The sequence below is a fragment of the Arthrobacter sp. IK3 genome, from assembly GCF_051337705.1.
Lineage (GTDB): Bacteria > Actinomycetota > Actinomycetes > Actinomycetales > Micrococcaceae > Arthrobacter_B > Arthrobacter_B koreensis.
Genome location: NZ_JBPPSW010000004.1, coordinates 225,459 through 281,035, shown reverse-complemented (window position 1 = coordinate 281,035; position 55,577 = coordinate 225,459). Strand labels below are relative to the sequence as shown.

Annotated in this window: 53 protein-coding genes and 1 tRNA gene (2 of these 54 cut by a window edge); 17 read left to right on the top strand and 37 right to left on the bottom strand. The window is 66.2% G+C overall.

All coding sequences use genetic code 11. From position 1 onward, the window contains the following. The 14 genes from ACSLGO_RS07680 to flgB all read right to left on the bottom strand — a co-directional run. Window positions 1-436: the 5' portion of a motility protein A gene (locus ACSLGO_RS07680; RefSeq protein WP_091608071.1), read on the bottom strand. Its footprint begins 350 nt before the window's first position; 436 of the gene's 786 nt are visible here — the first part of the coding sequence; it begins with the start codon at window positions 434-436; its stop codon lies beyond the left edge, outside the window. Continuing rightward, entirely contained in the window at window positions 436-747 is a 312-nt protein-coding gene (locus ACSLGO_RS07675; protein ID WP_091608073.1) for a flagellar FlbD family protein, read from the bottom strand. The genes ACSLGO_RS07680 and ACSLGO_RS07675 overlap by 1 nt, the downstream gene beginning before the upstream one ends. A 199-nt stretch (window positions 748-946) precedes the next feature. Continuing rightward, window positions 947-2,176 carry a flagellar hook protein FlgE gene (locus ACSLGO_RS07670; protein ID WP_325786652.1) on the bottom strand — a complete coding sequence of 410 codons (1,230 nt, stop codon included), beginning with the start codon at window positions 2,174-2,176 and terminating at the stop codon, window positions 947-949. A 79-nt stretch (window positions 2,177-2,255) separates the two neighbouring features. Continuing rightward, window positions 2,256-2,726 (bottom strand): flagellar hook assembly protein FlgD, encoded by a 471-nt coding sequence (locus tag ACSLGO_RS07665; protein ID WP_419243338.1) that lies wholly within the window; start codon window positions 2,724-2,726, stop codon window positions 2,256-2,258. Window positions 2,727-2,741: 15 nt separating this feature from the next. Continuing rightward, complete coding sequence (locus ACSLGO_RS07660; RefSeq protein WP_436400810.1) at window positions 2,742-4,091, bottom strand: flagellar hook-length control protein FliK; 1,350 nt, start codon at window positions 4,089-4,091, stop codon at window positions 2,742-2,744. After that, complete coding sequence (locus ACSLGO_RS07655) at window positions 4,088-4,750, bottom strand: C40 family peptidase (RefSeq protein WP_436400808.1); 663 nt, start codon at window positions 4,748-4,750, stop codon at window positions 4,088-4,090. The genes ACSLGO_RS07660 and ACSLGO_RS07655 overlap by 4 nt, the downstream gene beginning before the upstream one ends. After that, the gene (locus ACSLGO_RS07650) at window positions 4,747-5,181 is read right to left on the bottom strand and encodes a flagellar FliJ family protein (RefSeq protein ID WP_436400806.1); all 435 of its coding nucleotides are present in this window, start codon (window positions 5,179-5,181) and stop codon (window positions 4,747-4,749) included. The genes ACSLGO_RS07655 and ACSLGO_RS07650 overlap by 4 nt, the downstream gene beginning before the upstream one ends. A gap of 2 nt (window positions 5,182-5,183) precedes the next feature. Then, entirely contained in the window at window positions 5,184-6,599 is a 1,416-nt protein-coding gene (locus ACSLGO_RS07645) for a FliI/YscN family ATPase (RefSeq protein WP_325786655.1), read from the bottom strand. Next, window positions 6,596-7,213: a FliH/SctL family protein gene (locus ACSLGO_RS07640; protein ID WP_436400804.1), complete on the bottom strand. Its 618-nt coding sequence runs from the start codon at window positions 7,211-7,213 to the stop codon at window positions 6,596-6,598. The genes ACSLGO_RS07645 and ACSLGO_RS07640 overlap by 4 nt, the downstream gene beginning before the upstream one ends. After that, complete coding sequence (gene fliG / locus ACSLGO_RS07635; RefSeq protein WP_386887924.1) at window positions 7,203-8,327, bottom strand: flagellar motor switch protein FliG; 1,125 nt, start codon at window positions 8,325-8,327, stop codon at window positions 7,203-7,205. Before fliG ends, ACSLGO_RS07640 begins: the two co-directional genes overlap by 11 nt. Next, complete coding sequence (gene fliF, locus ACSLGO_RS07630; RefSeq protein WP_419243333.1) at window positions 8,324-9,937, bottom strand: flagellar basal-body MS-ring/collar protein FliF; 1,614 nt, start codon at window positions 9,935-9,937, stop codon at window positions 8,324-8,326. Before fliF ends, fliG begins: the two co-directional genes overlap by 4 nt. Next, the gene (gene fliE, locus ACSLGO_RS07625) at window positions 9,937-10,245 is read right to left on the bottom strand and encodes a flagellar hook-basal body complex protein FliE (protein WP_091608091.1); all 309 of its coding nucleotides are present in this window, start codon (window positions 10,243-10,245) and stop codon (window positions 9,937-9,939) included. The genes fliF and fliE overlap by 1 nt, the downstream gene beginning before the upstream one ends. After that, window positions 10,245-10,637 carry a flagellar basal body rod protein FlgC gene (locus ACSLGO_RS07620; protein ID WP_091608093.1) on the bottom strand — a complete coding sequence of 131 codons (393 nt, stop codon included), beginning with the start codon at window positions 10,635-10,637 and terminating at the stop codon, window positions 10,245-10,247. The genes fliE and ACSLGO_RS07620 overlap by 1 nt, the downstream gene beginning before the upstream one ends. Beyond that, window positions 10,637-10,981, bottom strand: a complete 345-nt coding sequence (gene flgB / locus ACSLGO_RS07615; RefSeq protein WP_263128223.1) for a flagellar basal body rod protein FlgB — start codon at window positions 10,979-10,981, stop codon at window positions 10,637-10,639. Before flgB ends, ACSLGO_RS07620 begins: the two co-directional genes overlap by 1 nt. A 236-nt stretch (window positions 10,982-11,217) precedes the next feature. Here flgB and ACSLGO_RS07610 point away from each other — a divergent pair, with 236 nt between their 5' ends. Then, window positions 11,218-13,608, top strand: a complete 2,391-nt coding sequence (locus tag ACSLGO_RS07610) for an ATP-binding cassette domain-containing protein (protein WP_436400802.1) — start codon at window positions 11,218-11,220, stop codon at window positions 13,606-13,608. A 14-nt stretch (window positions 13,609-13,622) separates the two neighbouring features. Here ACSLGO_RS07610 and ACSLGO_RS07605 read toward each other — a convergent pair whose 3' ends face one another. The 5 genes from ACSLGO_RS07605 to ACSLGO_RS07585 all read right to left on the bottom strand — a co-directional run bounded on the left by ACSLGO_RS07605 (window position 13,623) and on the right by ACSLGO_RS07585 (window position 17,856). Beyond that, window positions 13,623-13,967, bottom strand: a complete 345-nt coding sequence (locus ACSLGO_RS07605) for a hypothetical protein (protein WP_091608099.1) — start codon at window positions 13,965-13,967, stop codon at window positions 13,623-13,625. Beyond that, window positions 13,957-14,397: a flagellar export chaperone FliS gene (gene fliS, locus ACSLGO_RS07600; RefSeq protein WP_436400799.1), complete on the bottom strand. Its 441-nt coding sequence runs from the start codon at window positions 14,395-14,397 to the stop codon at window positions 13,957-13,959. The genes ACSLGO_RS07605 and fliS overlap by 11 nt, the downstream gene beginning before the upstream one ends. Next, on the bottom strand, window positions 14,394-15,734 hold the full coding sequence (gene fliD, locus ACSLGO_RS07595; RefSeq protein WP_436400798.1) for a flagellar filament capping protein FliD: 1,341 nt from the start codon (window positions 15,732-15,734) through the stop codon (window positions 14,394-14,396). The genes fliS and fliD overlap by 4 nt, the downstream gene beginning before the upstream one ends. Before the next feature lie 247 nt (window positions 15,735-15,981). Beyond that, window positions 15,982-16,893 (bottom strand): flagellin, encoded by a 912-nt coding sequence (locus tag ACSLGO_RS07590; protein WP_436400796.1) that lies wholly within the window; start codon window positions 16,891-16,893, stop codon window positions 15,982-15,984. A gap of 123 nt (window positions 16,894-17,016) precedes the next feature. Further along, window positions 17,017-17,856 (bottom strand): sigma-70 family RNA polymerase sigma factor, encoded by an 840-nt coding sequence (locus ACSLGO_RS07585; RefSeq protein WP_411800953.1) that lies wholly within the window; start codon window positions 17,854-17,856, stop codon window positions 17,017-17,019. 262 nt (window positions 17,857-18,118) lie between these two features. Here ACSLGO_RS07585 and ACSLGO_RS07580 point away from each other — a divergent pair, with 262 nt between their 5' ends. The 4 genes from ACSLGO_RS07580 to ACSLGO_RS07565 are packed head-to-tail and all read left to right on the top strand — an operon-like array spanning window position 18,119 to window position 21,332. After that, window positions 18,119-18,604, top strand: a complete 486-nt coding sequence (locus ACSLGO_RS07580) for a flagellar protein FlgN (protein WP_263128217.1) — start codon at window positions 18,119-18,121, stop codon at window positions 18,602-18,604. Window positions 18,605-18,632: 28 nt separating this feature from the next. After that, a complete protein-coding gene (flgK, locus tag ACSLGO_RS07575; protein ID WP_436400794.1) occupies window positions 18,633-20,033 on the top strand; it encodes a flagellar hook-associated protein FlgK in 1,401 nt (466 codons plus the stop codon). 4 nt (window positions 20,034-20,037) lie between these two features. After that, window positions 20,038-20,937, top strand: coding sequence for a flagellar hook-associated protein FlgL (flgL, locus tag ACSLGO_RS07570; protein WP_436400792.1), 900 nt, complete (start codon window positions 20,038-20,040; stop codon window positions 20,935-20,937). Further along, window positions 20,934-21,332: a flagellar assembly protein FliW gene (locus ACSLGO_RS07565; RefSeq protein WP_091608112.1), complete on the top strand. Its 399-nt coding sequence runs from the start codon at window positions 20,934-20,936 to the stop codon at window positions 21,330-21,332. The genes flgL and ACSLGO_RS07565 overlap by 4 nt, the downstream gene beginning before the upstream one ends. A gap of 99 nt (window positions 21,333-21,431) precedes the next feature. Here ACSLGO_RS07565 and ACSLGO_RS07560 read toward each other — a convergent pair whose 3' ends face one another. The 7 genes from ACSLGO_RS07560 to ACSLGO_RS07530 all read right to left on the bottom strand — a co-directional run bounded on the left by ACSLGO_RS07560 (window position 21,432) and on the right by ACSLGO_RS07530 (window position 27,719). Continuing rightward, window positions 21,432-22,268 (bottom strand): aldo/keto reductase, encoded by an 837-nt coding sequence (locus ACSLGO_RS07560; protein WP_091608115.1) that lies wholly within the window; start codon window positions 22,266-22,268, stop codon window positions 21,432-21,434. Between the two features lie 98 nt (window positions 22,269-22,366). Then, complete coding sequence (locus ACSLGO_RS07555) at window positions 22,367-22,825, bottom strand: hypothetical protein (protein ID WP_091608117.1); 459 nt, start codon at window positions 22,823-22,825, stop codon at window positions 22,367-22,369. 26 nt (window positions 22,826-22,851) lie between these two features. Beyond that, entirely contained in the window at window positions 22,852-23,586 is a 735-nt protein-coding gene (locus ACSLGO_RS07550) for a bacterial proteasome activator family protein (protein ID WP_436400791.1), read from the bottom strand. A gap of 40 nt (window positions 23,587-23,626) precedes the next feature. Beyond that, the gene (locus ACSLGO_RS07545) at window positions 23,627-23,878 is read right to left on the bottom strand and encodes a hypothetical protein (RefSeq protein ID WP_091608120.1); all 252 of its coding nucleotides are present in this window, start codon (window positions 23,876-23,878) and stop codon (window positions 23,627-23,629) included. 133 nt (window positions 23,879-24,011) lie between these two features. Beyond that, a complete protein-coding gene (locus tag ACSLGO_RS07540; protein WP_436400790.1) occupies window positions 24,012-24,203 on the bottom strand; it encodes a YbdD/YjiX family protein in 192 nt (63 codons plus the stop codon). Then, window positions 24,203-26,500 carry a carbon starvation CstA family protein gene (locus ACSLGO_RS07535; protein WP_263128213.1) on the bottom strand — a complete coding sequence of 766 codons (2,298 nt, stop codon included), beginning with the start codon at window positions 26,498-26,500 and terminating at the stop codon, window positions 24,203-24,205. The genes ACSLGO_RS07540 and ACSLGO_RS07535 overlap by 1 nt, the downstream gene beginning before the upstream one ends. A 241-nt stretch (window positions 26,501-26,741) precedes the next feature. Further along, window positions 26,742-27,719 carry an NAD(P)H-quinone oxidoreductase gene (locus tag ACSLGO_RS07530; RefSeq protein ID WP_436400789.1) on the bottom strand — a complete coding sequence of 326 codons (978 nt, stop codon included), beginning with the start codon at window positions 27,717-27,719 and terminating at the stop codon, window positions 26,742-26,744. A 66-nt stretch (window positions 27,720-27,785) separates the two neighbouring features. Between ACSLGO_RS07530 and ACSLGO_RS07525 the strand changes: the two genes are divergently transcribed. The 5 genes from ACSLGO_RS07525 to ACSLGO_RS07505 all read left to right on the top strand — a co-directional run bounded on the left by ACSLGO_RS07525 (window position 27,786) and on the right by ACSLGO_RS07505 (window position 35,675). Continuing rightward, a tRNA-Ser gene (locus ACSLGO_RS07525) sits at window positions 27,786-27,873 on the top strand. A gap of 190 nt (window positions 27,874-28,063) precedes the next feature. After that, window positions 28,064-28,624 carry a septum formation family protein gene (locus ACSLGO_RS07520; protein ID WP_152275002.1) on the top strand — a complete coding sequence of 187 codons (561 nt, stop codon included), beginning with the start codon at window positions 28,064-28,066 and terminating at the stop codon, window positions 28,622-28,624. A 219-nt stretch (window positions 28,625-28,843) separates the two neighbouring features. Continuing rightward, window positions 28,844-33,295: an ExeM/NucH family extracellular endonuclease gene (locus ACSLGO_RS07515; protein ID WP_436400788.1), complete on the top strand. Its 4,452-nt coding sequence runs from the start codon at window positions 28,844-28,846 to the stop codon at window positions 33,293-33,295. A 331-nt stretch (window positions 33,296-33,626) separates the two neighbouring features. Next, on the top strand, window positions 33,627-34,454 hold the full coding sequence (locus tag ACSLGO_RS07510; protein ID WP_436400787.1) for a hypothetical protein: 828 nt from the start codon (window positions 33,627-33,629) through the stop codon (window positions 34,452-34,454). Window positions 34,455-34,538: 84 nt separating this feature from the next. Further along, a complete protein-coding gene (locus ACSLGO_RS07505; protein WP_436400786.1) occupies window positions 34,539-35,675 on the top strand; it encodes a chaplin family protein in 1,137 nt (378 codons plus the stop codon). 123 nt (window positions 35,676-35,798) lie between these two features. On the opposite strand, the gene ctaD is transcribed toward ACSLGO_RS07505, so the two are convergent. The 6 genes from ctaD to ACSLGO_RS07475 form a co-directional block, all read right to left on the bottom strand. Continuing rightward, on the bottom strand, window positions 35,799-37,550 hold the full coding sequence (gene ctaD / locus ACSLGO_RS07500; RefSeq protein WP_091608139.1) for an aa3-type cytochrome oxidase subunit I: 1,752 nt from the start codon (window positions 37,548-37,550) through the stop codon (window positions 35,799-35,801). 148 nt (window positions 37,551-37,698) lie between these two features. Beyond that, the gene (locus ACSLGO_RS07495; protein WP_386887970.1) at window positions 37,699-38,886 is read right to left on the bottom strand and encodes an amidohydrolase family protein; all 1,188 of its coding nucleotides are present in this window, start codon (window positions 38,884-38,886) and stop codon (window positions 37,699-37,701) included. 41 nt (window positions 38,887-38,927) lie between these two features. After that, the gene (locus ACSLGO_RS07490; RefSeq protein ID WP_436400785.1) at window positions 38,928-40,301 is read right to left on the bottom strand and encodes a formimidoylglutamate deiminase; all 1,374 of its coding nucleotides are present in this window, start codon (window positions 40,299-40,301) and stop codon (window positions 38,928-38,930) included. Beyond that, window positions 40,298-41,497 (bottom strand): allantoate amidohydrolase, encoded by a 1,200-nt coding sequence (locus ACSLGO_RS07485; RefSeq protein WP_419243217.1) that lies wholly within the window; start codon window positions 41,495-41,497, stop codon window positions 40,298-40,300. The genes ACSLGO_RS07490 and ACSLGO_RS07485 overlap by 4 nt, the downstream gene beginning before the upstream one ends. A gap of 25 nt (window positions 41,498-41,522) precedes the next feature. After that, window positions 41,523-43,199 carry a urocanate hydratase gene (hutU, locus tag ACSLGO_RS07480; protein WP_436400784.1) on the bottom strand — a complete coding sequence of 559 codons (1,677 nt, stop codon included), beginning with the start codon at window positions 43,197-43,199 and terminating at the stop codon, window positions 41,523-41,525. Between the two features lie 24 nt (window positions 43,200-43,223). After that, a complete protein-coding gene (locus tag ACSLGO_RS07475) occupies window positions 43,224-43,874 on the bottom strand; it encodes an IclR family transcriptional regulator (RefSeq protein ID WP_152275009.1) in 651 nt (216 codons plus the stop codon). Between the two features lie 227 nt (window positions 43,875-44,101). Between ACSLGO_RS07475 and ACSLGO_RS07470 the strand changes: the two genes are divergently transcribed. Then, window positions 44,102-44,746, top strand: coding sequence for an NADPH-dependent F420 reductase (locus tag ACSLGO_RS07470; protein WP_091608152.1), 645 nt, complete (start codon window positions 44,102-44,104; stop codon window positions 44,744-44,746). A 109-nt stretch (window positions 44,747-44,855) separates the two neighbouring features. Here the strand turns inward: ACSLGO_RS07470 and ACSLGO_RS07465 are convergent, their stop codons facing one another. From ACSLGO_RS07465 to ACSLGO_RS07455, 3 genes are read right to left on the bottom strand one after another with little or no spacing between them, the layout of a single operon-like run. Beyond that, window positions 44,856-45,383, bottom strand: a complete 528-nt coding sequence (locus ACSLGO_RS07465; protein ID WP_436400783.1) for a hypothetical protein — start codon at window positions 45,381-45,383, stop codon at window positions 44,856-44,858. Further along, window positions 45,380-45,580, bottom strand: coding sequence for a hypothetical protein (locus ACSLGO_RS07460; RefSeq protein ID WP_091608157.1), 201 nt, complete (start codon window positions 45,578-45,580; stop codon window positions 45,380-45,382). The genes ACSLGO_RS07465 and ACSLGO_RS07460 overlap by 4 nt, the downstream gene beginning before the upstream one ends. Continuing rightward, the gene (locus ACSLGO_RS07455) at window positions 45,577-45,750 is read right to left on the bottom strand and encodes a hypothetical protein (protein WP_176697657.1); all 174 of its coding nucleotides are present in this window, start codon (window positions 45,748-45,750) and stop codon (window positions 45,577-45,579) included. The genes ACSLGO_RS07460 and ACSLGO_RS07455 overlap by 4 nt, the downstream gene beginning before the upstream one ends. A gap of 809 nt (window positions 45,751-46,559) precedes the next feature. Between ACSLGO_RS07455 and ACSLGO_RS07450 the strand changes: the two genes are divergently transcribed. Further along, complete coding sequence (locus ACSLGO_RS07450) at window positions 46,560-48,041, top strand: aldehyde dehydrogenase family protein (protein ID WP_436400782.1); 1,482 nt, start codon at window positions 46,560-46,562, stop codon at window positions 48,039-48,041. Here ACSLGO_RS07450 and ACSLGO_RS07445 read toward each other — a convergent pair. Both ACSLGO_RS07445 and ACSLGO_RS07440 read right to left on the bottom strand, forming a co-directional pair. Further along, window positions 48,004-50,013, bottom strand: a complete 2,010-nt coding sequence (locus ACSLGO_RS07445) for an FAD/NAD(P)-binding protein (protein WP_436400781.1) — start codon at window positions 50,011-50,013, stop codon at window positions 48,004-48,006. The two genes, ACSLGO_RS07450 and ACSLGO_RS07445, sit on opposite strands and share 38 nt — an antisense overlap. Before the next feature lie 60 nt (window positions 50,014-50,073). Continuing rightward, a complete protein-coding gene (locus ACSLGO_RS07440) occupies window positions 50,074-50,259 on the bottom strand; it encodes a hypothetical protein (RefSeq protein ID WP_325786675.1) in 186 nt (61 codons plus the stop codon). Between the two features lie 333 nt (window positions 50,260-50,592). Here ACSLGO_RS07440 and ACSLGO_RS07435 point away from each other — a divergent pair, with 333 nt between their 5' ends. The 5 genes in view from ACSLGO_RS07435 to ACSLGO_RS07415 are tightly spaced (at most 16 nt apart) and all read left to right on the top strand, a layout consistent with a single transcriptional unit that may run on beyond the window. Continuing rightward, the gene (locus ACSLGO_RS07435; protein WP_436400780.1) at window positions 50,593-50,682 is read left to right on the top strand and encodes a potassium-transporting ATPase subunit F; all 90 of its coding nucleotides are present in this window, start codon (window positions 50,593-50,595) and stop codon (window positions 50,680-50,682) included. Next, window positions 50,682-52,343 carry a potassium-transporting ATPase subunit KdpA gene (gene kdpA, locus ACSLGO_RS07430; protein ID WP_436400779.1) on the top strand — a complete coding sequence of 554 codons (1,662 nt, stop codon included), beginning with the start codon at window positions 50,682-50,684 and terminating at the stop codon, window positions 52,341-52,343. Before ACSLGO_RS07435 ends, kdpA begins: the two co-directional genes overlap by 1 nt. A gap of 1 nt (window position 52,344) precedes the next feature. Continuing rightward, window positions 52,345-54,504 carry a potassium-transporting ATPase subunit KdpB gene (gene kdpB, locus ACSLGO_RS07425; RefSeq protein WP_436400777.1) on the top strand — a complete coding sequence of 720 codons (2,160 nt, stop codon included), beginning with the start codon at window positions 52,345-52,347 and terminating at the stop codon, window positions 54,502-54,504. Between the two features lie 16 nt (window positions 54,505-54,520). Beyond that, entirely contained in the window at window positions 54,521-55,129 is a 609-nt protein-coding gene (locus ACSLGO_RS07420; protein ID WP_263128196.1) for a potassium-transporting ATPase subunit C, read from the top strand. Window positions 55,130-55,132: 3 nt separating this feature from the next. Beyond that, window positions 55,133-55,577, top strand: the 5' end (the start) of a protein-coding gene (locus tag ACSLGO_RS07415) for an ATP-binding protein (RefSeq protein ID WP_436400776.1). The gene runs 2,057 nt beyond the window's last position; 445 of the gene's 2,502 nt are visible here — the first part of the coding sequence; it begins with the start codon at window positions 55,133-55,135; its stop codon lies beyond the right edge, outside the window.

Below are 55,577 nucleotides of genomic sequence, written 5' to 3'. Positions count from 1 at the left end.
AGAACTTGATGGCGACCTTGTCGCTGGAGGCCTTGGTGTTGATCTCGTCTTCGAGCAGGATCCGCAGGTCTTCGCCGTCGGTGCCGTCGGCAATGTTCTGCAGCGCCACTTTCAGGAAGGGGTCATCGACTTCAGCGGCGTTTTGTTCAAGGGACAGCAGGCCCTCGGAACGTGCCTTTTCGGCCAGCTCCACCACATTGTCGATGGTTTCCTGCGGATTGGGTTTCTTGCCCATGAACGCCCGGGGCAGTGCCTTGAAGGAAAAGATGAAGTCCTTCAGCGTGCCCCCGGCCAGGCCGACGGCGATGGTGGCTCCAAAGACCAGGATCATGGGGGCGGGCAGCAGCAGGGCGCTGAGGTGGGCACCTTCGAGGGTGATCATTGCATACAGCGACCCGAAGGCCAGCACTAGGCCGATGATTGTTGCCGGATCCATTATTTGTTCCTCGGACGAAGGGGCACGGTCTTGGTACTGCTCGCTTCCGGCGTCCCCCCGGCGCCCGCATCGGGAACCAGCCCAAGCCCTGTTCCCGGCCGCAGCGGTATCTGCGGGATGTCGCGTGCCATGGAGATCACCCTTGCCCGGAACTGGGCTATGAGGGCGATCACTTCATCCATGGACTCCGTGACGATGTACTTGGCTCCGTCCACCATCACCAAGGTGGTGTCCGGATTGGCGTGGATGCGTTCAATCAGGTCAGGGTTGATCGCAAACTGAGCGTCGTTCAGTCGCGTAAGAACAATCATGTGCCCGTCCCGGTTGCAGCGTCCGGCTTGGCTAAGCCGTCACCCTTACTTTCGGCAGACGGGCGGTATCGGTAAGGAAGCCGGGTTCGGGGCACCGGGCGGTCGCCTCCGGCGCCCCCGCGGCGCGAATGCGGCAGGCCCCCGCACCACGGTGCGGGGGCCTGCCGAAGCGTCCTGCCGGAGTGTCCAGGCGGACGGACTAGCGCTTGAGGTTCGTCAGTTCCTGGAGCACTTCGTCCGAGGTGGTGATGATGCGGGCGTTCGCCTGGAAGCCGCGCTGGGCGACGATCAGGTTGGTGAATTCCTGGGACAGGTCAACGTTGGACATTTCCAGCGAACCGGCGATTGCGTTGCCCATACCCGGATCGCCCGGGCCGCCCAGGACGGGGTTGCCGGAGTTCACGGTGGCGGTGTAACCGGAGTTGCCGGCCTTTTCCAGGCCTGCGGGGTTGGTGAAGGTGGCGACGGCGATGCGGGCCAGGGACTGCTTGGCTCCGTTGGTGAAGGAACCGATGATGGTGCCGTCCTTGGAGATGGAGAAGGATTCCAGGGTTCCGGCGGCGCGGCCGTTCTGCCCGGTCACGGACGCGGTGCTGACCCCGGCGTAGCTGGTCAGGGCGGTGAGATCCACGCTGACGGTGCTCCCCGCAGCGGTGGTAACGGTCAGTGCACCGGGGTTGCCCGTATCCTGCCTGCCGTCGGTGAACGTCAGCTGCACCGTAGCCGCACCGGGAGCGGAAACACTCCAGCCGTTGGCTACACCCGAAGCGTCCGCTGTGCGGGTGAAGGTAAGCGGGACAACGGTTGCGTTGCCATTGGCGTCGTAGACGTCCATGTCACGGACGAACGTTCCTGCGGCCCTGGGCGGCGTTGCGGCCGGGTCCGCAGGCAGCGTCTCCGACGGCAGGTTGCCGCCCACGGTAGCCTGCGAGGTGGCGACGGCCGGCGCGATGGCGCCGTCGGGCAGCTGCACGTTGCCCACGGCGCCGCCGGTGTTGATGACACCGTTGACGCCGGTCCAGCCCTGGACAATCTTGCCGTCCGTGGTGACCAGGCGGCCCTCCGCGTCGAGGTCGAAGGCACCTGCGCGGGTGTAGGTGGTCTGGGTGCCCTGCTTCGTCACGAAGTAGCCGTCACCGGAAATCATCATGTCCGTGGCACGGCCGGTGGACTGCGCGGAGCCCTGGGTGAAGTTGGTGGTGATACCGGAGACCAGCACACCCAGGCCAACCTGGGCCGGGTTTCCACCGCCGTTGTTTGCGCCGGGAGCGGTGGCGCCCTGGGTCAGCTGGGACAGGGTGTCCTGGAACTGCACGGCGGTCGCCTTGTAGCCGGTGGTGTTGACGTTGGCGATGTTGTTGCCGGTGACATCCAGCATGGTCTGGTGGGAACGGAGTCCGGAAATTCCGGAGTACAGGGAGCGGAGCATTGGATACGCCTTTCAGCTGATGGGTCTGGAAGCTTGTAAAACCTGATTGGCCGGGAGTGCAGGCTCGGCAGCGCCCGGGCTACGCCGTCGTACCCGGGTTGCCTGATCCGGCGCCTTCGCCGGGGGCGGGCGCCGGGACACCTGCAGCCACTACTCCGGAGATCGCGTCCAGGAGGACGTCCACACCGTCAACGCTCACTGTCGGCACCCCGTAAAGATATGAAACCGATTTGGCCGTCCCGGTTACGGATTCTCCGGCTTCATTGGTGTAGCTGACTGTCTGGCCAATGAGGCCTGCCGCGGCCATGCGCATCTGCAGGGAGAAGTTCTCCTCGCTCATGGTGGCCATGTTGGTGAGCTGTTCCATGGTGGCCAGCTGGGTGGTCTGGCCGATCATCTCATTGGTGTCCATGGGCGAGCTGGGGTCCTGGTTGCGCAGCTGGGTGACCAGCAGGGTCAGGAACAGTTCGCTGTCCATGACCTGTTTGGGTGCGCGCACGGGCTGCGTGGCGGTGGCCCCGCTGGTTGGTGCTACTGCTTCTACCGGCATGGGTGGTTCTCCTTCTCAGGCCAGGATGTCGAGGGTTGTGTACGGGCCGTGTTCCACGGACCGGAAGATCTGCTGGACCGGCAGGGGTGACGCGTCGGGTTCTGTCCCGTGGCGTCCGGTACCGGAGTCCGCAGCTTCGCCGCGCCTGCCTGTTTCCGAACCCGGCTGGTCCTGCGCCGAAAGGGACAGCGACGTGTTCATTCCCGCGCCGGAAAGGTCGCGGCGGAGGTCCGTCAGGATACTCCGGAGCGCTTCGCGTCCCGCGTCATTCGGGGCAAAGAGCTCCACCCGGATGCCGTCCGGGCTGACGTGGGCGCGGACCGTGACCGGGCCGAGGTTCTCCGGCGTCACGCTCAGCGTCATCACGTGCTCCCCGGTGGACGCGGTGCTGAGGCTGAACAGGGGCTGGGTGACCTGGGTGAGCAGGGGGGCCGGCTGGGCCGGGGCGGGTGCCTGGACCGGAGCCGTTGCGGACACAGCGGGAACGGCGACGGCGGGAACGGCCATCACCGGCGCGGCCGGCTGCGCAGGTGCCGGGCCTGCCTTACCCGGCTCGACGGCGGCGTTCCCATCGGTCTCCGTTGCTGCCGGTGCAGGCGGGTTCCCGGCCGCGCTTCCCGCAGCGGGGACCGCAGCCGGAGCCGACGGCGGAGCCTGGTCTGTGCGTACGGCACCCGCCGCGGGGGAAGCGGGCACCGGTGCTGCCGCCGGAACCGCGGTTGCGGGAGCGGTCGCGGGAACGGTCGCCGGAACGGTCGCCGTGGGCTGGCCGGGAGCCGCCGGTGTGGGAGCCGGGCCTGGCCCCTCCTCCGGAGCGGCGGCCGGGACCGGGGTCTCGGCAATGCCTACGTTGGCCTGAACCGTTACCGCGGCAGCAGCTGCTGCGGATGCGGCTGCGACCGCCGGAACCGTAGCCGCTGCCGCAGCTCCCGGCGCGCCTTCGGTTGCGGTGCTAAGCGCCCCGCCAGCGCCGGGCAGGTGGCCCGGGAATGCCTCAGGCCCCGCCGGCCCCCCGGCCACGCCTTCAGCTTCCGCAGGAACGGCGCCTGGCCCGGGTAGCGGCGACAAGTGCAGTTCAGGGACGGCGGGAAGGACGGACCCGTCCAGCACGGGAGCAGCCGCGTAAGGAAGACCGGCGGCAGCAGCGGCGCCGCCCGCAGTGTTACCAGCCTCATTGGAGGTACCGGAGCCGTTCCCCGTGCCGCCGTCTGCGTTGCCGGACTGGCCCTGAAGACCGGGCAGTGCATCGGCTGCGGCCTCGAGTGCCGTGCCGAACCCGGCCCCGCCGTCAGTGCTCGCGGAGGTTGCGCTGCCGGAGGAGGCCGCAGCGGGCCGTGCGGTCAGGAACGCTGCGGGTACGCTCATGCGCCCGCTCCCATCAGGGAAGCCTGCATGGCACGCGCCGAAGCAACCATGTCAGTGATGGCCGCAGCGGCGGCCGGTGAGCCGGTGCCGGAGGCGGTGCTTTCGGCCGGCAGGATCCGCCGGATCGTGGTGATGTTGGCGTCAGTTTCCCAGGCGTCGCGGATCTGGATGGTCTGGCCCGGCTGCGGGGCGTCCACCACTTTGCCGTTGCCCAGGTAAATGGAGACGTGCCCGCCGTCGTGCGTGAAGAGCAGGTCGCCCGGCTGGGCCTGCGCCATGGAGTCCACCTTGGTTCCGGCGTTCATCTGGTCCCAGGTGACCCGGGGAAGGGTGTACCCGAGGTCCTTGAACACGTTCTGCACGAAGGAGGAGCAGTCCAGTCCAACAGCCGGGTCGTTTCCGCCCCAGATGTAGGGAAGGCCCAGGTACTTTTCGACCGATCCCATCAGCGCTTCGTTCGTTGCGCCGTCGGACAGGCTGGACGTGGTGCCGGTCAGCGCGGACAGGGTCGCTGCGAAGCCGGCTCCGCCGGAGTCGGCGACAGGAGTACCGGTGGTGCTGCTGGCCGCAGTTGAAACTTTGGCGGCCGGCGTGCCGGACAGGGCGTCAATAGTGGAGCGGATTTCCTGGGTGCGGCCAATCGCGTCGGTCATGCTCATGATGAGGCTTCTTTCTGCCGACGGTGCCAGGCTGTTCCGGCCAGTTCATCCAGGACGTTCTGTTCGGTGCGCAGGTCCTCCACCGCAACGGCGTCGGAATGCTTGGCCTCCAGCTTCTCCAGCCCAACTGAACGTGCGCGGGCTGTCTGGAACTCGGCCTGGGCCGTGTTCACTGCCGCATCCTTGAGCTGCTCCGAGGCCAGCAGGTCCGCGAGCATGCTCCGGGATGAGGCGCGTGCCGCGGCGATGGCGTTCAGCGTCGCAGCGTCGGCTGCCTCGAGCGGCGTCGCGGCCAGGGAACCGTAGGCCTCGATCCTGGCTTCGGCAGCGCGGCGAAGGTCCGCGTTGGCGGCAGCCAGCGTACCGGCAGCGCTGTCCTGCTGCAGGCGGCGCAGCCTCAGCAGTCCCGCGAGCGGAAAGTCCCGTCCCATACCTAAACCCCCAGATTCATGGTGAGCCGCTGCAGCTGGTCCCAGGCGCTGTCTGCCGGAGTCTGCTCGTCCATGCGCTGCTGCAGGAACGCGTTGATCGTGTCCTCGTGGTCCACCGCGGCGTCGACCAGCGGGTTGGTTCCGCGCTGGTAGGCACCGACGTCGATCAGGTCCTGCGCGGAACGGCGGGCAGCCAGCACCCGGCGCAGGCCGGAGGCGGCCTGGCTGCGGTCCTTCGGGTTTACCCGGGACGCCACGCGGGAGATTGAGCCGAGGGCATCCACCGAGGGGAAGTGCCCGGACACGGCAAGCTTGCGGTCCAGCACCACGTGACCGTCCAGGATGGATCGGGCCGAGTCCGCGATCGGCTCGTTGTGGTCATCTCCGTCCACCAGCACGGTGTACATGCCGGTGACCGAACCGCTCTTGTCCGTCCCGGCTCGTTCCAGCAGCTGGGCGAGGAGGGAGAAGGTCGACGGCGGGTAGCCGCGGGTCGCCGGCGGCTCACCGACGGACAAGCCGATTTCGCGCTGGGCCATCGCCACGCGGGTCAGCGAGTCCATCATGAGCATGACGTCCGCGCCCCGGTCGCGGAAGGACTCGGCGATGCGGGTGGCAACGAATGCTGCGCGCAGGCGCATCAGGGCGGGCTCATCGGAGGTGGAGACGACGACGATGGAGCGGGCCAGCCCCTCCTCACCGAGGTCATCCTCGAGGAACTCACGGACTTCACGGCCACGCTCCCCCACCAGCGCAATCACGGAGACCTCGGCGTCCGTGCCGCGGGCAATCATTGAAAGCAGGGAAGACTTGCCCACGCCGGAGCCGGCGAACAAGCCCATGCGCTGGCCCTTGCCCACGGTGGTCAGGGTGTCCAGGACCCGGACGCCAAGCTGCAGCGGCTCCGTGATGCGGGACCGCTGCATCGCCGGGGGCGTGTCATGGTCCAGCGGAACGAACTGCTCAACCTGCAGCGGGCCCTTTCCGTCGATCGGGCGGCCGAGGCCGTCCAGGACCCGGCCGAACAGGCCGTTTCCGGTGGGGACGCGGATCGGCATGCCCTTTGACCTCGCGGGGCTGCCGGCGGTGAGTCCGGCCAGGCGGCCGAAGGGCATGCAGCGCACGCCGTCGCGGGTCGCCGCCACCACTTCGGCGTCAATCTCTGCGCCCGGGGCGCCCAGGCTGATCAGGTCACCCACGGCGCAGTCCAGCCCGGTGACCTCAACGCTGAGCCCGACGACGGTGGAGACTTTGCCGACCCGCTGCGGGCGGGCCGCGGCCAGCGCGTGTCCAAAGGCCTCGCCGCGGGGGCGCCAGAGGACCGGCTGTGATACCGGGGCCCGGCGGCGTTCCCGGCGGGACGGCTGCGGAACAGCCTCGGTTTGTTCCGCGGCCTGCGGATTGACCGTGAGCGTCATGCCGTATCTCCGAGCAGCGCCGTCCTGGCCCGGGACAGGGCCGTGGAAAGCGTTGCGTCCAGGAAACCGTCGGGGAACTCGGTGACGGCATCTCCGCGCTTCAACGCGGAATCGGCCACGAACACCACTCCGGCCTGGTTCAGTACGTCGTCGCCCAGGACAGCGAGGTCTTCAGGATGCATCCGCACCTGCTGGACCAGCCGCACGTCGACGCCGGACAGGGCACGGTCGAGCGCCGCACGGGAGGAGGTCTCGCCGTTGGCGAGCTCCCGGCCAAGCAGAGCCTCTGCAAGTTCCAGGGCAGCTGCCGCCAGCGCATCCTGCACTTCGGCGATGACCGGCACGGTCTGCTGTGCCACGCTTTGCTCCGCGGCGTTCAGCAGTGCCAGAGCGTGGTCGGCGCGGGCACGCAGGGCAGCGGTTTCGGCGTCGAACCGGGTCTTGAGTTCCTGCCGCAGGCGCGCTGTCTCGGCCGCAGCGGCATGCAGACCGGCCGCGTAGCCGGCCGCATGGCCCTGTGCCCGCCCGCGTTCCGCGGCACGCTCCGCGTCGTAGCCCCCCAGTGCGGGGTAGGCCACGCGGGAGAAAGTGCGTTCCTGGGACTCAGTAGACATACTCTTCCTCGTCCGCGTGGTGGATGGTGATGGCGCCCTGGGCTTCCAGGTCGCGGATCGCCCGCACGATCGTGGCACGGGCCTCTTCCACCTGGGACAGGCGGGCGGGGCCCGATGCTGCAATCTCGTCGTCGAGGATTTCGCGGTTGCGCTCGGAGACGTTGGTCCGCACTGTTTCCAGCACGATTTCGCTGGCACCCTTCATGGCCAGGGCCAGGACAGCGACGTCGATGCCGCGCAGCACCAGCTGCACGTCCCGGCGTTCGAGCTTGGTGAGGTCGGCGAAGGTGAGCATCCGCGACCGGACTTCTTCTGCCAGGTCCGGGTCCCGGGCGTCCAGGGCCTCGAGGATGGCGCGCTCGGTGGCGGCGTCGGCACGGTTGATGATGTCCACCAGCGGCTGGATGCCGCCAATCTGGTCCGCGGCTTCACGGGCTGCGCCGACGGCAGTTGCACGGGCCTTGAGCGTCTCCGCAACAATGCGGATTGCCTCGGGAGTTGCCCGGGACATGTTGGCGATGCACTGGGCGATGTCCGTGCGCAGCTGGTCCGGGAACCCGCTGATGACGGCTGAGGCCCGCTGCGGGCGCATGTGCGCCAGGACCAGGGCGATGGTTTGCGGCAGTTCGTTCTCCAGCAGGCTCACCACCTGGGGCGGTTCGGCACGTTCGAGGAATTCGAAGGACTTGCCGGCCATCGAGGACGCCAGGCGGTCCATCACCCCGGATGCGCGTTCAGTGCCAAACGAGGCTTCCAGCAGGCCCATGGCGACGTCGCGTCCGCCGTGGGCGCGGCGTCGTCCGTCCACCGTCATGTCGTAGAACTCGTTGATGACGGCTTCCACGACGTTGACGTCCACGCGGCGGAGGTTCACGATCTCCGCGGCCAGTTCCTGTGCCTCGGCTTCGGTGAACTGCTGCAGCACGGTTGCTGCGCGCGAGGTTTCAAGCTGCATCAGGATGACGGCAGCCTTCTGCATGCCGGTCAGTTTCGGCAGCACCGGCGCGGACACGGGCGGGCGGACCGCGGGGACTGCGGCGGTGGGTGCCTCCTGCACTTCGGTCTCGGGAGCGGTCATCGTGGCCACCGCTGTTCCGGAACTCTGTTCGCTCATACCCGCTGCCCCTCATCCATGAAGTTGCGCAGATAGTCCGCCGTGCGGACCGGATCCTGCAGGGCCAGGTGGTCCAGTTCCTCCAGCTTGCGCTCGGAACCGGCAGCGTTCGCGACGATCCGCAGGGACGCGGTGTCCACCGGTGGCTCGAGCGCGGCCCGACCTTGGTCCTGGCCGATCATCGCCAGTCCGGTGGCCGGTGCCAGCGGGTCGAGTTCCGGCAGGACGCCAATGTCCACGGCTTCGCGGTTCTGGCGGCGGGACCGGATGGCGTAGGCCACCAGGGCAATGATCACGGCCAGCACGATGCCTGCGGCTAGGATCCCCATACGGACCAGTTCGGCCCGGCGTTCGGCGGCTTCGGCTGCTTCGGCGGCGGCCAGCGCTTCCTGCGCGGCCTCGGCACCGGTGGCGTTGAAGGCCACCATTTCGACCGTGAGCTGGTCCCCGCGGGCGGTGTCGATGCCGGCTGCGTTGGAGACGAGGGCACGGATGTCCGCTACGTTCATGCCTGCGGCGGTGGCGGAGTTCAGCGCAACTGAAACCGTCTGGCGGTTTAGGGCACCGGCCGGGATGTCCCGGGTTTCCGTCACCTTGTTCACCGCGTTGTTCTTGGTGGTGGATTCGGAGGTGTACGCGCCGTCGTCGCCGCCGCCGTTGGGGACGGCGATGTTGTCAGGGCCCAGGACGCCGGCTGCGGTGTTGCCGTTGGCTCCGCCGCCGGTGTATTCCTCCGTGGTGGTGGCTTCGTTCAGTGCGGGGTTTCCGGCCGGGTTGGTGAAGGTTTCCTCCACCCGGTTGGCGGATTCGTAACTCATGTCCGCGGCGACGGCAACGGTCGCGTTGCCGGGACCCACAACCTTGTCCAGCATGCTCTGGACGGAGGACGAGACGCGCTCCTCGTAGTCGGTGGCCTGTTTGTCCGCGGAACCGGTGGCACCCACGCCGACGGCGGAAAGCACGGTTCCTGCCGAGTCGATAACCGCTACGTTGGTGGCCTTCATGCCGTCGATCGCGGCGGAGGTGAGGTGCACGATTGCCTGGACCTGGTCCCCGCTCAGGGTCACTCCGCTCTCCGTGTCGATGAAGACGGAGGCCGTGGGGTCCACCTTTTCCGAAACGAAGACAGTCTGCTCCGGCAGCGCCAGCTGCACGGACGCGGTCTTGACGCCGTTCAGCGCACCGATGGTCTTGGCGAGTTCGCCTTCCAGCGCCCGCTTGTAGGTCACGGACTGCTGGAACTCGGAAGAGGTGACACCCATGTTGTCCAGCAGCGAGTAGCCGCCCGTGGAGGATGCGGGCAGCCCGGCGCCGGCGGCCTTGAGCCGCTGGTCATAGACGTTCTGCTCAGGAACCATGATGGTTCCGCCGCCGTTGGCGATCTCATAGGGAACGCCGTCGGCCTGCAGCTGCTCAACGATGGTGTTGGCGTCGGAGGGCTGGAGGCCGGAGAACAGCGGCGAATAGGAGGGCTTCGCGGCCCAGCTGGCGAGGGCGAAGATGCCCAGTGCCAGGACGGCGATGCCAATCAGCGCAAGGGTCTTCTGCGCCAGGGTGAACTGGCCAATGGTTTTCCCCAAACGGCCAAATGCCGCGTTCACCTGTGTCATTACGCCTGCATCCGCATGATCTCGTTGAAGGCGTCAACACTCTTGTTGCGCACGGCAGCCACCAGTTCCAGGGTCACGGAAGCGCGCGTAGAGGCGATGGTCGCCGCGTGGATGTCATCAAGGTCCCCGGTCACGGCCTGGACGGCCAGTTCCTTGGACGCGGAGGAGAGCTGCTGCGCGTTGTCCACGGCGCCGGCGAGCTGGGTGGCGAAACCCGAGCCGTCCGTGGCCGGGGAAACCGGAGCAGTGTTCTCCAGGTAAGCGGTAGGCAGGGTGCCGGCAACGGCGGCGATGGCTGGTACGGGCATCAGGAGCGTCCAATCTGGAGGGCGGCTTCATAGGTGGCCTTGGCGCGGTCCACGACGGCGGCATTCGCCTCGTAGCCGCGCTGCGCCATGATCAGGGCGCTCATTTGTTCGGCCATGTCGATGTCCGGGTAGCGGACGTATCCGTCTTCGTCGGCGAGGGGATGGTTCGGTTCGTGGACCATGCGGCCCTCTGCGTCCCCGTATTCGACGCCGGAGACGTAGACGCCGGTGTTTGCAGCGCCTTCCGTGGCCACGACGTACCGGGCCTGGAAGGCGGCGCCGTCGGTGGACGAGGCGTTGTTCATGTTCGCGAGGTTGTCCGAGACAGCGTCCAGCCACTTGCGGTGGACGGTCAGGGAAGTACCGGCAATGCCGATGGCGTCGAATGTCATTACTGGGTCCTCATGGCGGTGCGGAGGGAGTTCGCTTCTCCGCCTACGGCCTGGGAAGCGAACTGGAAGCGCAGGACGGTGTCGATATTGGACAGGGTTTCGGTGTCCAGGTTGACGTTGGAGCCGTCCAGGCGGGTGGGTTCAAGGGAGCGGGCGGTGCTGGAGTCGGTGAAGTCCTTGTTGCCGGCCTTCACGGACTTGGCGAGGGCGTCTTCGAAGCTGACCCGCTGCGCGTGGTAGCCGGGGGTGTTCACGTTGGCGATGTTGTTGGCAATGGTGCGCTGGCGCAGGGCTAGGCCATTGAGCGCGCTTTGCAGCGCCACCGAGGACACGGAGTCGAACACAGAAAACCCGCTTCTTATGGGGAACAGAGCGGCCGATCCGTGGCCTGTTGCGTGAGCTATCCATGCTCACTGTTGGTTATCGGCGGGTCGCCGGCGTATGTAAGTACTTTCGCCGTTGTTATAGGTAATTCATCGCGGGCATCCAAGTAGTAATTCGATCAGGAACAAAGAAGCACAGTGTCCGTCCTCACGGGTAACGTGGCACTTCAGACCGCGGAACCCTCCAGGGAGAAATCATGAGCACGGCTACGGATCCGGCACCCCAGTCCCCCACCGTCCATCCTGCGGACAGCCACGGCCTGATCCGGGTCATGGGTGCACGGGAGAACAACCTCAAAGACATCAGCGTGGAAATTCCCAAGCGCCGCCTGACAGCCTTTACCGGTGTGTCGGGGTCGGGGAAAAGCTCCCTGGTCTTTGCCACCATCGCCGCTGATTCCCAGCGCATGATCAATGAGACCTACAGCGCATTCGTCCAGGGGTTCATGCCGAGCCTCTCCCGCCCCGACGTCGACCGCCTGGAAGGGCTGACGACGGCGATCATCGTGGACCAGGAGCGGATGGGCGCCAATCCTCGGTCCACCGTGGGCACTGCCACCGACGCCAACGCCATGCTGCGCATTCTTTTCAGCCGGCTGGGCGATCCGCACATCGGCTCTCCGAACGCATACTCCTTCAACGTCCCGTCCGTGAAAGCGTCCGGCGCCATCACCGTTGAGCGGGGCGGCAAGACCAAAGCCGAGAGGGCCACCTTCAACCGGCTGGGCGGGATGTGTCCGCGCTGTGAGGGCATGGGGTCCGTCAGCGACTTCGACCTGGCCGTGCTTTTCGATGATTCAAAGTCCGTCCTGGAGGGCGCCCTCACCATTCCCGGCTACAGCATGGACGGCTGGTACGGACGCATCTTTGCGAACACCGGACTGTTCGATCCGAACAAGCCGATTGCGAAGTTCACGAAGAAGGAGCTCCAGGCCCTGCTGTATTCGGAGCCCACGAAACTCAAGGTGGACGGCATCAACGTCACCTTCGAAGGCCTGATACCCAAGATCCAGAAGTCAATGCTGTCCAAGGACCGCGAGGCCATGCAGCCGCACATCCGCGCCTTCGTGGACCGTGCCATCACATTCAGCACCTGCCCTGAGTGCGGCGGAACCCGGCTGGCGCAGGAGGCGCTCTCCTCGAAGATCGAGGGGAAGAACATCGCGGACCTGTGCTCCATGCAGATCAGCGACCTGGCGGAATGGGTCCGGAAGCTGGAAGAACCGTCAGTGGCGCCGCTGCTGGCCGGGCTGCAGCACCTGCTGGACTCCTTTACGGAGATCGGCCTGGGCTACCTCTCGCTCGACCGTCCGGCCGGAACCCTGTCCGGCGGGGAGTCCCAGCGCACCAAGATGATCCGCCACCTCGGCTCCTCGCTGACCGACGTCACCTACGTCTTCGACGAGCCGAGTATTGGGCTCCATCCGCATGACATCGAACGGATGAACCAGCTGCTGGTAGCCCTGCGGGACAAGGGCAACACGGTGCTGGTGGTTGAACACAAACCGGAGATGATCGCCGTGGCGGATCACGTGGTGGACCTCGGTCCCGGGGCCGGAACCGGCGGCGGGGAAATCTGCTTCGAGGGCACGGTTGAAGGGCTGCGCGCGTCCGGGACCATCACCGGCCGCCATCTGGACGACCGGGCCCAGTTGAAGGAGTCCGTACGTACGGCGTCCGGCGTGCTGGAGGTGCGCGGCGCGTCCGCCAATAACCTGCAGGATGTCGACGTCGACATTCCCCTGGGGGTCTTCTGCACCCTGACCGGGGTGGCCGGTTCGGGTAAGAGTTCCCTCATCCGCGGGTCGGTGGCGAAGCGGGACGGCGTCGTCGTCATCGACCAGAGCGGGATCAAGGGGTCCCGGCGGTCCAACCCGGCCACGTACACCGGCCTGCTTGAACCCATCCGCAAGGCGTTCGCCAAGGCGAATGGCGTAAAGCCGGCGCTGTTCAGTTCGAACTCGGAGGGCGCATGTCCGGTCTGCAACGGTGCGGGGGTCATCTACACAGACCTGGGAGTCATGGCCACCGTGGAATCCACCTGCGAGGAATGCGGCGGCAAGCGCTTCCAGGCTGCCGTACTGGAGTACACCCTGGGCGGACGGAACATCGCCGAAGTCCTGGCGATGTCCGCAGCGGAAGCACTCGAATTCTTTGCCGACGGGGATGCGAAGACGTCCGCGGCGCACAAGGTCCTGGAGCGGCTCTGTGACGTGGGACTGGGCTACCTGACCCTCGGGCAGCCGCTGACCACGCTTTCCGGCGGTGAACGCCAACGGTTGAAGCTGGCGGCGCAGATGGCGGAGAAGGGGGACATTTACGTCCTGGATGAACCCACCACGGGGCTGCACCTGGCTGATGTGCAGCAGCTGCTGGGCCTCCTGGACCGGCTGGTGGACTCCGGAAAGTCGGTGATCGTAATTGAGCATCACCAGGCGGTGATGGCCCACTCGGACTGGATCATCGATCTGGGTCCGGGCGCAGGGCACGACGGCGGGCGGATTGTCTTTGAGGGCACGCCATCCGAGTTGGTGGCGGGGCGGTCAACCCTCACGGGGGAACACCTCGCGGCTTACGTGGGCGCGTAGGCTACGTGGCTCGCCTAGCCGGCGACGTCGAGGTACACCGCTCCGCCGGAGGATGCCGTGGGGACACTGCGGATCAGTTCCGCCTGCTGCCGGATCATCCTGGATTCGTTCCGCAGCTGGGTGTAGGCGCGCTGCTGGGCCATCGACAGCAGCCGGGCACGCGTGGCGAATTCTGCCGGCAACGGTCCCAGTTCGTGCGGCGGATGCCAGGCGCTGGCAACGGTGCGCGCCTGGTCCAGGACCGTGGATCCGTCCATGAAAGCTTCCAGGTTGTCCTCGAGCTGGGTGAGGACTTCATCCCAGCGTTCAAGGTTCTCCTGGTGCGGTGTGAGGTACTCCCCCGCTGGTTCAGCCGACACCGAGGGTACCGCCGGTTCCGGACGTTCCTGCAGTGGGGGCCTGGGCCGGCAGCTGGGCCGCAGCTTCATGCCAGGCGTCGCGCAGCGGCTCTAACAGGTTGATGCACTCGCGGGTGATGGAGGCGCTGTGCTGCAGGTTGGCTTCCACCATCGCCTTCAGAACGTAACCGTAGATGGCCTGGAGGTTCTCGCCGCCCTCCCATTCATCGACCTTCAGCGTGCCGCTCAGCTCGGCCACAATGCTTTGGGCATGCACCAGCTGTTCGCTGGCGGCCTTCCAGTTCCCGGCCTGCTGGGCGGCTTCGGCGCGGTTGAGGTCCAGCAGCATGCGGTCATAGAGCATGGTCAGGAGACGGACCGGTGACGCAGACATCACCGCGTCACGGATGAATTCGGCGCGCTTGGCCTTCAGACCGTAGCTCACGGTCACTTCTTTCCTGAGGTGGAGGTGTTCAGCGCAGCAAGCTGGCCAGTGAGCCAGTCCTGCTGGCTCTGCAGCTGGCTCAGTTTCACTTCAAGGTTGCCCCAGATCAGTTTGAGGGTTGATTCGCGGCTGGCCAGGCGGCGGTCCCAGTCTTCGATCTGGGTGTTGAGCGAACGGACCGTCGATTCCTGGCCGGTAATGCGCTGGGTGAGCAGCCCGTCATACTTGTCCGAAGCAACCTTGCCGGCAGCTTCTACACGACCGGCAATGGCCTGCAGTGTCTCCTGCGTCTTGGTCGGATCAGACTCCATGGCTGCGGCGAATTTCTCCGCGTCGAACTCCACCGTTCCATCTTTGGTGATCACCACGCCGATCTCCGATGGAGAGCGTCCGTCGACGGGTGACGTGGCCGCTTCCATGATCTGGCGCTTGATGTCGCGGATACCGGCGTCGCCGGTGAAGACTCCGCCGGAGGCCTTTGTGTTGCCGGAAGAGGTGGAGACGGTTACTGCGCTGTTGCGGTTGATGTAGGCAAAGACATCGGCCAGGCCAGCCACCAGGTCCGAAGCGACCTTGGAGATCGCCTCGTCGTCGCGTGCAACGCTTATGGTCAGCGCGGTGTTCGCCGGGGTGTCCGCCGCCAGGGTGATGTCCACCCCGGGCATCAGGGCCTTGAAGGTATTGGTGGAGGAAGTGATCTCCTGGGCTGCCGGAGTGCCTGCCCACAGGGTGAGCTTCGCGTCCTGGGCCGGCTTCAGGACGTCCATGTCCGTGCCGCCGAGGCTGGCTGTGAAGGCACCTTCGGACCCGGTCTTGGCAGCGGTGAACTGAACCCGGTATTGCTGGACGCCGTCCACGCTCCCGGTGGCAATCTTCACGCCGGTAACGCCGAGGTTGGCCTTGTTGACTTCGCTGATGACCTCATCCATGGACTTGTCCGTGGTGTCGAAGGAGGTGACCGTGCCGTTGGCGGAGATCGCGAGGACACTGTTGGACGGCCAGGCTGCCATGGCGCCGGAGAGAGAAACCTGAGCTGTGGCCGTCTGCGATACGGAAATGTCCAGGGAGCCGGCCGCAGCGCCCGCCGTGGTTGTAGCCGTGACTTTTTCGGAGTTGGTGCTGGCTTTGAACAGGTCCGTGCCCGCTGGCTTGGATACCTTGGCAGCGTTTTCAGCTAACGAGGCGATCTTGGTGTTGAGGTTCTGCAGGCCGGTAATGAAGGTCTGTGTGCTGCTGACCCTGTTCTTGAGCAGGACCTGCGGACGTGCCTCAATGTCCATGAGCTGCTTGATCATGGCAGAGGTTTCAATTCCGCTGATCAGTCCGTCAATGCCTAGCGCCATGCGATTGCTCCTAGTACGTTTCCCTCAAGATCTGACCGCCGCTGCGGAGGGAATATGCCGGTGTGGTTCTGCTGAGAATGAGGCCGCTGGCCCAAGCCGGATAAAACACCGCAGGCAGGGAATGGGCTGGCGGGAAAAGTGTGAGGTCCAAGTCATTCTTTTCCCGCCAGCGGCCATTCACCTGCCGGTCAAGCCGTTACTGCTGGTTGCGGTGCAGCGTCATGCCGCGCCGCGGATGATTCCGCTATTACTGCAGGAGCTGCATAACGCCGGAGTTCATCTGGTTGGCCTGGGCCAGCATTGCCGTAGCAGCCTGGGAGAGGATCTGCGACTTGGTGAAGTTGCCCATCTCCTGTGCCATGTCCGTGTCACGGATACGGGAGTTGGCAGCTGAGAGGTTCTCGACCGAGACCGCGATCGAGCGTGCAGTGGACTCGAGGCGATTCTGCTGTGCACCCAGATCGGCGCGGGCGGTGGAGACGTTCTTGATTTCCGTATCCAGGGTCGCGATGGCAGCGGAAGCTGCCGCCTGGCTCTCTACCGAGGTCTTAGCAACAGGAGTCGCAGCACCATCGTCCATGATGTTGATGGCCTGGACATTAGCCGCAACAGTTGCGATGTCAGCGAGCTGGATGGTGATCTCGTTGACGTCCTCGTTGCCAGCGCCGCCGTTAGCACCCACCTGGATCTTCACAGAAGCGTTAAAGCCCGCAGCAGGCGTTGCCGGGGCGCCGTGGGTGTTATCCAGCAGCTGAATGCCGTTGAAGTTGGTGCTGCTGGCGATGCGGCCTAGTTCCTCACCGAGGGCAGTGATTTCCTTCTGGATTGCTCCACGGGAATCGGAGTTGTTCGTGTCATTGGCTGCCTGGACAGACAGGTCGCGAACACGGTTCAGGATGTTGTGGACCTCGGTCAGGGCGCCTTCAGCGGTCTGGATGAGGCTGATGCCGTCCTGGGCGTTGCGGCCGGCAACCTGCAAACCGGAGACCTGATTCTTCAGGCCTTCGGAGATGGCCAGGCCGGCTGCGTCGTCAGCAGCACGGTTGATGCGCAGTCCGCTGGAGAGACGTTCCACCGACTTGGCCTGGTTGGTCTGGTTCAGGTTGAGGTTGCGCATCGCGTTGAGCGAAGAGACGTTAGTTGCAATTGTGAAACCCATGATGAATTCCTCCGTGATTGGGCGATTACTACGAGGCCCGTCCGTGGGCCTGTACCCCTAGCTATCGACACCCGTTCCGGCGGTGTTAGGAATTCGGGAAAGAATTTTCAACCATGTTGAGAGCTAGGACACGGCGGCGTTCAGCCCGTGTCCCGGGACGTGGAAGGTGGGTCCGTGGTGCGGATCCTGGCGCGTCAGCCCACCTGCGGTCCACTCCCCTACCGAGGCGAGGTAGGCGTTCCGGCGGGCCGGCGATATCCGCGACTCGATCGGCGCCGGAGTGTCAGTATCCGAGTAGTGGGTTCCCAGGCCGTCACGGAGCAGGCGAACGGCTTCGGCCCGCTGCTGCGAAATGGCAGAGTGTGTGGCTCCGAGCTCAGCGGCGAGATCCTTGACTGACCGGTCCTGGAAGTAGACCTGCTCCACGATGTACCGCATCTTTTCCGGCAGGGCCGCCACAGCCGCACGCAGATACTGCATGCGCTCCGCCGAAAGCGCGGAACCTTCAGGTGACGGCAGGGCACTCACCAGCGAATCCGCGGCGGCGTCGTCCAGGTGGGAGACGGTGCGCGAGGCGTCGGAAAGCGCATCCTCGGCCGTAGCGCGGTCAACGCCCATGGCAGAAGCGATCTCGTCCACCTTCGGGCAGCGGCCCAAGGCAGCCGTCAGTGCTTCCTTGACTGCGAGGGTTTCCTTGATGCGCTTGCGGGCGGTCCGGGTGGCCCAGTCATTCGAACGCATTTCGTCAGCGAAAGCGCCGACAATCCGGCGTCGTGCATAGGCACCGAACGGCACACCCAGCTCCGCGTTAAAGGAGTCGGCGGACGTAATCAGGGCCATTGCCCCAACTGACGCAAGGTCATCCCTGGACAGATGCGTGGCCTTTGCACACACCTCTGAGACCAGATAACCAACCAAAGGTAAGTTCTCCACAACCAAAAGGTTGCGTTCTTCGCGATTCAACTAGTGGACCCCCAAGTCCTTGTTCCCCAACAAAATACGCTGACCGCTTGGACAGGAGCTGAGTCTCCCAGTACGTCCCTTACTTTGGCGCAATAGCTGCAACATACCACTAACATTGGGAGTACAAGCGCCGATAGGTGTTTCTGACGGATTAAGTTTTCTGGGCCTGCACGCGCGGGTGTCTGTGAACCCGTTGCCGGATGTGCCAACACATCCGTCGGAGACAGAGACATTTGCGTGCGTCGCAGGAGGTGAGCAAGGCATGGGAACCCAGAAATTGTCCGCATTACTCTGGGAAGAACGGGAGCTGCTGGAGCTCCTAACCTTCAAGCTCGAAGAAGAACAACTACTCCTTACCTCCGGAAAAACCCGCTGGCTGCAGCACGCCACCCGGGAAGTCGAACAGGTTTTGGAACGCCTGCGAGCAGCGAATCTGGCCAGGACGGTGGCCGTTTCCGAGCTCGCGCAGGAGTGGGGCATAGCCGAAGATGCAACTCTTCGGCAGATCATTGCCGCCGCTCCTCCCGGACCGTGGACTGAGATCTTCACGGCCCATCTGCAGGCGATGACGGAACTGACGGTAAAAATCCGCGATCTGCGCGACACGAACGAGCAGTTCCTGCGGACTGCCGCGCGCTCCGCCCAGGAAACCCTCGCGGGCCTGGGCACTGAAAGCAAGACGTACACGTCCAACGGTACTTCGGCCGGCACCGGCAGCGGCGCCCGGATCGTGGACAAGCAACTCTAAAGACCGTGAACAAAGGAACCAGCACGCCATGAGCACCTTCAGCGGCCTGAACACCGCGTATACCGGTCTGAGCGCAGCCCGCAAGGGACTCGACGTCGTCGGCCAGAACATCGCCAACGTCAACACCCCCGGCTATACCCGCCAGCGGGTCACTACCTCCGCCATGGGCGGGGCGGCAGTCACCGGCAAGTTCGCCACCGGTGCCCGCGTGGGCCAGGGCGTCTCCGTGGACGGCATCGATCGCTTGGGCAGCATGCAGCTGGACACCCGGGTACGGGCCACCGCAGCGGCGTCGGGCTTCTCGGCCGTACGCGCCAACGCCCTGGCCGGACTTGAGACCAGCCTCAACGAACCGGGCAAGAACGGTATTTCTGCCTCCCTCACCGAGTTCTGGGCAGCCTGGCAGGGTGTTGCCAACAAGCCCGGCAATGAGGCGGCTGCCACTGCGCTGATCGGGCAGGCCAACATCATCGCCACTCAGCTGGCCACCGGCTATAACTCCGTGAAGGAACAGTGGGCCAGTGCGCACAAGCAGCTGACGGACATGGAAGCCGAGCTGAACGGCGCTGCCTCCCAGATCGCCTCGCTGAACGCGCAGATCCGCACCACCCTGGCCTCGGGCGGTACTGCCAACGAACTGATCGACCAGCGCAACGCCCTCACCACCACCATCGCCGCGCTGGCGGGCGGAACCGTCCGCGAATCGGACAACGGCATGGTGGACGTGCTGATCGACGGCAACGCAATCGTTTCGGGGGACCTCGTCCGTCCGGTAAAGGTTGCCGGCGGCAGCGAGATGGGCGGAGAAGCTCCCCGGCTTGAATGGGCGCACCGACCCGGCAGCAACATGGCCGCCAGCGGTGAAATCGCCGGCGTGCTGAGTGTCCTGGCACCGGCAGCCGACGGCGGTATCCTCGCCACCGCGGCGGAGGGCTACAACAACTTCGCCAAGGATCTGGCCAGCGCCGTAAACGATGTGCACAACGGCGGCATCAACACGGCCGGGGCTGCGGTGGGCAACTTCTTCAGCCATGACACCGATCCTGCGGCGCTGTCGCTCAAAGTCGTACCGGCCAACGCTTCCGGTATCGCCACCGGAGCGGCGAACATGGGCAACCTGGACAGCTCGATAGCGGACAGGATAGCCCAGCTGGGAACCGGTCCCGATTCCCCCGACTCCGCTTGGGCGAACTTCGTCAGCGGCATTGGTGCCAGTACCCGGGTGGAGATGCAGCAGGCGGAGCTCGCCGGGGTCGCTGCTTCGGCCGCCGTCGATATGCAGCTCTCCAACTCCTCCGTGGACCTGGATGAAGAGAACCTCAACCTACTGGCCTACCAGCACGCCTACCAGGGCGCGGCCCGGGTCATGACTGCCATTGACGAAATGCTCGACACCCTCATCAACCGCACCGGCATTGTGGGAAGGTAACCCCGTGATCACCCGCACCTCCAACCAGATGCTGACGCGCAACGCGCAGCAGAACCTCCAGGCCAACATGTCCCGGCTGGCCAAGCTGCAGGAACAGGCCCAGACCTCCGCAGCCATCACGCGGCCGTCGGACAACCCCACGGGAACCGCCGACGCCCTGAAGGTGCGCGCAGAAATGCGCGCCAACACCGCGTACAAGACCAACATCTCGGATGCGAACAGCTGGCTCGCCACGCTCGACAATGCGCTGACCCGCACGAGCGACATCCTCACCCGGATCAAGGATCTGTCGATCACCGCATCGACGGCAACCACGACGCCGGCCAGCAAGGCTGCGATCGCCACTGAGATCGAGGGCCTGAAGAAGGACCTGCTGGGCCAGGCCAACACCACCTACCTGGGCCGGAACGTCTTCGCCGGAAACTCCGACGCCGGTGCCGCCGTCGTCGAAAATCCGCCGGCCCCGCCCGCAACGGTACCGACCTACACCTTCACCGGTGACGGGCACGGCCCAGTCAACCGCCGGATCGACGCCAATACCGTGGTCCGTGTCGACGCGAGTGCCGAGGAGGTCTTCGGTGACATGTTCACCAGGATTGATTCCCTGGTGGCAGACCTGCGTAACAACGGCAACATCAGTGCCCACCTGGGCGGCATCGATGAGAGCATCAACACCGTGCTGACTTCGCAGACCGACGTCGGTATCCGACACGCCCGTGTCCTGAAAGCAGAGGAAGCCAACTTGGAGCAGTCCGTCAGCCTGGAGACCCGGCGCTCCGGCATCGAGGACCTGGACACGGCCCAGGTCATCCTGGACCTGAAGCTCCAGGAGCTCGCCTACCAGTCCTCCCTCGCTGTCACCGCGAAGGTACTGCAGCCCACCCTGATGGACTTCCTGCGATGAGCACCGTGACCCCTGTGTCCTTCCTTGCACCGCCTCCTGGCCTGGAACCGCTGACCGAGTTCGCGCTGGAAGATGTCGACGGCGCCACCGGCCTCTACTCCCTCACCGGGACGGACGTCTCCGCTGGCGTGCGGCGCTTCTACGCCATCGATGCCTCGGTCTACCTGCCGGAGTACAACCCGGAAATTTCCGATGAGCAGGCCCGCCAGCTCCAGCTGGAGGACCCGGCCGACGCGCGCGTCCTGGTGGTCGCGAACCCGTCCGACGCCGGTACCACCGTCAACCTACTGGCCCCGGTGATCGTGAACACCCGGACCTGGCAGTGCGCCCAGGTGATCCTCGAGGGCCGGGACCTTCCGCTGCGGGCACCGCTGGAAGCCGTCGCCGCCGCCTAGGCCCCCTCCCCTTCCCGTTCACCCCCCATCGAGATAGCAGAAAGTGCACGTCCCAGAGCTGGGACGTGCACTTTCTGCTATCTCGTTTTGGTGGAGGAGCTAGGCGAAGTCGGACGTTGCCGGGTCCGCACCGAAGCGGGTGCCGTTGTCCAGGGCGTTGATTGCCTGGATGTCCTCATCGGAGAGCTTGAGGTCCAGTGCTGCCCAGTTCTCGCGGATGCGGGACTCGGTGACGGACTTCGGGATCACGATGTTGCCCAGCGCCAGGTGCCAGGCGATGACCACCTGGGCGGGCGTGGCGCCGTCGTACTTTGCTGCGATGTCCTTGAGCACTGCATCGTCCAGCAGGCCCTGGCCGGAGCCCAGCGGAGAGTAGGACTCGTGCTTGATGTTGTGCTTGGCCTCGAACTCGCGCAGTTCGGTCTGGGCCAGGTACGGGTGGGTCTCCACCTGGTTCAGCACGGGGACGACGCCGGTGGCGTCGATGATCTCCTGCAGGGCCTCCACCGTGAAGTTGCAGACGCCGATCGACTTGACCCGGCCGGACTTCTGCAGCTCAACCAGTGCCTTCCAGGTGTCCACGTACTTGCCCTGCTTCGGCTGCAGCCAGTGGATCAGGTACAGGTCCAGGTATTCCAGGCCGAGACGCTCCATGGAGGCGTCGAAGGCAGCCAGCGTCTCTTCGTAGCCCTGGTCTGCGTTCCAGACCTTGGTGGTGATGAACATGTCTTCGCGCGGCAGGCTGGATGCGGCGATGGCGCGGCCGACGCCTGCTTCGTTGCCGTAGATCTTGGCAGTGTCGATGTGGCGGTAACCGGCTTCGAAGGCCATACCAACGGTCTTTTCTGCGAGTTCGTCCTCAACCCGCCAGACGCCGTAGCCGAGCTGGGGAATGGTGTTGCCGTCGTTAAAGGTGACGAGAGGAGATGTAGTCATGCTCCCCATCCTCCACCCGGTGCGGCGCTCCCGCCGACCAAAAGTGCCGGTGTTTGCTGGGCGCGAAATTACGGCTGCTGCTCTTGTGGAGGGAGTGCCTAGGTGCGGGAGTCCGCCAGGACGCGTTCTGCTTCTGCGACGTCGTCTTGGACCAGCGCCGCCCGGCGCCGGACATTTTCAACTCCTGCGGAGGCAATGCCCCAGCGTTCGCCCTCCAGCCGGGACATGGCCGCGGCCTCCGCTGCGGCCGCCAGGGAATTGCCGGAGCGGGAGAGCGCCCGGTGGACGGCGATCAATCCGCCGGGAATGTCCTGGCCGGAGCTGGGGAGCTGTTTCTGGGCTCCGGCACAAACGGCCCGGACGCGTGGGAGGAGGGCGGACAGGTCATTGGCAACCAGCGCCAGCTCGTTGTACAGGGCGTCGTCCTCAACCCCTTCCAGCATCTGGTGGTAGCGGTCCAGGCCGCGGGTGAACCGGTCGTGGGCACGGCGCCACACACCCTTGCCGAGTTCGGTGTCGTCCTTGCGCCCCTGCCGGGCTGCTGCGAAAAGTGCCATCCTGCGGGAAATTCTACAGACCCACGCTACAAATACTGCCCCGGACCGGCGTGGGGTTCCACGCGCGCACCGGCTCCGGGCTGCTGGCCGGGCTGTGCGGCCGTGCCGGTCCGCCGCGGTTCACCGTTTTCACCGATGACGACGCCGGGGGCCAGCACGGTGCCCGGCGGCAGCTGGCGCAGCTGGAGCCGGCTCTGCAGCTGCTGGTTGGCGGTTTGCTGCGCGGCGATCGCTGTCTGGATTCCGCGGAAGAGCCCCTCCAGCCAGCCGACCAGCTGGGCCTGCGCAATGCGCAGCTCCGCGTCTGTCGGTGTGGAGTCCTCAGGGAACGGCAGGTTGATCCGCTCGAGTTCGGTCACCAGTTCCGGGGCGAGTCCGTCGTACAGCTCCTTGAGCGAGCGCTCGTGAATTTCGGCAAGCCGGTTCCGGGCTGCATCGTCGAGCGGCGCGTTGCGGACTTCCTCCAGCAGCTGCTTGATCATGGTGCCTATCCGCATGACCTTGGCGGGTTCGTCCACCAGCTCATTAAGCTTTGCCGGCCCCGGCCGGCCGCCGGCGGGCGGAGCAACTCCCGCATCCTGGGACTGTCCGTCAGTGCCGGCGCTGTCCTGGCCGGAACCGTCCTGTCGCTGGCCGTCGTGTCGCGGGGCCTGGACCTGCTGATCCGCCCCGTCCCGGTCCGGGAACTCCGACGGCCTGGCTTCCGGTTCGCCGGGGTTTGCCGGTCCGGGAAATCCCGCAGATCCGTTCTGTTCAGTCATGAATTAATGCTCTCACGCCTGGTGCCGGTTGAGCCGGGAGTCAGTCGCTTTCCAGCTCTTCCTCGCGCATTTGTGCGTATCCGCCGTCGGGGCTCAGCCCGGCAGCGTACTGTCCGGCGTTGAGCTGTCCCGCCGTGTAGTGGTGCCCGTCGAACTCGGGGCCCGTCCTGGTGTCCTCGGGGATCCCGGCGTCCTGGGCCAGGTGCTCGTCCTCGTTGTCCGGCTCGGACAGTGGAAGGCTGATGTCTTCGCGCAGGTGGGGATCGTCCGGGAGGTCCTTGTTCTCTGCCATTCCTCCAGCAAAGCAGTATCCGGCAACCGCCTCAACCCTCTCCCCTTACCACCGAGAGGCCAGTTGCGGCTCTTTTCAGGGCTGAAACGAGCCGTAACTGGCCTCTCGATGGGTTGGGCGGGAGGATGCAGCGTCAGCAGCAGCGCCCGCCGGGGTTGGCGTCCTGGCGGTCCATCTTGTCCCGCCAGAACTCCCGCTCGGTCAGCTGCGGAGAGGAACAGCCCGACGCCGCGTGGTGCTCCTGGTATTTCCGGTACGCGTCCTCGCCCATCACGTCACGGAAGAAGCGGACAAAGCCACGCAGGTGCCCGACGACGGCGGTCATCAGTGCCCCGTCCGCGCCGGCTGCTGGTCCTCCGGCAGGGCGTCCCACTGCGCCTGGATTTCCTTTTCCTCCGGTGTGGCCAGGAAGCCGGCCGGCGCGAAGGTCCGCGACGGCACGGCCGGGTCTTCGGCACTCGGCGCACCGCCGGAACGGTAGGAGCGGACCGACGCGATAACGGCCGTGACGATCACGATGATCGCCAGGGTCACGAACAGGATGGACAGCACACCCTGCACGAAGGTGTTCCGGACCACCGCCTCCATGGCCTCAACGGTCTTGGCCGTGCCGAAGCTGGTCTCGCCGGCCTCGAGGGCGTTCCGGAAGGCGTTGTGCTGCGCCCAGTAGCCCACGGCCGGGACTGGGGAGAAAATCTTGTACATCGAGGCCGTGATGGTTACGACGGAGGCGAAGCCCAGCGGCAGCACCACCACCCAGATGTACTTGAAGACATTCTTCTTGGCCAGGATCGCCAGGCAGATGGCCAGCGCTATGGCTGCAAGCAGCTGGTTGGCGATGCCGAACAGCGGGAAGAGCGTATTGATGCCGCCCAGTGGATCGGTGACACCCATGATCAGGATCGACCCCCAGCCGGCAACCATGATCGCCGTACATATCCAGGCCCCTGTCCGCCATCCGGTGTCCCGGAACTTCGGGATGAAGTTCCCAATCGAGTCCTGCAGCATGAAGCGTGCCACGCGGGTGCCGGCGTCGACGGCGGTGAGGATGAACAGCGCCTCGAACATGATGGCGAAGTGGTACCAGAACGCCATCATGGCCGGTCCGCCGATGAAGCTCTGCATGATCATCGCCAGGCCGACGGCGAGGGTGGGCGCACCGCCGGTGCGCGAGACGACTGACTCTTCGCCGACGTCGGACGCCAGCGAGGTGAGCATGTCAGGGGTGAGGTTCACGCCCACCAGGCCCAGGGAGTTGACGAAGGCGACGGCGCCCTCCACGGTGCCGCCGGTGGCAGCCGCGGAGGAGTTCATGGCGAAGTAGATGCCGCGGTCCAGGGAGATCGCCGCGACGAGCGCCATGATCGCTACGAAGGACTCCATCAGCATGCCGCCGTAGCCGATGAACCGGGTCTGGCGCTCCTTCATGATCATCTTCGGAGTGGTACCCGAGGAGATCAGGGCGTGGAAACCGGACAGGGCACCGCAGGCAATAGTGACGAAGAGGAACGGGAAGAGCGGGCCGGCAACTACTGGGCCGTCGTTCCGGGATGCAAACTCGCTGAACGCGGGAACGCTGATCTCCGGGCGGACAACAATGATGGCGACTGCCAGCATGACGATCGTGCCGATCTTCATGAAGGTGGAGAGGTAGTCGCGCGGGGCCAGCAGCAGCCAGACGGGCAGAACGGCGGCGATGAAGCCGTAGATGATGATGCCCCAGGCGATGGTCACCCGGTCCAGGGAGAAGATCGCCACGCCCCACTCGGTATCGGCGATCCAACCGCCGCCAATGATCGCGAGCATCAGCAGCACGAAGCCGATGATCGAGACTTCGCTGACCTTGCCGGGACGCAGGTAGCGCAGGTATACCCCCATGAAGAGGGCGATCGGGATGGTCATGGCGACGGAGAAAACGCCCCACGGGCTCTCGCCGAGCGCGTTCACCACCACCAGGGCCAGGATCGCGACGATGATGATCATGATGGTCAGGGTGGCGATCAGGGCGGCAGTGCCGCCGATCAGCCCGAGTTCCTCGCGGGCCATCTGGCCCAGGGAACGTCCGCCGCGGCGCATGGAGAAGAACATGACCAGGTAGTCCTGGACGGCGCCGGCAAGGATGACGCCGACGATGATCCACACGGTGCCGGGCAGGTAGCCCATCTGCGCGGCCAGGACGGGGCCCACCAGCGGCCCGGCGCCGGCGATGGCGGCGAAGTGGTGGCCGTAAAGCACCCGGCGGTCGGTGGCGGCGTAGTCCTTACCGTCCGCCTTGTACTCCGCGGGTGTGGCCCGGCGGTCGTTCGGCCTGAGCAGGTGCCGCTCGATGTACTTCGAATAGAACCGGTAGCCGATCAGGTACGTACAGACCGCGGCAAAGACGAACCAGATGGCGTTCACGGTTTCGCCGCGGATGATTGCGAGCATGGTCCAGCTGATGCCGCCCAGCAGGGCGATGCCTACCCAGACCGCGATCTTCAGCGGAGTCCAGGTGCTGCGGTTGGCGTCGTCATCGTCGACGGCGACCGGCGGCAGGTCCGGATCCTGCGTGAGGATGTCTGCGCCTCCGGCTGCGGGGTCCGGACGGTCCGGGTCCCTCCGTCGCCGCTTGTCTTCACTCATGGTGCTACCCCTTGTCAGCAGTGCGGTCCCTGCGGGTGCAGGGCGTAATGTGCGCATGAGGGTAGCACCGGGGATGCGATGTGGGTCACATACACGCCGGTAGGTGGGGAAGGGCCCGCCGAGCGGTCCTGTTTCGGCGCCGAGCGGCGGGCGAACGGCGCTGGCGGGCGACGGCGGGCCGACGGCGGCCCGGCGAACAGCGCCGGCCGGCGGGGCCGGGTGGGCCCCGCCGATCTTCGGGCTACAGCGTCAGCAGGACCTTGCCGGTGTGCTGGCCGGAGTCGAAGTACTCGTGGGCGGCTGCCGCCTCCGCCAGGGGGAACGTGCGGTCCACCAGCGGTTTGACGCTGCCGTCCTTGATCAGCGGCCAGACGTATTCGCCGACGGACGCCATGATGGCGCTCTTTTCCTCTACAGGACGTGCGCGCAGCGTGGTTCCCATCACTGCACAGCGCTTGCGCATCAGTGCATTGAGGTCCAGTTCCGCCCGGGTTCCGCCCTGCAGTCCGATGATCACCAGACGGCCCGCGACGGCGAGCGCGTCGACGTTGCGCTGCAGGTACTTGGCGCCCATCACGTCGAGGATCACGTCTGCCCCGTGCCCGTTGGTGGCGGCACGGACTTCCTCGACGAAGTCCTGCTCCTTGTAGTTGATCAGCACCTTGGCACCGAGGCTCCGTGCCAGCTCGAGCTTTGCCGGGCTTGAGGCCGTCACCATGGGTAGGGCGCCGAAGGCAGCGACGAGCTGGATAGCCATGGTGCCAATGCCGCCGGCACCTCCATGGATCAGCACGTATTCGCCTTCATGGACTCCGGCCGCCATGAAGAGATTCGAGAACACGGTGGCAGCCACCTCAGGCAGTGCCGCGGCGGTCACGAGGTCCATTTCCGGCGGAACCGGAAGCACCTGGCCGGCTGGAACGGCCACCTGTTCGGCGTAACCGCCGCCGGAAAGCAGTGCAACGACGTCGGCACCCACTTCCAGCCCCTCCACCCCGGCGCCTACCGCTGCCACCCGTCCGGAGACCTCCAGGCCCGGATATTCAGGAGCGCCCGGAGGCACCGGATAGTTTCCGTGCCGCTGCAGCACATCGGCACGGTTGAGTCCCGCCGCTGCAACGTCGATGAGGACTTCACCGGGGCCGGGTACGGGTGCGGGCACGTCGCGGAGTGCCAGGACCTCCGGGCCGCCGGGTTCGGTAATGACTATCGCTTTCATGGAACCTCCTGCGGAAGTGGAGAAAATTTTGGTGAACTGCGCTCATCTGCCAGACTACTAAGCGGAGGAAGGTTGTCCGAGCGGCCGATGGAGCTGGTCTTGAAAACCAGTGTGCGGTAACCCCGTACCAAGGGTTCGAATCCCTTACCTTCCGCTCACAGGCACCCCGGTCATCGGCCGGGGTGCCTTTTCCTTTGCCCTCTTCGATGCCATTGCATATTGCGTGCGGATGTTACCTCGCCGATTTATAAGCATGCTTGCGCTGCACATAACCTCTTCTGGTGGTTTCCGGCCCATTGGGGGGTGGATAACCAGGACCAATTACCGCAGAAGGAGCTATTCGCATGAATTCCGCCCGCCAGCTGAACCTGGCCCGCGCCGGAAAAGCCGTCACGGCTGCCGTCTTCGCCCTCGCACTCGCAGGGTGCGGAGCCGCCGCAGACAAGGACGAACCAAAGACCAGTGAATCAGCAGCCTCGGCCTCGCCGGAAGCAGAGACCGTAGCTGACGGGACGGCTGAGGAAGAGGTGTCCGCCGAATCCGTCGACGCCGTCGACCTGAAGGTTGGCGACTGCCTGGTCGATGACCCGGATGCCGAACAGATTGAAGCTGTGGATGTGCTTCCATGCACCCAGCCGCACGATACCGAGGTCTACGCTGCCATGGACATGGACCGCGGTTCGTTCCCCGGCGAGGAAGCCATAGACGCCGCGGCACAGGAATTCTGCCTCGCTGAGTTCCAGCCTTACATCGGCACGGACTACTCGGAGTCCGCCCTGGACATCGGCTACCTCACGCCGACTCCGACGTCCTGGACCCTCGGCAACGATCGGGAGATCCTCTGCACGGTCTACCGCATGGACGGCGAGAAGCTCAGCACCACGGTGAAGAACTCGAACGTCTAGTTCATTCACGCCAGAAAGGGGGCCTAACCAAAACGGTTAGGTCCCCTTTCTCGCATTGTCAATAGTTACCGGCCGTTAGGGCACCAAAGGGGTCGAATTCACATGCCTGTCACCCCGGGGTGGTATCCAGAAGGAGTTCACCGCACCCCTTGCCGATCTACCAGGGCCACTACCGCGTGCCCCCACACCGGCATCCGTTCCCCAAAGGAGCAATGAGGCATGAGATTTACCCGATGGAAGGCAGTGCTGGGCACAGCTCTGTCTGCCGGCCTGCTGGCCGGACCGCTGGCGGCGCTGCCCGCCCACGCGGAGGAATTACCTTCCGGCGTCGTTATCAACGAGGCCTATCTGAACGGCGGAAGCGCCAACGCTCCGTTCACCAACAAATTCGTGGAACTTTACAACCCGACCAGCGCCGCGGTCAGCCTGGAGGGCTGGTCCCTTCAGTACCGGGCCGCAGGCAGCACCGGTGCACCCACCGGAATCGCCCGGCTCTCCGGGAACATTCCGGCCGGCGGCCACTACCTGGTCCAGGGCGCCAGCAACGGCACCAACGGTGTTGCCCTGCCGGCACCCGACGCCACCATCGGCGCCAGCTTCTCCGGATCCGCCGGAACCATTGTCCTGGCGAACCAGCCCGGAGCAGTGAACCCGCTGCCCACCGGCTCCGTGACGGACCAGCCCGGCGTGGTGGACCTGCTTGGTTACGGCACCTCCAATACCTTCGAGACCGCTGCGGCCGCCGCCCCGGCCGGCAACTCCGATCCGAAGTCCCTGAACCGTACCGAATACGCGGACACCAACAACAACGCCTCGGACTTCACGCTCAGCGCCTCCGTCACTCCGACGAACACGTCCGGAACCGGAACCGTCCCGGATCCGGAGCCCACCGATCCTCCGGCCGGGGTGCGTCCCATCGCGGAGATCCAGGGCACCGGCGACGCCAGCCCGCTCGTTGGCCAGACCGTCACCACCCGCGGCAAGGTCACCGCTGCCTATCCCACCGGCGGCTTCAGCGGCTACTACATCCAGACCCCCGGCACCGGCGGCGAACTGGACCCGGCAACACACACTGCTTCCGACGCCGTCTTCGTCTTCTCCTCGGCCACTGTCGGCCAGGTTGCAATCGGCGACTACGTTGAGGTCACCGGAACCGTCGGCGAGTACTTTGGCCTGACGCAGCTGACCGTTCCTGCCGGCGCCATGACCAAGCTCAGCGAACCGGCCGAAGAGGTCAAGCCCGCTGCGGTTGCCTGGCCGGCCACGGACGCCGAGCGCGAAACCCTTGAAGGCATGCTGCTGGCTCCGCAGGGCGAGTTCACCGTTACGGACAACTACACCCTGAACCAGTACGCGGAAATCGGCCTGGCCGCCGGCAGTGAGACGCTCGTGCAGCCCACCGCCGTCGCGCCGGTGGGAACGCCGGAGCACGCGGCAGTTGTCGCCAACAATGCGGCGAAGGCCGTAAAACTCGACGACGGCGCCACCACGAACTTCCTCTCGGCCGCCAACCAGGCCAAGCCGCTTCCGTACCTGACGTCCACCGACCCGGTGCGCATCGGATCCTCGGCTACCTTCACCACCAACGTGATCCTGGACTACCGGAACAGTGCCTGGCGGTTCCAGCCGCTGACCGAGCTGACTCCCGCCAACGCGGAGACGGTCCAGCCGGCGTCGTTCGAAAACACACGCACCGCTGCTCCGCAGAGCGTAGGCGGCAACCTGAAGCTCGCCGCCTTCAACGTGCTGAACTACTTCAGCACCACCGGCAGCGATCTCTCCGGCTGCACCTACTACAACGACCGCTCCGGCGCTCCAGTGACCGTCCGCGGCGGCTGCGATGCACGCGGAGCGGCCAATGATGCGAACCTTGAGCGGCAGCAGGCGAAGATCGTTGCAGCGATCAATGCCCTGGGCGCCGACGTCGTTGGCCTCATGGAAATCGAGAACTCCGCTGAACTGGGACAGGACCGGGACACCGCCCTGGCCCACCTCACGGAGGCACTGAACGCGGCCGCACCGGGCACCTGGGACTACGTCCGCTCCCCCGCAGCCCTGCCGGACGACGAAGACGTAATCCGCACTGCGTTCATCTACCGGACCGCCACCGCCGAACCCGTGGGCGATTCAGTCATCCTGAACGATGAGAGCGTGTTCTCCAACGCCCGCGAACCCCTGGCCCAGGCCTTCAAACCGGCCGGCGGAGAAGACAGCGAAAGCTTCGTGGCAATCGCCAACCACTTCAAGTCCAAGGGCTCGGCACCGTCCAGCGGAGAGAACGCAGACAACGGACAGGGTGGTTGGAATGCCGACCGCGTCCGGCAGGCACAGGCCGTGGCCGCCTTCGCGGACACCGTGGCGCAGGACGCCGGAACCGAGCGGGTCTTCCTGCTCGGCGACTTCAACTCCTACGCCGCGGAAGACCCCATGCAGGTCTTCGCCGAAGCGGGCTACGTGAACCTGGGCAAGGCGACAGGAAAGCACTCCTACGCCTTCAGCGGCCTGGTTGGCTCCCTGGACCACGTCCTGGCCTCGCCTGCCGCGGCTGAGGATGTCACGGGTACCGATATTTGGAACATCAACTCAGTTGAGTCGATCGCTTTCGAATACAGCCGGTACAACTACAACGCCACGGATTACTACGCAGCGGATCCCTACCGCTCCTCGGACCACGATCCGATTCTCGTCGGCATGGACCTGACCCCGGCCGAAGCGGAAGTCACCGACCTGAACCTGCTCAACATCAACGACTTCCACGGCCGGATTGACGCCAACACCGTCAACTTCGCCGGAACCGTCGAGCAGCTCAAGGCCGCCGCACCTGAGGGCAGCTCACTGTTCCTCTCCGCCGGCGACAACATCGGCGCGTCCCTGTTCGCCTCCTCGGTGCAGCAGGACCAGCCCACCATCGACGTCCTGAATGCACTCGGCCTGCGGGCCTCCGCAGTGGGCAACCACGAGTTTGACGGCGGCTTCGCGGACCTCACCGACCGGGTGGTTCCTGCCGCGCAGTTCGATTACCTGGGCGCCAACGTGTACCTCAAGGGCACCACCACCCCGGCACTGCCGGAGTACACGATCCTGGACGTGAACGGCGTTCGGGTGGCCGTGATTGGAGCAGTGACCGAGGAGACCGGAACCCTGGTTTCCCCGGGCGGCATTGCCACCCTCGAGTTCGGGGATCCGGTGGAAGCCGTCAACCGGGTCGCCGAACGCCTGGATGCAGAAGGCCTGGCAGACGTCATCATCGCCGAGTATCACGAGGGCGCCGGATCGGGAACGCCCGACGGCGCCACACTCGAGGAGGAGATCGCCGGCGGCGGTGCCTTCGCGGAGATCGCGACGGAAACCAGTGCGCTGGTCGACGCCATCTACACCGGCCACACGCACAAGCAGTATGCGTGGGATGCCCCGGTTCCGGGTGTGGACGGCAAGACCCGTCCCGTAGTCCAGACCGGTTCCTACGGCGAGTTCATCGGACAGATCGAGCTGCAGTACAACGCCGAAACGGACGAGGTCCTCTCCTACACCGCAGGCAATGTGGCGCGTACCACCACGCCGGCGGCGGATCTGGTAGCTGCCTACCCGGCAGTTGCCGAGGTTCAGCGGATTGTCGACGCCGCCCTGGCGTTCGCTGCCGAAGTGGGCAACCAGCCCATCGGCTCTGTCACGGCAGACATCACTACGGCGTTCGCCGGGACTTCCCGCGATGACCGCGGCAACGAATCGACCCTGGGCAACCTGGTGGCCGATTCGCTGCTCTCATCCCTCGGTTCTCCCGAGCGCGGCGGTGCCGAGATCGGCGTCGTCAATCCGGGCGGACTCCGCGCCGAGCTGTACTACGGCGAGGACGGCGTCATTACCTATGCCGAAGCCAACGCGGTGCTGCCGTTCGTGAACAACCTCTGGACCACAACCCTCACCGGGGCGCAGCTGAAGTCGGTCCTGGAAGAGCAGTGGCAGCCGGACGGAAGCTCACGGGCGTTCCTGGCCCTGGGCCTGTCCGACAACGTGACCTACACCTACGACCCGGACCAGGCCCGCGGCTCCCGGGTCCAGTCGGTCACGGTCAACGGCGCAGCACTGGACCCCAACCGGGCCTACCGTGTGGGTACATTCAGTTTCCTGGCACAGGGCGGGGACAACTTCTCCACCTTCGCGCAGGGTACGGACACCCGCGACTCAGGGCTAATCGACCGTGATGCGTGGATCAGCTACCTGCAGGCCAGCAGCCCGGTGTCCCCGGACTTCGCCCGCCAGGGCGTCATCGTCAAGGGTGCCCCGGCCACGGCGAAGGCCGGAACGAGTGTCACTCTCACGGTGGACAAGCTGGATCTGACCTCACTGGGCAGCCCGGCCAACACCGCGCTGGCCGTCAGCTGGGTCCCGGCCGGCGGAACCGCCGTCGCTCTGGGTTCGGTTCCGGTGACCGCAGGTGCCGCCAGTGTCACGGCCGCGCTCCCGGCGTCCGCGTCCGGCAGCGGATCCCTGGTCCTCACCGCGGATCCGTCCGGCACCACGGTGAACATACCGGTCACCGTTGATCCCGCACCGGAACAGCCCACCTGCGTCCGTCCCGTCCCGCCGAAGAACTGGTGGGACGTCCGGGGCTGGCTGAAGTACGCGGTGGACTACGCCCGATACCTGGTCTGCACCCTCAGCCGCGGCTAGTGCACACCGGCTAGGCGATAACGGAGCGGCGCCGTCCGGACCTTCGGGTCCGGGCGGCGCCGCTTTCTCGGTTCAGTCCTGCCTCAACCGGTAGACACCCTGATTTTTCTGTGCCTATAGTGACCGAAGTGCTTAGTGCTGGACTGGGGGCATCGGAATGAAGGCGTCACGAGGAGCTTGGCGGGTTGTCCGTCCCATGCTCCTTGGGGCCGCCGCAGCCGCCTCCTGGCTGACTCTCTCGGCCACTGCGGCGTCGGCTGAACCAGTAACTGAGCGGGATTCCCTTCTGGCGAGCGTGAGTTCCTCCGCTACTGGCCTCGTGGATTCCGCCGTGAACACCGTCGATCAGGTCACGGATGGCCTGCTGCCCGGCCCGCAGGCAGCGGACCAGGCCCCCGCTGCGAGGATTGTCCTGCCGGATGCGCCTCAGCTGCAGCCAGCATTACAGGGCGTAGTAACCGCCGTGGACGAGCTGGTACAAACCGTTCCGGTTGTGAGGACGCTCGTCCCGGCACAGACGCTGCCTGCCGCCACCGATCCCATCCTTACCGCGGTCGACGACATCACCGGCTATGCGGTAAAAACGATTCGGCCGGCCGCAGACGGCCTCCTTGAGACCGTGCCTCCCGTTCTCCCTCCAGCCCCCGACGCCGGAACTGGCTTGGTTTGTCCCGGTGGCCTGGAAGACCCCGCGGCTTATGCCGCATCCGGATGCGGCGAAACTCCGGTAACGTCCGTGATTCCGGAGACCGGCCCGGCGCCACAGTCCGCAGTTGACAGCGCACGCTTCGCGGCCGCGGTCTCTGAGCCGCACCCGGATGAAGATGTTGCGACCCCTGCGGCGCTCGACGCCGTGGCAAGTCACGGGGAATTGACGGCGGATACGGCAGCGTCCTGCGCTGAGGTCTTCCCCGAGTTCGCACTGCCCGTGTCTCCCGGTCCGGATGCCGGTACGCCAGGAGGATCGCCGCAAAACGGCCTTCTGCCGCTGGGCAGCGGATCCTCCGTAGTGAGTCCTTCGGGGGCGGGTCCGCTGCTGCCCGGCTGCCTTTCCGGCCAGCATCTCAGGATTCCGGCGCTGGCTGCGCTGCCCGCTTCCACGGAGCTTTTGGAAGCTCCCTCTCCAGTGTCCCTGGACCACGAGGCGTTCCCTGATTAGTTGGGCCTTTGTCCGTTTGCAGATGGACGAATGCCATTTGGGCCCCAGGTGGCCCTACACCAATAACTTCTCAGGAGATTCGCTATGCGTTGCACTATTCGACGTGGGCTGCTTGGAACCCTCTTTGCCGGAGGCTTGCTGGCCCTTGGAACAACCGCGGCCAACGCGGAACCGGTAACCTCGGGTTCCGACGGGCTCCTCTCCGGAACCCAAATCACCGCACCCATCACCATCCCCATCAACCTCGGCACCAACTCCCTGGCCATCCTCGGTGAAGCCAACACCGAGACCACCAGCGAAGCCGCTACACCCGGGATGGGCACGGAAACCGGCACACCGGCAGCCGGCACCGGACCGGTAACCTCCGGACCGGCAACGTCCGGGTCCGACGGGCTCCTCTCCGGAACTCAAATCACCGCACCCATCACCATCCCGGTGAACCTCGGCACCAACTCCCTGGCCATCCTCGGTGAGGCCAACACCGAGACCACCAGCGAAGCCGCAACCCCGGCGGCAGACACCGCCATCGGCACACCGGCAGCCGGCACCGAACCGGTAACCTCCGGGTCCGACGGGCTCCTCTCCGGAACCCAAATCACCGCACCCATCACCATCCCCGTCGACCTCGGCACCAACTCCCTGGCCGTCCTTGGTGAAGCCAACACCGAGACCACCAGCGAAGCCGCTACCCCGGCGGCAGACACCGCCATCGGCACACCAACAGCCGGTACCGGACCGGCAACCTCCGGGTCCGGCGGGCTCCTCTCCGGAACCCAAATCACCGCCCCCATCACCATCCCGGTGAACCTCGGCACCAACTCCCTGGCAGTCCTCGGCGAAGCCACCACCGAAACCACTACGCCGGGCCCCGTGCCTCCAACCGGGCCCCGGCCCGGCGACACCGACCCCCGACCCGGCGACACCGACCCCCGACCCGGCGACTCGGATCCCGTCGTGATTCCCGCGGGGCCTCAGCCCAATGGCTCGACAGGAACTGAGCCGGCTTTTGCATCCGCAGCTGCGGAGGAAAGGACCGGGCTTAGCCTCGCGTCCGCTGTCGAAACACCGCAGTGGACATCCGCGGCCGCAGCTGCGGCCTCACCGAGCCTCCTGGCTGACACCGGAGCGTCAGGCACGGTCCTGCTGTGGGTGGCACTTCCGCTGATTGGGGCCGGCTTGGCACTAATCGGGCGTGCAGCCTGCCGGACAGCCGATCTGTAACCCGCTGGGTGAGCCGAGGTTCCGGTGCCGCCGGAACCTCGGCCTTCCCGCCGTTCTTCGCAACGCCTGCGAGAAGCCACGTGGGCCGAACCGGTTCGGCGGACACCCCGGACTGGGCGACGGCTACTGCCGCGGATCCGGGTTCTTTGGATCCTGCGAACCCATGTCCGCGGCGCCGAGCACACTGGCCACCGGGTTGTCCGTCTTCTCGTTCGCGCGCGGCTTGAGCTCCGGGTGGTGCAGGTCCAGGGCCGGCCGCTCGGAACGGATGCGCGGCAGGGAGGTGAAGTTGTGGCGCGGCGGCGGGCAGGACGTTGCCCACTCGAGGGAGCAGCCGAAGCCCCATGGATCGTCCACTTCCACTTTCTTCCCGCGCCGCCAGGTGACGTAGACGTTCCAGAAGAACGGGATCAGGGAGAACCCGAGGATCAGGGAACCGATGGTGGAAAGCTGGTTCATTGCCGTGAAGTTGTCCTCCACCAGGTAATCCGCGTAGCGCCGCGGCATGCCCAGCACGCCGAGCCAGTGCTGGATCATAAAGGTCAGGTGGAAGCCGAGGAACAGGAGCCAGAAGTGGATCTTGCCCAGGCGTTCGTTGAGCATCTTGCCGGTCCACTTGGGCCACCAGAAGTAGAACCCGCCGAACATCGCGAACACCACGGTGCCGAAGACCACGTAGTGGAAGTGTGCAACCACGAAGTAGGTGTCCGAAACGTGGAAGTCCAGCGGCGGCGAGGACAGGATGATCCCGGTCAGCCCGCCGAACAGGAACGTGATGAGGAATCCGAGGGCCCACATCATGGGCGTCTCGAAGGTAATCGAGCCGCGCCACATGGTGCCGATCCAATTGAAGAACTTCACACCGGTAGGCACGGCAATGAGCATGGTCATGATCGCGAAGAACGGCAGGAACACCTGTCCGGTGACATACATGTGGTGCGCCCACACAGTCATGGACAGGCCCGCGATTGCGATCGTGGCGAAGATCAGGCCCTTGTAGCCGAAAATCGGTTTGCGGCTGAAAACCGGCAGGATTTCCGAAATGATGCCGAAGAACGGCAGCGCGATGATGTAGACCTCAGGATGGCCGAAGAACCAGAAGAGGTGCTGCCACAGAATGGCACCGCCGTTTTCCGGGTCGAAGATGTGCGCGTCGAACCGGCGGTCTGCCCCGAGGGCAAAGAGCGCCGCCGCCAGTGGCGGGAACGCCATCAGCACCAGGATGGCGGTGACCAGCGTGTTCCACGTGAAGATCGGCATGCGCCACATGGTCATACCCGGGGCGCGCATGCAGATGATGGTGGTGACGAAGTTGACCGAACCGAGGATGGTGCCGAATCCGGACAGCGCCAGGCCAAAGACCCACAGGTCTCCGCCTATGCCGGGGGAAAACGTGGTGTTGGACAGCGGAGCGTACGCCGTCCAGCCGAAGGACGCCGCTCCCTGCGGGGTAAGGAAGCCCGAGATCGCGATGAGGGAGCCGAAGAGGAAGAACCAGTAGGCCAGGGCGTTCAGGCGCGGGAACGCCACGTCCGGAGCGCCAATCTGCAGCGGCATCATGACGTTCGCAAAACCGGCGAAGAGCGGGGTTGCGAACATCAGCAGCATCAGCGTTCCGTGCATGGTGAAGAGCTGGTTGTACTGCTCGCGCGAGGAGACAATCTCGAGTCCGGGCTGGAAGAGCTCGGCCCGGATGATGAGGGCCATGACCCCGGCCAGGCAGAAGAAGACGAAGGACGTGATCAGGTACAGGTAGCCGATCTTCTTGTGGTCGGTGGTGGTCAGCCAGTCGACGACGATGCGGCCGCGCGAAACGGGCACCACGCGCGGCGGTACGGTTGTTCCTTCGTCTGCCGAATACTTCAACGTAGACATTCGCGCCGCCTAGGGGTCCGCAGGAGGTTCAGTCCGTACACGGGCTCCGCCGTCGCAGGCCAGTGTGCCTTGTATCGTAGGACCCGCTCCGGAGCAGGTCCATAGGCTGCAGGGGTTTTCCTGCGTCCGCCCGAGGTTAGCCGCCCGCCTATATTCCCGGAACCCGCTCCCCCGCCCGCCAAACGGCACTGGTCAGCGGCATGCCGGGCCGGTACGCGAGGTGGGCGGCGGACGGCGCGTTGAGCAGGTGGAGATCCGCCCGGTGCCCGACGGCGAGCGAGCCCACCGCCCGCTGCCCGTCGGCGTCGTTCCCTGTGTGCCTGCGCAGCGCCAGGGCACCGCCGTAGGTGGCCGCGCGGATGGCCTCGGCAACGCTGAGTCCCATCTGCAGCACGGCTGTTGTCACGCAGAAGGCCATGGACGTGGTGTAGGAGGTGCCCGGGTTGCAGTTCGAGGCAAGCGCAATTTCGACGCCGGCATCCAGCAGTTCCCGCGCCGGCGCCAGGGGCTGCCGGGTGGAGAGATCGCAGGCGGGCAGGCACGTGGCCACCGTTCCCGGCGTTCCGGTCCCGGTGCCGGCGTTCCAGTTTCCCCAGCTGGCCGCGAGCGCCTGGACATCGGCCGCCGAAAGATAGTTCACGTGGTCCACGCTCGCCGCACCGAATTCAACGGCCAGCTGCACACCGGCTCCCGGGCCGAGCTGGTTCCCGTGCACGCGCAGCCCCAGTCCGGCGTCCCGGCAGGCAGCCAGGACCCGGCGGGACTGGTCTTCGGTGAAGGCTCCGCGCTCACAGAATACGTCCGCCCACCGGACGTAAGGCAGCACGGCCGCGAGCATCGGGCCGCAGACCAGGTCCGTGTAGTCCTCGGCGTCGATGCCGTCCGGCACCAGGTGTGCTCCCAGGAAGGTCACGTCGTCCACCACGCTGGAAGCGATCCGGGCACTGCGGGTCTCCTGCTCAACGTCCAGCCCGTACCCGGTCTTGGTTTCGAGCCAGGTGGTTCCGCCCGCGGCAGCCTCGGCCCGGCGGCCCAGCAGCAGCCGGGTGAGGTCGTAGTCCCCGGCAGCCCGGGTGGCCTCCATGGTCACGGCAATGCCGCCTGCACTGTATTCCTCGCCGGCCAGGCGGGCGGCGAACTCGGCACTGCGGTCGCCGGCAAACACCAGGTGGGTGTGTGAGTCCACCCAGCCGGGCAGCGCCGCCCGCCCGCCGGCGTCATGCGCTTCATCTGCTGCGGGAGCCTGGGCGGCCGGGCCCAGCCAGGCGATCCGCTCGCCTTCGAATAGGACGGCGGCCTGCGTCAGCACGGATTCCGTTCCGCGGGCGGGGTCCATGGTTGAAAGTTCGCCGATGTTGGTGATCAGCACGGAACCCGTCACAGCCGCCCCTCCCGTCCCGTCGCCGGGACTGCTGCGGCGTCCAGGTTCGCGGCAGCGGAGGCCAGCAGCGGCCCGGGGTCACCGAGGTGCAGGTGCCTGCCGCGTTCGGCGGCCAGGACGCCCCCGACGACGACGGCGGCAACGTCCTGGGCGGTCGCTGCCAGTGCCAGCTGGGCCGGGTCGGCTCCCGCAGTCCGCGCCGTCCCGGGGTCCATAGCCATTAGGTCGCAGGACCGTCCGGGAGCGAAGCCTGGTGCCCGGCGTCCCTGGGCGGCAGCACCGGCGTCGGACGCCGCACGGTGCAGGTCAGCCGGGGTGAACCGTCCGCGGACACCGGAGGCCAGGCGTTCGCCGTATTCCAGTGCGCGCATCTCCAGCCACGGATCCACCACGGCGTGCTGGTCCGAGCCGAGCGCAATGCGCGCTCCAGCGTCCGCGAGCGCCGCCGCCGGGCCGATTCCGTCGGCGAGGTCCGCTTCGGTGCTGGGACACATGGCCACGGTGGCACCGGCAGTCCCGAGCAGCGCGACGTCCTCCGGGGTCAGGTGCGTGGCGTGCACAGCGGTCAGGCGTGGGCCCAGCAGCCCGTAACGGTGAAGCAGCTGCGCGGGAGTCAGCCCGGTGGCAGCCAGGCAGTCCTGGTTTTCGGCCGGCTGCTCGGAGAGGTGAACGTGCAGGGGCAGGTCAGGATCCAGCCCGGAGGCGATGGCCTGCAGTGCGTCCTCGGGGACTGCCCGGACCGAGTGCAGCGCTGCACCGACTGTCACGTACGCCGGATCGAACTCGGACTCCACGGTGTGCCGCAGATCCTTGAGACGGTCCAGCCACGCACCGGCGGAACCGTCACCGAAGCGGAGCTGGTTCTCCGCCAGCGGCTTCCCGAACCCGCCGGCGAGGTAGCACGTATCCAGCAGGGTGAGCCGGATTCCCGCAGCCCGGGCAGCGCGGCCCAGGGCCAGTTCCATGGCGTGCCCGGGATACGGCGAACCGTCCGGACGGTGGTGCACGTAGTGGAACTCGGCGACAGAGGTGTAGCCGGCCGTGACCATTTCGGCGTAGGCCGCGGTGGCCAGCTCCTCGTACAGCTCGGGTGTCAGGGCAGCCGCGGCCCGGTACATGCCCTGCCGCCAGGACCAGAAGCTGTCCGCCCCTCCGGTGTGGGTGCGTCCGCGCAGCACCCGGTGGAAGGCATGGGAGTGGGCATTGGATGCAGCGGGGAAGACGACGCCGTTGAGCACCAGGTCCCCCGGCCGCGGCCGGGTGCCGGATTCCACGGCGGCGACGATGCCCGCGGAGTCGACGCTCAGCCGGACGCCGGTCTCAACCCGCCCGTCCTGGACGGCGTGTTCGCACCACACTCCCGTCCTCACAGCAGGCCCTCCAGGACGTCGGCAAGGGCTGTGGCGGAGTAGTCCGCGTCGGTGTCTTCCACGTATTCCTCCGGGGAATGCGAGACGCCGCTGGGATTGCGGACGAACACCATGCCGGCGGGCACGTGGCCAGCCAGGATTCCGGCGTCGTGGCCGGCACCGGTGGCCAGAACCGGCGCCTGCGGCAGGGCGAGCTGGAGCTGGCGCTGCAGTCCCGGGTCAAAGGCGGTGGTGGGACTGAAGGATTCCCGGGCCAGCGTCACGGAGCAGCCTTCGAAGGCGGCGATTTTCTGCGCCTTGCCGTGGATGGTTTCCACCAGCCGGGCGGTGACGGCGTCCTCCTCATGCCGGGCGTCGAGCCACAGCTCCACCCGCGATGCAATGACATTGGTGCCGCCCGGAACGGCGTGGATCCGGCCGACGGTGGCACGCGCCCCGGGCTGGGCCGACGCAGCCTGCTGCACGGCCGTGATGATTTGCGCGGCGGCCACCATCGGATCTTCGCGGTCTTCCATCAGCGTGGTGCCTGCATGGTTGCCCTGGCCGTGCACGGTCAGTTTCCAGCGGCCGTGCCCCAGGATTGAACTGCCGACGGCGACGGACGGGCCGTCCTCGCCGAGCCCGCGGCCCTGTTCCACGTGCAGTTCCACGAAGTCACCGATCCGGGCGAGTGCGTCCTCGTCCCTGCCAAAGTGTTCAGGGTCCAGTCCGGCCGCCCGGGCGGCATCCGCGAAGGTGGTGCCGCCGTCGTCCCGCAGGTTCCGGGCCTTGTCCGCGTCGATGGCGCCGGTCAGCAGCCGTGAGCCCAGGCAGGCGACGCCGAAGCGGGAGCCCTCTTCCTCGGGGAAGACAGTGATGGCCAGGGACCGGTTGCGCTGCACGCCGCGTTCCTTGAGGACGTCGACGGCGGCGAGTGCCGCAGCGATGCCGAGCGGTCCGTCGAAGGCCCCGCCGCCCGGCACGGAGTCCAGGTGGCTGCCGGTGACCAGCGCGCCTTTCTGTGGCTGTCCCCACCAGGCCCAGAGGATGCCGTTGCGGTCAGTCTCGACGTTGAGACCGCGGGCCTGTGCCTCCGCTATAAACCAGGCGCGCAGGTCAGTCTCGGCAGTTGAGAACACGGGGCGGCTGTAGCCGCCGCGGACCGGATCGCGGCCGATTCCGGAGATCGCGTCAAGAAGGGAGGTGACTGTGCTCATTGCGGGATGTTCCTCGAGGTGGTGCTTAATCGGCCATGGGGATGCGGACGCCGCGTTCTTTGGCAACCTGCTCGGCCTCGCTGTAGCCGGCGTCAACGTGGCGCATGACGCCCGTCCCTGGATCATTGGTGAGCAGGCGTTCAAGCTTGCGGGCAGCCAGGTCGGTCCCGTCCGCCACTGAAACCTGGCCGGCGTGCAGGGAGCGTCCAATTCCCACGCCGCCTCCGTGGTGGATGGATACCCAGGTGGCGCCGGAGGACGTGTTGAGCAGGGCGTTGAGCAGCGGCCAGTCAGCGATCGCGTCGGATCCGTCCCGCATGCCCTCGGTTTCACGGTACGGAGATGCCACCGACCCGGAGTCCAGGTGGTCACGTCCGATGACGATCGGAGCGGACACCTTCCCCTCGGCGACGAGGCGGTTGAACAGCAGTCCGGCCTGTGCGCGTTCTCCGTAGCCGAGCCAGCAGATCCGGGCGGGGAGGCCCTCGAACTCCACGTGTTCGGCGGCGGCGTCCAGCCAGCGGTGCAGGTGTTCCTTTTCCGGGAAGAGTTCCTTCAGCGCAGCGTCGGTGACGGCGATGTCCGCGGGGTCCCCGGAGAGCGCCACCCAGCGGAACGGGCCCATTCCCTCGCAGAAGAGCGGCCGGATGTAGGCCGGAACGAACCCGGGGAAGTCGAAGGCGCGGCCGTACCCGCCGGAGCGTGCCTCGTCACGGATCGAGTTGCCGTAGTCGAAGACCTCGGCCCCGGTGTCCTGGAAGCCGACCATCGCCTCCACCTGCCGCGCCATCGATGCCTGCGCCTTTTTGGTGAACCCTTCCGGATCGGCGTCCGCCTCTCGGTGCCAGTCCTCGACCGCAATGCCTTCCGGCAGGTAACTGAGCGGATCGTGGGCGGAGGTCTGGTCGGTGACGATGTCGAAGTCCGCGCCCAGTCCGGCTTTTTGGCGGCGGAGCAGTTCAGGGAAGACCTCTGCGGCGTTTCCGACCAGCCCCACGGAGAGTGCCCGTCCCTCGGCCTTGGCCGCCATCACCTTGGCGAGGGCGGCCTCGAGGTCCGTTTCGACGTCGTCCAGGTAGCGTTTGCCGGCGCGGCGCCGCAGCCGGGACTCGTCGACGTCGACAATCAGTACCGCACCCCCGTTGAGCGTGACCGCGAGCGGCTGGGCACCGCCCATGCCTCCGCAGCCGCCCGTCAGGGTGGCGGTGCCGGCCAGGGTGCCGCCAAACCGCTTGTTGGCGATGGCCGCGAAGGTCTCATACGTGCCCTGCAGGATGCCCTGCGTGCCGATGTAGATCCAGGAGCCGGCGGTCATTTGCCCGTACATGGTCAGGCCTTCGGCTTCCAGGCGGCGGAACTCAGGCCACGTGGACCAGTCCCCCACCAGGTTCGAGTTGGCGAGCAGCACCCGCGGCGCCCATTCGTTGGTGCGGAAGACCCCCACGGGCTTGCCGGACTGGACGAGCAGCGTCTCGTCGTCGTCCAGCGTTTTCAGGGTGCGGACAATCGCGTCGAAGGACTCCCAGTTCCGAGCAGCCTTTCCGGTGCCGCCGTAGACCACCAGGTCCTCGGGGCGCTCGGCGACCTCCGGGTCCAGGTTGTTCATCAGCATCCGCAGGGGCGCTTCGGTCTGCCAGCTCCTGGCATTCAGTTCGCTGCCGCGCGGGGCGCGGATGGTACGCGGGGTTGATGCCTGGCTCATGGGGTTCTCCGTCATCGTTGTCGGTTAGCCGTGTGTTTGGACTGCATTGGTTTCTGCGGTGAGGACCCGGCAGATCCCCTCCAGCCGGTCGGGAGTGATCCGGTAGCTGGGCACCACTACGCTCATCGCTGCCACGGGTTTCCCGCCGGCCCTCAGCGGGACGGCGACGGCGGTGATGTCCGGTTCGACGCCGTCGCTCACCACGGCGCACCCGGTCCCGTTCACTTCGCCGCGCATCGCCCTGCCGGCGGCGCTGGTTTCGAGGTCGAACCGCCGTCCCACCCAGTTGGCGTGCCGAACGGACTGAGTGCCTTCTGCGATGGCAATGTACAGGCCGTGCCCGCCGGCCGCGGGAATGCTGAGGTAAGTGGATTCACCGGTTTGCTCCACGATGCGGTCCATGGTGTCCCGGTACGTGGAGATCAGGGATTCCGAGCTGAGGGCGAGGACGCCTAGCTGCACGACCGCCGGGCCGGGACGGTAGGTCCCGTTCTCCTCCCGCCGCAGGAAGTCGGTTCCTTCCAGGGTGCGGAGGAGCCGCAGCGCCGTGCTGGTGGACAGCCCGGCTGCCTTGGCCGCTTCGGACTGCGTGACAGCGCCCTGGCGGCACACGACGCTGAGCAGGGACAGGGCTCGTTCAACTGTCCGGGTGGTGCTGTCCGCCTTGGCTGCCATCCTGCTGCTTTCCTCACGGGTTACGTCACATGGGTTGTTTGCCACCCAGTAAAACAGCAATTTCACTAGGTGGCTAGGCTGCACTGTTGATTGAAGCTTCAATAAAGATGTGTCATAGTAGTTGAAGCTTCAACCGTCCGGTGGCCTTGTTCCCCGGATTACCCACCCTCCAACATGAGAAGAACCCAGTGACTTTCCGTTTCCCCCTCTTTCGAAAGAAGAAGAAAATGACTGATCTCACCATCATCGGTACCGGCAACATGGCCCGCGGACTGGCTGCCCGCGCAGTGGCAGCGGGACGTTCAGTCCAGCTCCTGGCCCACGAGGACAGAGCCAAGGCCGAAGCCCTTGCCACGGAACTGGGCGGCACCATCACCCCCGGCGTCCTGGGCGATCAGCTCACCGGCGCCATGGTCATCCCGGCGGTCTACTTCGATGCCTCCCGGGCCATCGCGGAACAGTACGGGGATGCACTGAACGGCAAGGTGTACGTGGACATCACCAACCCCGTGGACTTCGCGACGTTCGATTCGCTGTCGGTTCCCGCGGACAGCTCCGCAGCGGAGGAACTGCAGAAGGTGACCGGTGCAAAGGTGGTCAAGGCCTTCAACACGACCTTTGCCGCGACCCTGACCGACGGGACCGTTGCCGGACATCCGCTTGACGTCCTCATCGCCGGGGACGACGCCGATGCGATCCAGGCCGTGGCCGGGTTCGCCTCCGCTGCCGGGCTGAACCCCGTCGTCGTCGGCCCGCAGCGCCGTGCCCGCCAGCTCGAGCACATGGGCTTCCTGCACATCCTGCTCTCCGCTAGCGACGAACTTCCCGCGTACCAGTGGAACTCGGCGCTGAAGGTCATCCCGGCCGCGTAGCTTTGAGGTTCGCCAGGTTCTTGTGCAGCCGGTCCGTGCTCCGACCCGGAGTGCGGGCCGGCTGCCGTTTCGTCCGGGTTCCGCTTTATCCGGGATCTGCCGAGCGCCCCTAGCTCTTGGTGATGAAATAAAACACGACTCCGGCCGCGACCATAAAACCGAACCCTGCCGCCCCGATACGCCTCTGCTGCGCGCGGGTGGGCGGATTGTTCCTGCGTACGAAAGTCTGGATGAGCCCGAGTGCGCCGAAGCCCAGCCCAATCAGCACCAGCACCATGAAAACGGGCACCAGCGGATCGGATCCCTGGGTCAGGGGGTTGGGGCCGTCGGGAACAGAATGTTGCAGCACCCCCGTCAGGGACAGAATGACCAGTACCACTCCCATCACCATCCCGCCCAGGATCGGCAGCAGGAGGGCTGCCTTCATCCGTTCCGGACCGGTGTCAGCCCTCTTCGCTATCTTGTCCCCCAAAAAGAATTCAGGCTGGGAGCTGGCGAAGCCACTGATGGCATCCCGCTTCCGAAAAGCGAAGATGCAGGCGGCTGTCATCAGCGTTCCGACTATGAGCCCAGGCCAGAAAATGTCCACGAATCGCTCCTTATTGGTGATTGCCTGCCGGATGGGCGTGCTGGTCACAGCTGGTCACAGACCGACGAACGCCTGCCCATTCCAAACCTGCACATGAATTCCGGGTCGTTGATGTCGCCGCCGTCGAGCAGAAGAATGACCCCCAGCACCATCAAGGCCACGCAGACGGCTGTGATCATCCAGAACCGCCGCCAGTTCACTGCCCGGCCGCCAGCACGGACGCCGCGTTTGCCAAACGGGCTCACTCACCCCTCGTTTCCGCGTTTCTGCGATAAACGAGCCTGACCACATAGATGAGGAACAAGGTGCCGGGGACGCCGAGCAGCGGCGATCCGTCCGGCACGAGGAATGCGAGCAGCACGGTGGCGGCGGCACAGCACAAAAACGCAAGACCGATTGTCTTTGCGAGTCTCATTGCCGCTCCGTTCCGGCGAGACCAGTGCTGGCATAGCGGCTTGGAGCCGTTGCTTCCATCATCGATTCCCCCGGATACGAGACTGTGCCGGAACGGGCGTTTCGGTGGGAAGAATCTAACCCACATCCGACCGGCAGTCTGCGGTTGCAAGTACCTGCTTCCAGCCGTTGCCTACTTGAAACCCAGCTGTTTTTGCTGCTTATCACCGGCCCTGCTCTTCAGAAGCGCACGGAGTCCCGGCCGCCGTTTCCTCTGGTGCACGTGGGGTCACGATAGGACCCGGCAGCAACAACGGCTGGGAAACCGCGCGGACTTTCGGAGGTTGTTGGAACGCAGAAAGCTCTGGGATCCAGTTCGCCTCGCCTGAACCGGAACCCTCGGTGGTTTAGCGTCGTTTAGGCGTCAGGTGCTCGAACCTTCGGTGACTTACGGTCGCTTAGCCGCACCCAAAGCGACGTTTACTCCCCGAAGGTTTCGCCAAGCACCCCCAAAACGGCCGCATCTCCCCGAGGGTTTCAGCGTGCAGGTGCCAGCCCCCACCAAAACAGCCTCATCTCCCCGAAGGTTTCGTCCGGGCAGACCCCGGGCAGTCCGCATCCACTACCGCAGCCTCAGCCTCTGCCGCAGCCACTGCCACAGCCACAGCCACAGCGTCAATCGAGGTGAACCCGCGGCCACGGTGACCCAGCAGCCCGGACCTCCGGCGGAACCGGTTCCCCACCCAAAACCCCAGAACCGGGAACAAGAAGTAAGCATGCTTGGTTATACCCGGCATCGTCAGAAACGTACCCTTACAAAGGAGAGCGCCCATGACCGCCGCTAACCCCGCAGCATCCGGCTGGATCCCCGCAAAGCAGTTCATCGCCGGAGAATGGCGCCAGGGCCGCTCCGAGAAGACCCTGCCGGACATCAATCCGTTCACCGGCGAGGAGCTCCTCGGCCTGCAGCTGGCCTCCATCGAAGACCTTAACGACGCCTATGACAGCGCACGGGATGCCCAAACCGAGTGGGCCGCCGCTCCCCCGGCCGAACGCCGCCGCGTCCTGGAACGCGCTGCCGAGATCCTGGATGAACGGCGGGACGAAATCGCCGCGTGGCTCGCAGCCGAATCCGGCAGCACCGTGGTGAAGGCCAACATCGAGATCGATTCCGCGATCGGCATTACCCGCGAAGCAGCGTCCTACCCGCACCGGGTCCACGGGCAGATCCTCGACTCGGACATTCCAGGCAAAGAGGACCGCGTCTACCGGGACCCGCTCGGCGTCGTCGGTGTCATTAGCCCGTGGAACTTCCCGCTGCATCTCTCCCAGCGCTCAGTGGCACCTGCCCTGGCACTGGGCAACGCCGTCGTGCTGAAGCCGGCCAGCGATACCCCGGTGACCGGAGGCCTGCTGATCGGCAAGGTCTTCGAGGACGCCGGACTGCCGGCCGGCGTGCTGAGCGTCGTGGCCGGCGCCGGGTCGGAAATCGGGGACGCGTTCGTGGAGCACCCCGTCCCGTCCCTCATTTCCTTCACGGGCTCGACGGCGGTGGGCAAGAACGTTGGTGCCCTTGCCGCCAGCGGCGAGCACCTGAAACACACGGCCCTGGAACTCGGCGGCAACGGTCCGTTTGTGGTCCTGGCGGATGCGGACGTGGACCAGGCGGTCCGGGCCGCGGTGATGGGCAAGTTCCTGCACCAGGGCCAGATCTGCATGGCCATCAACCGGATCATCGTTGAGGACGCCGTCCACGACGAATTCGTGGAGAAGTTCACCCAGCACGTCCGGTCCCTGCCTGCCGGTGACCCTACCGATCCGAAGACCGTGATTGGCCCGATCATCAACGCCAAGCAGCTCGAAGGCCTGGAAGAGAAAATCAGCACCGCCAAGGACGAGGGCGCGAAAGCAGTTCTGCAGGGCAGCACCGACGGACAGGTGCTCAGCCCGTGGGTCTTCACCGGCGTCACCCCGGAGATGGAGCTGGCCCGCGAGGAGATCTTCGGCCCGCTTGCCGGCATCCAGCGCGCCCGCGACGCAGAGCATGCCCTGGAACTGGCCAACGCCACTCCCCAGGGACTCTCCGGAGCGGTGTTCACCGAATCAGCCGAGGCCGGCCTGAAGTTCGCCCGGCGGCTGCAGGTGGGCATGGCCCACGTGAATGACATGCCGGTTCACGACGAGCCGCACGTGGCGTTCGGCGGAGTGAAGAACTCCGGCCTGGGCCGGTTCAACGGCAGCTGGGCCATTGATGAGTTCACCAAGGACCAGACGCTTACGCTCCAGCACGAACCGCGGCAGTACCCCTTCTAGCCGTCTCCCCGCTGTCCTGCTCCCGGGGGAAGCTGTTTCCCCGGGAGAGGATGGCGGCGGCTATGTCGTCGGCGTCGCGCAGGGTCCGGGACCCGGCCGACGCCGGCGCACCGGCTTCGGCGGCGATGGCCGTTCCCCACTGAACGGAGGACAGCTGCAGGCCAAGAATGTAGAGGTTCTCCTGAGGCTGGCCCTTCACATCCAGCGGGCGGTACGGCGGCAGGGAAACGTCCAGCCCGGGAGTCAGCACCGGGGTGCCGTTGGGGGCCATCATGACCTTGGGCCGTGCTTCACCGCGGTGCAGCAGGTCTCCCAGCAGCGGCGAGAGCGTGGCATTAACGCGGTTCGGCGGCATCATTGCTTCCACCAGCGTGGACGCCGCGTATTCCCCTGTCACCCAGGGTGAGGACGCGGTGAAGACGGCACGTGCCTCATCGACGTCGAAACGCGGATCAGGCCCCACGAAATGGACCAACCCGGCACGGACCAGGGCGGCGAGCTGTTCGATCCGCTCCGGCGGCGGCCCGGAGGCCAGGCCTTCCACCAGGGGTTCAAACCAGCCCCGCAGCTCCGTGAGCCAGGACTCTTCCGCCAGCCCGCCGTCGGCCACTACTGCCTTCAGGACGGAACGGCCCGCGTTCAGCGCACCGATCGCCATCTTCAGCGGATCGTCCTCGCCCTTCGCCGAGCCGGCGGCGTCGTCCTCCAGGTACCGCAGGATTTCGGCATCCAGGTCCTCGGGACCGGCGAACGGCCGGCGCCCCAGCGGTTGTGCCAGCGCTTCCATGCTGGTCCGCCGGGCCGGCGGGACACAGCGCGCCAGCACGTCTTCCTTGGCCGCGTCCCACTCCGGGCCGGGAAGGCTGAGCGCGGTTTCCAGCTCCGCCAGGAAGTCACCGGCCGGGACATTCAGGCACTGTGGGTTGGTGCGGGCCAGGGTTGAGTAATACGCCCACACCGAATCGCGGTGGAGCAGCGGCCAGAGGTCGTGGTCGAAACCGGGCTGGATGCCTTCCTCGGCGAACCTGCCGGCAGTTTCCTCGGTAAACCAGCGAAGCGTCACGCTGCGCGGCACATAGCTCTCAAGCTTTGCCTTGGCACGGTACGGGGTTCCCCGGCGCGAGGCAGCAACCAGCACCGGTTCACGCCCGGAGGGTTCGTAGCGCAGGGCATGCCCGGCCGGTTCCCCGGTCGGCACGAAGACGCCGCCGCGGCCCAGGGTCACGTGCGCCATGATGTCGAAAAAGTTCAGGCCCAGCCCGCGCACCAGCACCGGTTCCCCGGCGGGAAGCACCGAAAAGTCCGCGTCGGACGGCACGGCAGGCGGCAGGTACTGCAGCCCCAGCCGGGACGCGGCGTCGCTCAGCCGGTTCTGCTCCGGTGTGAGCGCGGCCGGCAGGTGTCCCACGGCCAGCACGACGGCGTCCGCGGCCAGCGGGTCCTCGCCCGCCAGTTCAACGGTGAATCCTGTGCCTTGGCGGTGCAGTGCCAGCGCTTCGGCACGGTAATGAACGACGGCGGCGCCGGCCTGGGCTGCGGCGTCCACCAGGTGCGCGTAGGTCCACTCCAGATACCGGCCGTACAGGGCGCGGCTGGGGAACTCGGCAGGACCGAGCCGTGCGATTTCTTCCCGGTCTCCGGCACTTAGCGACGGTGCCGGCTCCCGGGCCATGCGGCGCACCCAATCGCCCAGCGAAAGACCCGTGGCCGAGGGAGCGAACTCCGTGGCCGTCCTGCCGGCCGGTACCACGGTGGGAAAAAGGCAGGGGGTGTTCATCAGGAACTGGCGGGACTGGCTGGTGCGCCAAACGTGCCCGGGGCCCGGATTGAACGGATCAACCATGCAGACCTGCAGCGCAGGCCGGTCCTCGCCGGGCATTTCCAGGTAGCGGGCAAGCAGCCGGTCAAGGACCGAGACGCCGCGGGGGCCGGCACCGATGACGGCAACGCGGAGATTTTGGCCTTTGTCCATTCTTCTAGGGTATCCGCCGCTCCTGCCCCGGTTGATCCCCTCCCATGCAGAGGGCGGATGTCAGGTGAAGGACAGATAAAAGAAGATGGCGGCTACGAAGACTCCCAGGATCCAGAACCAGCGGTTCACCCGCCTGCGCCGCGCCACATCCTCCACCGGAATGCGGGACCCGCGGAATATCAGCACAATCAGGATGACTGACGCGATGATGCCGGCCAGCGACAGCACCGGAGCGAGGATCGACACGGGCAGGGTTCCTCTCACAGGGGTCTGCGTTCCCAGCACCCTACGCGCAGGGCCGCCGCGGCGGAACGGCCCGGCCCCGGATCCAGGCCGCGAAGGGCAAACCGCACGGATTTTGTTATGGTCCGCCCGCCCTGCGTTAGGAATGCGTGAGGATTCGCTCAGGGGTCCGGATAGGGGGTTCTACTGAGTTCGGCGCTCCACAGCGCCCTCCTGCCGAAGCGGTGGGAGCAGAACGATTTTGTGGGGGCACCCCTTGCTGGATGTACTGATAACCGCAGGAACGGCGGCGTTCTTCGCCGGACTGGCCCTGCTGGCCCGGGCGGTGGAGAAGCTGTGACCTTCTTCGACTTCGCCGCGCTGATCCTGGCCGCCGGCTCGGCGGTCTACGTACTGGCTGCGCTTCTGCGGCCGGAGAAATTCTAATGGCGGGCTGGCTGGCGCTCGGCCAGTTCCTCGCCGTCGCGCTGGTTCTAGCCCTGGTCCACCGGCCGCTGGGCGACTATCTGGCACACGCCTACACCTCCGGCAAGGACCTCGCGCCCGAGCGGGGCGTGTACCGGATGCTGGGTGTGGCGCCGCGCTCGGGACAGACCTGGCAGTCCTACCTGCGGTCTGTCCTGGTGTTCTCCGCACTCGGAGTCCTGGCGCTCTATCTGCTGCAGCGTATGCAGCCGCTGCTGCCGGCGTCGCTGGGACTCCCCGCCGTTCCCGAAGGCCTGGCCTTCAACACGGCGGTGTCCTTCGTGACCAACACGAATTGGCAGTCCTACTCTCCGGAAGCAACCATGGGCTACGCCGTCCAAGCCGCGGGGCTGGCGGTACAGAACTTCCTCTCCGCCGCCGTCGGGCTCTGTGTGGCACTTGCCCTGGTGCGCGGATTCGCGGGCCGCGGGGCACAGACCATCGGCAATTTCTGGGTGGACCTCACCCGCTCCGTGACCCGTGTCCTGCTGCCCGGAGCCGCGCTGGGAGCACTGGTCCTTCTGCTGGGCGGCGTCATCCAGAACTTCAACGGTTTTACGGAGGTTGCCACCCTGGCCGGCGGCACCCAGTCCATACCGGGCGGTCCGGTAGCCACACAGGAAGCCATCAAGCTGCTGGGTACCAACGGCGGCGGTTTCTTCAACGCGAACTCTGCCCACCCTTTCGAGAACCCGAACGCGTTCACCAGCCTGGTCTCCGTGCTGCTGATGCTCATCATTCCGTTCTCGCTGCCCCGCACGTTCGGCACCATGGTTGGGGACCGGCGCCAGGGGTACGCCATCCTCGCTGCCATGGCAGGCATCTTCGTCCTGTCCCTGGCCACGATGACGGCGTTTGAATTCGCCGCCGCGGATGGTCCCGCCGGTTCCATGGAAGGCAAGGAAACCCGTTTCGGGATTGCCGGCTCCACGCTGTTCGGCAGCACCAGCACCCTGACTTCCACGGGTGCCGTGAACTCCATGCATGACAGTTTTGGGGCGCTGGGCGGCATGATGGCCATGCTGAACATGATGCTGGGCGAGATCGCCCCCGGCGGTGTGGGTTCCGGGCTATACGGCATGCTCGTCCTCGCTGTGGTGGCGGCCTTCGTGTCCGGGCTGCTGGTGGGACGCACCCCCGAATACGTAGGCAAGAAGATCGGCCCGCGGGAGATCAAACTGGCCTGCCTCTATGTGCTGACCATGCCCGCCCTGGTCCTTGCCGGCACCTCGCTCAGCTTCGCCCTGCCGGGTATCCGCACGGAAATCGAAGAGACCTCCATGCTCAACGACGGCCAGCACGGCTTCAGCGAGGTTCTCTACGCGTTTACGTCCGCCGCCAACAACAACGGTTCGGCCTTCGCCGGCCTGACCGCCAACACTCCGTGGCTGAACACGGCCCTCGGCCTGGCCATGCTGCTGGGCCGCTTCCTCCCCATCATCTTCGTCCTCGCGCTCGCCGGAACCCTGGCGGCCCAGGGCAAGGTGCCGGTAACCGCCGGGACCCTGCCTACCCACCGGCCGCAGTCGGTGCTGGTGCTCAGCGGTGTCACCGTCCTCGTCACCGCCCTCACGTTCTTTCCCGTACTCGCGCTGGGTCCCCTGGCAGAAGGACTGATCTGACATGTCCACCCTTACCAAGCAGCAATCTCCGCGGCCCGGCAACGCCCAGGCACCCGTGCCCGCTCCGCCGTCGTCGTTGGGCCTGAAACAGGCAGCCGCCGCCTTCCCGGTGGCCGTGCGCAAACTGGATCCCCGCAGGATGTGGCGCACGCCGGTCATGTTCGTCGTGGAAGCCGGAGCCGTCCTGATCACCGCAATCGCCGTGGCGGAATCCTTCTCCGGTGCCTCTCCTTCGTCCGGCGGCTCGCCCGTGCCAGCCGGATTCACCTGGCTCATAGCCCTCTGGCTCTGGCTCACGGTGCTCTTCGCGAACCTGGCCGAAGCCGTGGCCGAGGGACGCGGCAAGGCGCAGGCCGCTTCGCTGCGCGCCACCCGCACCACCACGGCCGCCCGCCGCGTCCGCGGCTATGATCCGGATTCCGATCCCGGCGCGTTGCAGGCCGCGGTGGAAGACGTGGCGTCGGCAGACTTGCTGCTGGGCGACGTAGTAGTCGTGAGAGCAGGGGAGGTGATTCCCGGCGACGGCGACATCGTGGAGGGTATCGCTTCCGTGGACGAGTCGGCCATTACCGGCGAATCCGCCCCCGTGGTGCGAGAATCCGGCGGCGACCGGTCTGCGGTCACCGGCGGAACCCGCGTCCTGTCGGACCGGATCGTCGTCCGGATCACCAGCCGCCCGGGCGAAACGTTCGTGGACCGGATGATCTCGCTGGTGGAAGGAGCAGCGCGCCGCAAGACCCCCAACGAGGTGGCACTGGACATCCTGCTCTCCACCCTCACGCTCGTGTTCCTGCTGGTAGTGCTGACCCTGAACCCGATGGCCGAGTATGCCGGTGCCGCCATCAGCGTCCCCGTGCTCACGGCCCTGCTGGTCTGCCTGATCCCCACCACCATCGGCGCCCTGCTCTCAGCCATCGGCATCGCGGGAATGGACCGGCTGGTGCAGCACAACGTGCTGGCGATGTCCGGCCGGGCCGTGGAAGCGGCCGGGGACGTGACCACCCTGCTGCTGGATAAGACCGGCACCATCACCTATGGCAACCGGCAGGCCGCGGAGTTCTATCCGGTGGCCGGTGCTCCGCTGGAGGAACTGATCCGCGCCGCTGCGCTGTCCTCGGCGCTGGACCCCACTCCGGAGGGCAGGTCCATCGTTGAACTGGCAGCATCCCGGGGCGTGGCCGCTGTTCCTGCTTCGGGCGCGGCCGGGATTCCGTTTACGGCCCAGACCCGGATGAGCGGACTGGATTTCCAGGATGGTTCCAGCGTGCGCAAGGGCGCGGGTTCCGCGGTGATGGACTGGGCGGCAGAAAGCGGGGGAATCGCCGTCGATGTCCTTTCCGACCTCACCTACCGGGTGGACACTGTCTCCGCTGCCGGCGGTACCCCGCTGGTGGTTGCCGAACGGGACGCGGCAGGCACTTCCCGCATCCTCGGCGTCGTCTACTTGAAGGATGTGGTGAAACAGGGCCTGAAGGAGCGCTTCGCCGAACTGCGCCGGATGGGCATCCGGACGGTGATGGTTACCGGTGACAACCCCCGCACTGCCAAGGCCATTGCCGCCGAAGCCGGGGTGGACGACTACCTGGCCGAAGCGACTCCGGAGGACAAGATCGCCCTGATCCGCCGGGAGCAGGAAGGCGGGCGGCTCGTCGCGATGACCGGCGACGGCACGAATGATGCGCCTGCCCTCGCCCAGGCGGACGTGGGGGTCGCCATGAACACGGGAACCTCCGCTGCCAAGGAAGCCGGCAACATGGTGGACCTGGATTCGGACCCCACGAAGCTGATCGACATTGTCCGGATCGGCAAACAGCTGCTCATCACCCGCGGTGCGCTGACCACGTTCTCCATCGCCAACGACGTCACCAAGTACTTTGCGATCATCCCGGCCATGTTCATGGGGCTTTTCCCCGGGCTGGCGCTCCTGAACATCATGGGGCTGCACTCGCCCGCCTCGGCGATCCTCTCCGCGGTGATCTTCAACGCCGTCGTCATCCTGGCCCTGATTCCGCTGGCGCTGCGCGGCGTGAAGTACCGCGCGGCGGGCGCCGCCGGTGTCCTCAGCCGGAACCTGCTCGTTTTTGGTGTTGGCGGAGTGGTGGCCCCGTTCCTCGGCATCAAGCTGATTGACCTTGCCGTTTCCCTGCTTCCCGGTTTCTAGCACCCAAGGATTTTCCATGACCACGTTCCGTTCCACCGCCCGGCAGATCGCCGTCGCCGCCAAGGCCCTGGCGCTGTTCACACTGCTGCTGGGCATCGCCTATCCGCTGCTCGCCACCGCCGCTGCCCAGACGGCCGCCGGCCACCTGGCCAACGGCTCACCCGTCTCCGCAGCGGGGGGCGCCGGCGGGAATGCCGCCGGTTCAGCCCTGCTCGGCCAGTCCTTCACGGACAGTTCCGGTGCTGCCCTGCCGCAGTGGTTCCAGTCCCGCCCCGGAACGTACGACGGCGCTGCCTCCGGCGGCAGCAACCTTGGCCCGTCCAGCACCGAACTGGCGGCGGCTCTCGAGGACCGCCGGCAGGCTGTGGCCGCGCTCGAATCGGTCCCGCCTGAAGACGTCCCGGCCGACGCGCTCACCGCCTCGGCATCCGGACTGGATCCGCACATCAGCCCGGAATACGCGTACCTCCAGGCGGCGCGGGTGGCACGGGTCCGGGAGCTGCCCGAACCCGCCGTCCGGGCCCTCGTGGATGCGGCGGTGCAGGGCCGGATTGCAGGCTTCCTCGGCGAACCGACCGTAAACGTGTTGGAACTGAACATGGCCCTTCAGGAGCTGGACACTTAAGGAATGACACGAGGAGAACTCCGGGTGTTCCTGGGCGCTGCCCCGGGCGTCGGGAAAACCTACACCATGGCCGAGGAAGGCCACCGCCTGCGCAGCGAGGGCCGGGACGTGGTGATGGCCGTGGTGGAAGCCCACGGCCGGGCCGCGACGGCCGCGGCAGTGCAGGGCCTGGAACACGTGCCCCGGCGCCGGCTGGATCACCGCGGCCTGGTCCTGGAGGAACTGGACCTCCCCGCGGTCCTCGCCCGGCACCCGGAGTATGCGCTGGTGGACGAACTGGCGCACACCAACGCCCCGGGCCTGGAGCACGCCAAACGGTGGCAGGACGTCCAGGCACTGCTCGACGCCGGAATCAATGTGCTCTCCACCGTGAACATCCAGCACATCGAGTCCCTCAACGACGTGGTGGAAGGCATCACCGGCACCATCCAGCGCGAAACCGTACCGG

What these genes read in the sequence shown, in the direction of transcription:
- ACSLGO_RS07675 (WP_091608073.1), bottom strand. Translation starts at nt 747, where the DNA reads ATGATTGTTCTTACGCGACTGAACGACGCTCAGTTTGCGATCAACCCT.
- ACSLGO_RS07670 (WP_325786652.1), bottom strand. Translation starts at nt 2,176, where the DNA reads ATGCTCCGCTCCCTGTACTCCGGAATTTCCGGACTCCGTTCCCACCAG.
- ACSLGO_RS07665 (WP_419243338.1), bottom strand. Translation starts at nt 2,726, where the DNA reads ATGCCGGTAGAAGCAGTAGCACCAACCAGCGGGGCCACCGCCACGCAG.
- ACSLGO_RS07660 (WP_436400810.1), bottom strand. Translation starts at nt 4,091, where the DNA reads ATGAGCGTACCCGCAGCGTTCCTGACCGCACGGCCCGCTGCGGCCTCC.
- ACSLGO_RS07655 (WP_436400808.1), bottom strand. Translation starts at nt 4,750, where the DNA reads ATGAGCATGACCGACGCGATTGGCCGCACCCAGGAAATCCGCTCCACT.
- ACSLGO_RS07650 (WP_436400806.1), bottom strand. Translation starts at nt 5,181, where the DNA reads ATGGGACGGGACTTTCCGCTCGCGGGACTGCTGAGGCTGCGCCGCCTG.
- ACSLGO_RS07645 (WP_325786655.1), bottom strand. Translation starts at nt 6,599, where the DNA reads ATGACGCTCACGGTCAATCCGCAGGCCGCGGAACAAACCGAGGCTGTT.
- ACSLGO_RS07640 (WP_436400804.1), bottom strand. Translation starts at nt 7,213, where the DNA reads ATGTCTACTGAGTCCCAGGAACGCACTTTCTCCCGCGTGGCCTACCCC.
- fliG (WP_386887924.1), bottom strand. Translation starts at nt 8,327, where the DNA reads ATGAGCGAACAGAGTTCCGGAACAGCGGTGGCCACGATGACCGCTCCC.
- fliF (WP_419243333.1), bottom strand. Translation starts at nt 9,937, where the DNA reads ATGACACAGGTGAACGCGGCATTTGGCCGTTTGGGGAAAACCATTGGC.
- fliE (WP_091608091.1), bottom strand. Translation starts at nt 10,245, where the DNA reads ATGCCCGTACCAGCCATCGCCGCCGTTGCCGGCACCCTGCCTACCGCT.
- ACSLGO_RS07620 (WP_091608093.1), bottom strand. Translation starts at nt 10,637, where the DNA reads ATGACATTCGACGCCATCGGCATTGCCGGTACTTCCCTGACCGTCCAC.
- ACSLGO_RS07610 (WP_436400802.1), top strand. Translation starts at nt 11,218, where the DNA reads ATGAGCACGGCTACGGATCCGGCACCCCAGTCCCCCACCGTCCATCCT.
- fliD (WP_436400798.1), bottom strand. Translation starts at nt 15,734, where the DNA reads ATGGCGCTAGGCATTGACGGACTGATCAGCGGAATTGAAACCTCTGCC.
- ACSLGO_RS07590 (WP_436400796.1), bottom strand. Translation starts at nt 16,893, where the DNA reads ATGGGTTTCACAATTGCAACTAACGTCTCTTCGCTCAACGCGATGCGC.
- ACSLGO_RS07580 (WP_263128217.1), top strand. Translation starts at nt 18,119, where the DNA reads ATGGGAACCCAGAAATTGTCCGCATTACTCTGGGAAGAACGGGAGCTG.
- flgK (WP_436400794.1), top strand. Translation starts at nt 18,633, where the DNA reads ATGAGCACCTTCAGCGGCCTGAACACCGCGTATACCGGTCTGAGCGCA.
- ACSLGO_RS07565 (WP_091608112.1), top strand. Translation starts at nt 20,934, where the DNA reads ATGAGCACCGTGACCCCTGTGTCCTTCCTTGCACCGCCTCCTGGCCTG.
- ACSLGO_RS07560 (WP_091608115.1), bottom strand. Translation starts at nt 22,268, where the DNA reads ATGACTACATCTCCTCTCGTCACCTTTAACGACGGCAACACCATTCCC.
- ACSLGO_RS07555 (WP_091608117.1), bottom strand. Translation starts at nt 22,825, where the DNA reads ATGGCACTTTTCGCAGCAGCCCGGCAGGGGCGCAAGGACGACACCGAA.
- ACSLGO_RS07550 (WP_436400791.1), bottom strand. Translation starts at nt 23,586, where the DNA reads ATGACTGAACAGAACGGATCTGCGGGATTTCCCGGACCGGCAAACCCC.
- ACSLGO_RS07545 (WP_091608120.1), bottom strand. Translation starts at nt 23,878, where the DNA reads ATGGCAGAGAACAAGGACCTCCCGGACGATCCCCACCTGCGCGAAGAC.
- ACSLGO_RS07540 (WP_436400790.1), bottom strand. Translation starts at nt 24,203, where the DNA reads ATGACCGCCGTCGTCGGGCACCTGCGTGGCTTTGTCCGCTTCTTCCGT.
- ACSLGO_RS07535 (WP_263128213.1), bottom strand. Translation starts at nt 26,500, where the DNA reads ATGAGTGAAGACAAGCGGCGACGGAGGGACCCGGACCGTCCGGACCCC.
- ACSLGO_RS07530 (WP_436400789.1), bottom strand. Translation starts at nt 27,719, where the DNA reads ATGAAAGCGATAGTCATTACCGAACCCGGCGGCCCGGAGGTCCTGGCA.
- ACSLGO_RS07520 (WP_152275002.1), top strand. Translation starts at nt 28,064, where the DNA reads ATGAATTCCGCCCGCCAGCTGAACCTGGCCCGCGCCGGAAAAGCCGTC.
- ACSLGO_RS07515 (WP_436400788.1), top strand. Translation starts at nt 28,844, where the DNA reads ATGAGATTTACCCGATGGAAGGCAGTGCTGGGCACAGCTCTGTCTGCC.
- ACSLGO_RS07505 (WP_436400786.1), top strand. Translation starts at nt 34,539, where the DNA reads ATGCGTTGCACTATTCGACGTGGGCTGCTTGGAACCCTCTTTGCCGGA.
- ctaD (WP_091608139.1), bottom strand. Translation starts at nt 37,550, where the DNA reads ATGTCTACGTTGAAGTATTCGGCAGACGAAGGAACAACCGTACCGCCG.
- ACSLGO_RS07495 (WP_386887970.1), bottom strand. Translation starts at nt 38,886, where the DNA reads ATGGACCCCGCCCGCGGAACGGAATCCGTGCTGACGCAGGCCGCCGTC.
- ACSLGO_RS07485 (WP_419243217.1), bottom strand. Translation starts at nt 41,497, where the DNA reads ATGAGCACAGTCACCTCCCTTCTTGACGCGATCTCCGGAATCGGCCGC.
- hutU (WP_436400784.1), bottom strand. Translation starts at nt 43,199, where the DNA reads ATGAGCCAGGCATCAACCCCGCGTACCATCCGCGCCCCGCGCGGCAGC.
- ACSLGO_RS07475 (WP_152275009.1), bottom strand. Translation starts at nt 43,874, where the DNA reads ATGGCAGCCAAGGCGGACAGCACCACCCGGACAGTTGAACGAGCCCTG.
- ACSLGO_RS07470 (WP_091608152.1), top strand. Translation starts at nt 44,102, where the DNA reads ATGACTGATCTCACCATCATCGGTACCGGCAACATGGCCCGCGGACTG.
- ACSLGO_RS07455 (WP_176697657.1), bottom strand. Translation starts at nt 45,750, where the DNA reads ATGAGACTCGCAAAGACAATCGGTCTTGCGTTTTTGTGCTGTGCCGCC.
- ACSLGO_RS07450 (WP_436400782.1), top strand. Translation starts at nt 46,560, where the DNA reads ATGACCGCCGCTAACCCCGCAGCATCCGGCTGGATCCCCGCAAAGCAG.
- ACSLGO_RS07445 (WP_436400781.1), bottom strand. Translation starts at nt 50,013, where the DNA reads ATGGACAAAGGCCAAAATCTCCGCGTTGCCGTCATCGGTGCCGGCCCC.
- kdpA (WP_436400779.1), top strand. Translation starts at nt 50,682, where the DNA reads ATGGCGGGCTGGCTGGCGCTCGGCCAGTTCCTCGCCGTCGCGCTGGTT.
- kdpB (WP_436400777.1), top strand. Translation starts at nt 52,345, where the DNA reads ATGTCCACCCTTACCAAGCAGCAATCTCCGCGGCCCGGCAACGCCCAG.
- ACSLGO_RS07420 (WP_263128196.1), top strand. Translation starts at nt 54,521, where the DNA reads ATGACCACGTTCCGTTCCACCGCCCGGCAGATCGCCGTCGCCGCCAAG.